This is a genomic window from Acutalibacter sp. 1XD8-36, assembly GCF_009917525.1.
GTDB lineage: Bacteria > Bacillota > Clostridia > Oscillospirales > Acutalibacteraceae > Acutalibacter.
Map to the genome: position 1 here is coordinate 1 of NZ_QZDU01000013.1, position 45,165 is coordinate 45,165.

Here is a 45,165-nt window from a genome sequence, read left to right on the forward strand (position 1 = left end):
CCGCTCTCTCGAGCGCTTGACTATCTTACCACACTCATCCCCTTTTGTCAACACCTTTTTTCAAATTTTTTTCGATTTTTTTCGACTTTCTATATCTAGATTTTATTCGCCTCATTTTTCCAATATATGGTATGACTTTCTTGTAATTCCCAGGCATACTTTTGCTTGTCCATCATAGAATTATTTGTAAAGGGGTGTGTTCCCATGAAAATTGAGAAGAAAAAATTTTTGATTTTTGTTTGGCGGGTAGGACTGATTATACTTGTCAACCTAATGATAATAGCTATGCTGCTCAACAGCGGGGGCGCCCATGCCCTTTCAAAGTATGGCTCCACCGGCAGTGAGGTCACTCAGATACAGCAGCGCCTTCAGGAGCTGGGCTATGACCCCGGGGCCGCAGACGGCATATATGGAACCCGCACTAAAAATGCTATTATATGTTTTCAGCGGGATTATGGCCTAAGCGACGACGGCATTGCCGGGCCCAAAACACTTGCAGCATTGGGCCTGACTGGAGGCGGCGGCTCCGGCGGCGGAAGCTACGGTGGATTTTCTGAGAGTGATGTTCAGCTTCTTGCTAAGATAATATCTGCTGAATCCCGTGGTGAACCATATCAGGGCCAGGTAGCCGTTGGTGCAGTGATAATGAATCGCATAGCCCATCCATCTTTTCCAAATACCCTTTCGGGCGTCATATATCAGGAGGGGGCCTTTTCCTGCCTGTATGACGGCGGTATAAACGCCCCTGTCGCCGATTCTGCTTATCAGGCTGCCCGGGAAGCTATAAACGGCTCTGACCCCACCGGAGGCGCTATCTATTACTATAATCCAGCCAAGACCACAAATAAGTGGATTTGGTCCCGCCAGGTTATAGCCGTCATCGGTGCGCATAATTTTGCGATTTGATATAAAAACTTTTATGGCGGGACCCAAACAGGAATCCCGCCTTTATCATTAATCCTTTTCCTTGGCAGCTACAGGCAGCCATATTTCGTACTCCATACCATTCCCGGTGCACAAATAATACTCAATATTGACCGGATATGCTAAATCATACTCCCTGTTTCCCGGGAGCCACTCCTGAAATATCTGGGTATTCAGTGCCTGCAGGCTATCTGTGTTTGCGCTTGGGCTGCGAAACCTTGCCCATTGCGCAGCAGGTATTTCCCGCACCGTCAGACCATCCGGTACCTGCCCTCCTTTATATGGTCCGGCTACCATGTAGGTAAATGAATCCTCCCCGCTGTCCACGCAGACTCCATACACTCCTATATCATTCTCCGCGACCGCTCTTTCAATATCTGTCCCTGGCTCCTTGCCCTGCCAAAGCGGTGTTAAATACTGCTCCATCAGCCTTTCCCACATTTTTGGACACAGTTCGTAGCCCCTGTCCATGGGAATGTTCTCCTCAAAACCGATAACCTTAAAGCTGTCCATTTTTTCAACTACATAATCCACATTATATCCCCCTTTTATAGTTATGCTTATTTTTAGAGGTAGAAAAATTTTTATCTTTCCTCTCTGCTTCTCTATCTGTGAAGGCGGAAAGCCATGGAAGCGCGAGAATGCCTTTGCAAAACTCTCCGGCGTCTGATAGCAGTATTTATAGGCCACATCTATTATCTTATTACCCCCGGCAAGCAGGTCCATTGCTGCCAAATACAGCCTGCGGCAGCGTATGTACTCTCCCAGACTGTAGCCGGTCATAATTTGAAAGCCCTTCTGCAAATAGAACGGCGATAGGTTCACCGCCATCCCTATGTCAGCTGGTGTCACAGGCTCCAGCAGATGTTCCTCCATATAGTTGATGGCACCGCGCAGGCTTGTAAGCCACTCCATTTTATACCTCTTTCAGCCTATTTGAGTTTATTATAATCCCTTTTGGGGTAAAAATCCTGACTTTTTCTGCTCAGTTCTGTCCTGAAGCTTCCCCCTTCTTAAAGGACATGAGAAATACTCCTGCACTTAAAACAAACAGGACGGACACTGTAACATAAAATGTCTTGGCCCCAATAGCGTCAAAAACAGCGCCACCCACAAGATTTCCCAATATTCCCGCTACTGATGACATGGATGTAAAAAATGCCTGGGCGCTGGCCTTTAGATGGCTGGGCGCCAGCTCATATACATAGTTTAGGGATGACCCTAGGAACAGTCCGTTGCCAAGGCCAAACAGCATACAGAACAGCATCATTGTGGGCAGGGAGTTTGCAAGCAGTCCCAGTCCAAGACATTCCATACCCATTAAAAGCGCGGAGCCAAGTATCAATACACGCAGTGGAAACTTTATCCTCAGCCGCACCATAAGCAGCAGGAAGGGTATTTCCATAGTAGCGCGAAGCGCCAGGATTATCCCATACTGTTTTGAGTCCACGCCAATGCTTGCCATATAATACGGCAGAAAGTTGCCCTCACAGGCCACCGCTATATAAAAGATGAATCCGAAGCCCAAAAACGCTACATACGCCTTATTTTTAAACAATTCCCCCAAGTTTATCGAACCCTTTTCACCTTTTTTAGCCGGAGCCTTTGCAGCCGGTTCTCTGGCAAAGAAGGTCATCGTAATTGGTATGAGCATGAAAAGCCCTGTGACCCAAAAGGTATTCTGTACCCCAAGGCTGGGAAGCCAAGCAGCTATTATCAGGCTGCCAATAGTAAACAGGAAGGAGCCAAGGCTGCGCAGAACGCCAAAATTCAGTCGTAACTCGTTGCAGTTGCGCACCAGTATATTCTCGGCATACGGGGACATCGACGAGCGGAAAAAGCATACTGCCGGTATGTAGCACATCAAAAGTATGGACGAGCCGTGATATTTCACCGGTACAAGTGGTATTAACGCATACATCAACGAGCCCCCTATGAGCACGGTGATGAGCACCTTACGCAAAGAGCCAATCCTGTCGCTTGCCATGCCCCAGAAGGATACCGACGCTATTCCTACAACTGAGCTCAGCGCATTTACCACACCCATGGACGAGGCGGAAAATCCCGCCCCCTGCAGGTACACAGCCTGGTAGCACCCGAAGGCCCAGGCAAACCAGAAAAATCCGTTTACACCCACCAGGACTATTGCCTGCCTGCCGCTTGTGTTCAAGCGGGAAAAGAGTTTTTTCATTTATTGCTGCTCCTTTTTAGAAAGACGGTCTAGCTACGGTTGATTATATCCCATTTATTATAGATGTCAAGGGTTTCCCGCAAATACATCCCGGTATATTTTTTCCACAGCCCCTTCCAGTGACACATCTTCCCCTATGAGCGTCTCTTTTATATTGCCAAGATAGTCCTTCTCCTGCCACCACCTGCGCATATCCTCTTCACCGAAATCATCCTTATTCAGCTTTGTCTGGTGGCGACGGAGTGTCTCCTCAAATGAGATATCGTAATAGTATGCAAAGATATTTTTTCTCCCATACTCCTCTATAGCGGCATCAAATAGGGATTTATTGCCGAGTAGGGCAGTATGCCTTCCATGACAGTAAATTCCGAATTCTTGTGCCCATATCTCATGAGCTCTATCATAAGCGGCAGCGAGCGCTCTATGCCCTCTTTGCTCCAGACATGCAGTATCTCCATACGGACCATATCATGAGATATGCGCATTGTGTTGGGCCCAAACTTCTCCTGGAGCATTCCCGCGGCAACTGTCTTCCCGCTGCCTGAGTTCCCTCTTAGTATAATTAGCTTTGGCATGATGTCCCTCCCCATATGTTTGTGTCCACATTATATCAGGTGGACACAGACAAAGCAAGCTGCATAATCGACGTATATCGACAGAAAATGTGAATTACTTTTTCTTTTACCTCGAAGGGCTCATACTTGAAAAATTGCGGCCTTTGTGCTATAATTTTCGATTAATAATATCCCTCATATATTTGGGAAATAAAGTTAAAATTATTGAGGAAAGAGAGTGTGACTATGCTGAAAATGGATTATCAACGGAAGTTTTCTAAAGAGGGTCTTACCTTTGACGACGTACTGCTGATTCCCGCCGAATCACATGTTCTGCCCAGTGAAGCGGATTTCTCTACCCAGCTGACCAAGACCATCCGGCTGAACGCCCCTATCCTAACTGCTGCTATGGATACGGTGACGGAGTCTGATATGGCAATAGCCATTGCCAGAGAGGGCGGCGTTGGCATTATCCATAAGAATATGACTATTGAGCGTCAGGCCGACCAGGTCGACCGCGTGAAACGCTCGGAGAACGGTGTTATCGCAAATCCATTTTTCCTGTCCCCCGACAGCCTGGTGATAGAGGCTGAAAAGCTAATGGGACGCTTCAAGATTTCTGGCGTTCCCATTTGTGAAGACGGTGTATTAGTTGGTATTATAACTAACCGTGACCTACGCTTTATGGAGGGTGACGATTTTAACCAGCCGGTTAAGAACGTGATGACTAAGGACCATCTTGTAACTGCTCCGGTAGGTACAACTTTGAAGGAGGCCCAGGAAATTCTGCGCCGGTATCGCATTGAGAAGCTGCCGCTTGTAGATGATAAGATGCGCTTAAAGGGACTTATTACCATTAAGGATATTGAGAAGGCCGTGCGGTATCCTAACTCTGCAAGGGATAAGAGCGGACGCCTGCTTTGCGGCGCGGCTATCGGAGCTACTGCGGATGTTCTTGACCGCGTGGCTGCCCTTATTGAATCCCAGGTAGACCTGGTGGCCCTGGACTCTGCCCATGGGCATAATGACGGCGTCATTAAGGCCGTCAGCAGGGTCAAGAAGGCTTACCCGGATTTACAGGTTGTGGCCGGTAATGTCGCCACAGCTGAGGGAGCCAAGGCACTGATAGATGCTGGAGCTGACTGTGTAAAGGTCGGCATAGGGCCAGGCTCAATATGTACTACACGTGTTGTAGCAGGTATAGGAGTACCCCAGATAACAGCGGTATTTGACGCGGCCTGTGAGGCGGCCAAGCACGGTATACCGGTTATTGCGGACGGAGGCATTAAGTACAGCGGTGACATTGTCAAGGCCTTGGCGGCTGGGGCAAGCGCAGTCATGCTGGGCTCTATGGTGGCCGGATGTAAGGAGGCCCCAGGTGACTATGAGCTTTACCAGGGCAGGCAGTTTAAGGTCTACCGTGGCATGGGCAGTCTTGGGGCTATGGGCAAAGGCAGCAGCGACAGATATTTCCAAGGGGAGCAGAAAAAGTTCGTGCCCGAAGGTGTCGAGGGGCGCGTGCCCTATAAGGGCCCTCTGGCGGACACTATCTTCCAGTTGCTTGGCGGCCTACGCTCTGGTATGGGATACACCGGCTGCGGTACCATTGAAGAGCTCCATGAGAAGGCTCAGTTTGTGCGAATCACTGGCGCGGGACTGAAGGAAAGCCATCCGCATGACATCCAAATCACAAAAGAGGCCCCAAATTATTCTATTAACGTATAATTTCGCGGATTTTCCGTAAAAAGGTATTGACATTCTCTCTTCTATCCATTATAATAATTAGCGTCCCGTGAATCCGGGACGCATATATGGCGGTATAGCTCAGCTGGCTAGAGCATTCGGTTCATACCCGAAGTGTCGATGGTTCAAGTCCATTTACCGCTACCAAATGGCCCGGTGGTCAAGCGGCTAAGACACCGCCCTTTCACGGCGGTAACACGAGTTCGATTCTCGTCCGGGTCACCAAAACGGCGGGTTTCGGAAAGTCGAGACCCTGGCAGGCACGATTAAGAAATGGCGTCGGGCGGTTTGCTTCGACGTTTTTCTTATATCCTACTGAAAGGCATGTGGTGATTATATTATGATAAGGAAAATTTTGGCTTTGGCTGGAGCGGCGGCAATGGCCCTGACACTGTCGGCCTGCGGCGGGCAGATGGAGCAGCTGGACACTTTGGAGCCTGTCTCCTCGGGAATAGACTTGGCCCCGGTGGAGGCTGCAGGCTTTGACGACAACTTGGACGGGCTCTGCAAGTATATGGAGGCTAATAGGGCCGTGTCCGGTGAGAAAGACAATATGTCCTATAAGGAAATCGGCGCCATAGACGGCTGTCGCTACCGCTTTAAGTATGACGGCAGCACGGTGCAGGCTGAGTTTTATGAGTTTGACCTGGATAACCTTGACGAGAAGGGCAAGGAATGTGTTGGTTCGGTCGCTGAAAAAGGCTCTTTCACAGTGCTGGGAAACGAGGCCCCGGCAGTTATGAACGGCAAGTATATGATGGTATACACCGACCCAGACAGCGACGAAGTAAATAAGGCTCATAGTGACAAGGTGTTAGACCTGTTCAACAGCTTCAAGCCCTGATAGAAAAAGCTAAGCCATCCGAGGTATTATCCTTCGGATGGCTCTTTTTTATTGTCCTGCTCTATTCCTTCGAATAACCGCCGTAATAAACATACCGAGCACCCCTACCATCAGATAACAAAAGGCGTAAAACAGAAAGTCCAGCTCCCACATTTCCAGGAATATCCACGCTCCCGCAATGAACAGCACCGGATTAGCTATCGTCAGCCACCAGCGTGCCTTGGCGTCCCAGCCCGCGAATATGCCAGTCCCCAGAGCCCATAGCGGCCCTATGATAAAGAACTCCAGAGCTATAAGCACCATGAATGCGTCCATATTCGTAAATCTAGCCGCTCCAGGCATACCGAACATTATGGCCGCTGTACCTATTAGCCAGGCTGTAGTTGAGCGCTTCATATTTCTCTCCTCTTATCCGATAATTTCCTTGCCGCCCATATACATTCTCAAGGCCTCAGGTATCCTAACCTTTCCATCAGCCTGCAGGTTATTCTCAAGATACGCTATCAGCATACGCGGCGGAGCTACGACAGTATTATTAAGGGTATGCGGGAAATAATTCCCTTCGGCATTTTTGATCCTTATACCCAGCCGCCTTGCCTGGGCGTCACCCATATTGGAGCAGCTGCAAACTTCAAAATATTTCTTCTGCCTGGGGGACCAGGCCTCAACATCCACGGATTTTACCTTAAGGTCCGCAAGGTCACCGGAACAGCACTCTAAAGCACGAACTGGAATATCCAGCGCCCGGAAGAACTCCACGGAATACCGCCACATCTTATTATACCAATCCATGCTGTCCTCTGGCTTACAGACTACTATCATCTCCTGTTTCTCGAATTGATGGACTCGGTACACTCCACGCTCCTCTATGCCGTGTGCTCCGACCTCTTTGCGGAAGCAGGGAGAATAGCTTGTCATTGTCTGCGGCAACTGTTCCTCAGTGAGCAGCTGTCCGGCGTATTTGCCTATCATGGAGTGCTCGCTGGTGCCTATAAGGTACAGGTCCTCCCCCTCTATCTTGTACATCATATTTTCCATTTCGGCAAAGCTCATAACGCCTGTAACTACATCACTGCGAATCATGAATGGGGGTATGCAATAGGTAAAACCCTTATTTATCATGAAATCCCTTGCAAAGGCCAAAATTGCCTCATGCAGGCGAGCGATATCTCCAATTAGATAGTAAAATCCGTTACCGCTTGTACGGCGTGCACTATCAAGGTCAATACCGTTCAAACGCTCGATGATATCTGTGTGATATGGCACCTCAAAGTCTGGAATGACCGGCTCACCAAATCGCTCCAATTCTACATTCTCGCTGTCGTCGCGGCCGATAGGCACGGAATCGTCAATAATATTTGGAATGACCATCATGCGCTTTTTTATTTCCTCGGTCATCTCCGATTCTCTGCGCTCCATCTCCTCCAGTTCCTCAGCAATAGCCGATACTCTTTTCTTTGTTTCCTCTGCCTCCTCCTTTTTCCCCTCTTTCATCAGCCTTCCAATTTCCTTGCTGACTGTGTTTCTCTGCTGCCTCAGCTCGTCTCCCCTAGACTTGCTGGCGCGGAACTGCTCATCCAGAGCCAATACCTCGTCCACTAACACTAGCTTTTCATCCTGGAACTTCTTTTTGATATTCTCCTTTACAAGCTCGGGATTTGTCCTCACTAATTTGATATCCAACATGCTTAACTCTCCTTATCCTGTAATTTTAAGTCTCTCAGTAAATTTTGAAGGTCTTCTTCTCCATAGAACTCTATCTGAAGCGTTCCCCTTTTCTTCGTGCCCGCTACCTTAACTTTACGGCCTAGATAGTCGCTTACAGCCAACTGAGTTTCGGCGTAAAACTGGCTGGGCTTAGCGGAGCGCGATACCTCTATGGGCTGCGTTGTCAAAATACTTTCTCCCTGGGCAGATTTTTTTGCTATGGCCTCCAGCTCACGTACGGAGATACCTGACTTTGCCTTCTCCGCAGCCAGCCGCATCTCCTCTTCTGATTTAAAGCTCAATAGTGTACGTGCATGACCTGCTGAGAGTTCTCCTTGCTCTACCATTGCTTGAATGTCTTCAGGCAGATTTAAAAGCCTCAGTGCATTTGCCACTGCCGGTCGAGATTTTCCCACCGCTTCTGCCGCCTGCTCCTGTGTCATCCCCTGTACGTCTATTAGCTGCTGATAGCCTTTAGCTTCCTCCAAAGGGCTCAAATCTTCCCGCTGGAGATTTTCAATAAGGGCAAAAAGCATCTCTTCCCCATCAGTCATCTCACGGACTACTGCCGGTACTTCCTGAAGCCCTGCCATTCTTGATGCCCGCCAGCGCCGCTCTCCGGCAACTATCCGATAGCCCCCGGTCACCATCGGCCGCAATAGGAGCGGCTGCAGTATTCCATGCTGAGCGATGGATTCCGCAAGTTCCGTAAGGGCTGAACTGTCAAATTCTTTTCGCGGCTGGTCCCGGTTTGGCTCTATATCATCAATACGCACGGTCACCGTGCCTTCACCTTCCAGACTGGAATTCTCCGCGAATATAGCGTCCAGGCCTCTCCCAAGTCCACCTTTCTTTGCGCTCATACCTTATCCTTTCTTTTTGAGTATTTCCCTTGCCAGCTCCCTGTACGCCCTGGCACCCTTTGAGTAGTGGTCATAATACTCTACTGGCTGACCAAAGCCCGGAGCCTCTGAAAGCCTCACAGCACGTGGAATTACTGTGCTGTATACCTTTCGCGGGAAGAATTTTTTTACTTCTGTCACCACCTGTTGGGTTAAATTTAAGCGTCCGTCGTACATTGTCAGCAGCACACCCTCCAGCTCAAGCAAGCCATTATACTGGCGTTTTACCCTGCGGACTGTATTTATAAGCTGGCTTAGTCCCTCCAGGGCATAGAATTCACACTGGATGGGTATCAGTATTGAATCTGCTGCATTTAGTGAGTTTGTGGTTATCAGCCCAAGGGAAGGTGGACAGTCTATAAAGATGTAGTCATAATCTTCCTTGACCTCTTGAAGCGGAGACTTCATCCGTTCTTCACGTTTATCCATTCCTGCCATCTCTATTTCCCCACCGGCCATGTCGATACTGGCAGCCAGCAAATCCAAATTCTTATACTGAGTATGGCAGATAGCGTCTTTTGCACCCTCCCCTCCTATCATCACTTCATACACTGTCAGAGGACACTGGCGCTTATCTACTCCCAATCCGCTGGTAGCGTTGCCCTGCGGGTCGGCATCTACCAGAAGCACCCTCTCATCCATACTTCCGAAAACCGCAGCCAGATTTACGGCAGTTGTAGTCTTCCCTACACCGCCTTTTTGGTTTGCAATTGCAATTGTCTTAGCCATTTCACTATGCTCCGATCCACTTCTCATATTAACACGCTTATTATAACACAAACATCAACGCTTTTCTAGCATAAAATGGCTTTCCAAAAGAAAACTGCTTTTTTTCTAAAATCCTGTTAGCTTTTTGCCTTATTATCGTATACTCCAATGTTTCACATGAAACAAAGGCAGGAGGCCGGAACTTTTACGCTCCAGCCTCCTGCTGTGGGAAATGAATAAGGGAATGGGTTAAACTTGTACTCTGTTTTGTTTTGGAATGCGCACTACGCACTCTATATACTCTTCAGTCTCCTTTTTTTCTGTCTGGGCCTGGATGCCTGCCGTCTTCATAGCATCCACAGCATGGTCTATGGTATTGATAAACAACCTGATATCCTTTGCCACAAATGTCCTGCGGCCCTTACGTATGGGCTCCCGCGGCTTCAGAGAATCTGCTATCAGTTCCTCAGTATTTGCCACATTCAGTCCCCTAGTAATCACCGTTTGTAACACTTTTTGTCTTAATTCAATATTATCTATCCGCAACAGTGCTCTAGCATGACGCTCCGAGAGCTTATGCTTTATTATCTCACTCTGCTCGTCGGAGCTCAATTTTAACAATCTCACTTTATTTGCGAGATATGACTGACTCATACCCAGCCGGCGGGCTGCTTCCTCTTGCGTTATCTGCCATTCCCGCAGAAGATTTACTATAGCGTTTGCCTGCTCAAACATATGAAGGTCCCGGCGTTGTACATTTTCCAACAATGCCAGCACAGCGCTATCCTCTGGCTCACAGTCTGATATAATTGCAGGTATCTCCTTCAGCCCTGCCAGCTTGCAGGCTCTAAGCCTTCGCTCCCCTGCTATCAGATAAAATACACCGTTTTCTTTACGTACGGTTACCGGCTGAAGCAATCCGTTCTCCGTAATGCTTTGCGCAAGACTGCGGAGCTCGTCCTCCTGGAATATCTTTCTCGGCTGCGAGGGATTTGGCATGATTTTTATAACTGGTAATCTTGTCAGTTTCAGCTTGTCTCTTGTAAACATCCGCCTTGCCCCCTTACAGCCTATATTTTACTACACGGTATATAAATAGTTTGTTGTTTTCTGTCGGCGGGAAAAATATTTACAGATACTTCTTAAATCCTTTAACCTGCTCAAATCCGATTGCCTCATAGAATTTATGAGCACCCACTCTGTTCATTCCTGAAACCAACATCTCATAATGACAGTCCATCTCTTTTCCCCAGCGCTCTATTTCGTTAAACATCAACTTTCCTATCCCAAGCCCCTGGAATTTTTCAAGAACAGCCACATTCTCTACCAATAAGATAGGACGGCAATCGCCGCAGATATCCTCAAATACAATTCCAAAGAGACTGCCTAAAATTTCACCGCTTTCTTTATCTATAGCCACCAAGAGATACTTATGCTCATCCTGGCTTATTCTTTCAATCAAACTCGCCATCTTATCCTGGTCCCCCGGGCCGTCGCTAATGACCTGCATTACTTTGTCCAATCCTGGTATATCTTCTACAAGTGCCTTTCTCATCTCAATATTCATAATAGATTAACCTCCTTTTATAGCAGTTAAAGTGGGTGCTTTGTAATGGTTCCACCGTGACGCGGATATCCCTTAGGTGTAAAGCTAAGCTTGCGCACCACAATTAAGTTTCGCTCCCCTGCATTTGGCAGCTGCACCTGCTTAATGTCCACTTTATCCCCGCCAAGTATATCCAGAGCATTTCTGGCTTCAAAAAGTTCTTTATTTGCCCCTGGGCCTTTCATTGCAATAAAGTAACCTTTCATTTTCACCAATGGCAGGCAATATTCGCACAGTATCCGTAATTGCGCCACAGCTCTGGCAGTTACAATATCAAAGTTCTCACGCATAGCCTTATCAAGTCCGGCTTCCTCCGCACGCTTATGTACACGCCTACACTCTACTCCGAGTTCACTACATAGTTCTCCAAGGAAGTTAAGACGCTTATTCGAGCCATCAAGCAGGGTAACCTGCAAATCAGGCCTCATAATTTTAATTGGTACTCCCGGAAACCCTGATCCAGTACCAACATCCAAAACCTTAGCGCCATCTTTAAATTTACAGGCTAACAGCGTTGTTAAGCTGTCTAAAAAATGTTTTTCTAGTATCTCCTCAGGCTCCGTAATAGCTGTCAGATTTAACTTTTCATTCCATTCTACAAGTAGCTTCATGTATTTCTGAAACTTAGCCGCTTGTTCAGCTGTTACTTTAATACCCAAATTTTTTGACTCCAAAATGAGCTTTTGCCTGATATCCTCCATGTTTTCAATCCCCCCTCTCCATTGATGCTAGCCAAATCATCAAGACCGATATATCTGCGGGACTTACGCCAGAAACCCTCCCAGCCTGCCCAAGATTTTCTGGTTTCACTTTCTCAAGCTTTTCAACCGCCTCAAGTCTCATCCCCTTTATCCTGTTGTAGTCAATATCTTTGGGTATAATTTTACATTCTACTCTGCGCATTTCTTCAATATCTGCCAGCTGTCGCTTAATATATCCCTCATACTTCAGTTGTATCTCTACACTTTCAAATACTGCCTGGCCTAATTTTGGACGTTCAATATCAACTTCAGTTAAATCGGCATAAGTTATCTGCGGACGCTTCAAAAGCTCACTTAATCTCACACCTGTGCTGACCGGCGTTGTTCCACGTGAAACAAGAATTTTATTCAAAGCATCACTTGGAGAAAACACAGTATCACACACTCTCTTAAACTCTATTGCCTTTGCCTCCTGCTTACGCTCAAATTTTTTCCAGCGTGAGTCAGATATAAGTCCAATCTCTCTACCTATAGGTGTAAGACGTTCATCAGCATTATCCTGGCGAAGTATTAGCCTATACTCAGACCTAGAAGTCATCATACGGTATGGGTCTGTAACTCCTTTTGTAATCAAATCATCAATGAGAGTTCCAATATATGACCCAGCCCTGTCAAGAATTAGCCTTTCCTTCCCTTTCAGCTTTCTTGCGGCATTTATACCAGCAATCAAGCCTTGGGCGGCGGCCTCTTCATAACCTGAGCTTCCATTAAACTGTCCCGCACCATACAATCCGGGCCAATCACGAAACTCAAGAGTAGAGTCCAGCTGCAACGGGTCACAGCAGTCATATTCTATAGCATATGCGCTGCGCATAATCTGTACATTTTCCAGTCCTGGTATAGTTCTGTAAAATTTCACCTGCACTTCCTCAGGCAGGGATGAACTCATGCCCTGCAAATACATCTCCTCAGTATCAATCCCACACGGCTCAATAAAAAGCTGGTGTTTGGATTTATCAGGAAACCTTATAACTTTATCCTCGATACTGAGACAATATCTTGGGCCAACCCCTTCAATCATTCCGGCATAAAGAGGTGAACGACAGATATTGTCTCTAATTACCTTATGAGTCTCTTCATTTGTCCAGCTAATATAACATACATCCTTATTAGCAAGTTGCACATCTGTATCATATGAAAAAGGCGTAACAGGGTCATCACCATGCTGAATCTCTAAGATAGATATGTCAACAGAAGATTTTAAAACTCTAGCAGGAGTACCTGTCTTAAACCTTCTAAGAGAAATACCAAACTCCCTCAGCCGGTTCGGTAAAAAAGCCGCCGGAAACATTCCATCTGGCCCACTATCATACGACACTTCCCCAACAAATACCTTGCCGCCTAAAAATGTCCCGGTGCATAAGATTACTGCACCGGTATTATAAATCGCTCCAAGTCTGGTAATAACTTCCCATCGATTACCCACAGGCTTCAAATCCACGACTTCTGCCTGTCTGAGCTCAAGGTTCTCACATAACTCAAGCTTATGTTTCATCACCCGAGCATATTGATTCCTGTCTATCTGCGCACGCAAAGAATGTACTGCCGGGCCCTTTCCTAAGTTCAGCATACGGCTTTGTATCATACACTTATCCGCAGTCCTGCCCATCTCACCGCCTAAAGCGTCTATCTCACGTACTAAATGTCCTTTAGCTGTACCACCAATGCTTGGATTACACGGACAATTTCCAACCGCGTCTAGGTTAATGGTAAAAACAACCGTCCTGCATCCCAAACGTGCCGCTGCAAGTCCCGCCTCAATTCCAGCGTGCCCGGCGCCAATTACAGCAACATCTATCTCTCCTGCAAAATAGTTCATACAAATCTCCTCTATTTCCCTACACAGAATCTCTCAAAAACCTGGTCAATAATTTCATCGGATACTTTACGCCCTGTCAGACGATAGAGTGCTGCCAATGCATCCTCAACGCATACAGTTAACGCATCCAAAGTCAGCCCCATATTTAATACCCCTATCCCCTGTTCAAGTGCATCCCTTGCAGACGACGCTGCAAATTTCTGCCTCTCCGTGAAAAGTTCCGCATGTCCGGTATCAAAATTTTCAATTCCAATTAATTTAGAAAATGCACATTCAAGTTCATCAAGGCCTTCATTCTTTACAGCAGAAGCAGTAACACAATATTTGAAATTATCTTTAATATAATCAAGATTTATCTCGCCATTTAGGTCACATTTATTTATTACCGCAATAGCAGGCAGCCCACGGACAAGTTCAATTAGTTTAATATCTTCCTCACTCAACTTTTCCGAACAATCAAATACAACTATAACCAACTCTGCACTTTTTAGCTGTTTCTTTGTTGATTCAACCCCAATTTTTTCTATCGGGTCATTTGTCTCTCGCAATCCTGCTGTATCAGCAAGTAAAAGCGGTACTCCGGCTAAAGATACCTGCTCTTCAACCACATCACGTGTAGTCCCGGCATATGGTGTAACTATCGAGCGCTCATGTCCCACAATAAGATTCATTAAAGTGGACTTTCCCACATTAGGCCGTCCCACCAAAACAGTTTTAATACCTTCCCTGAATATCTTACCGCGTTCAAATCCATCCAATAACTTTGTCAATTCACTACCACATATGCGAAGACATTCTTGCGTTTCATCTATATCAACAATGTCCACATCTTCATCCGGAAAATCCGCCCATGCAGCTAAATGTGCCGCCAAACCCTCTAACTTACTACATATATCCACAATAATCCTGCTCAATACACCAGACTCTGCAGCCTGTGCAGCCATCATAGCGTGGCGTCCCCCAGCACTAATTATCTCCATAACAGATTCAGCCTGAGCCAGGTCAAGCTTTCCATTCATAAATGCACGGCGCGTGAACTCCCCCGGCTCAGCAGGTACCGCACCATTTTTTAGCACTTCAGCCAGCACTTGTCTGGTCACATACAAGCCACCATGACATGAAAGCTCTACCACATCCTCACCGGTATAACTCTTGGGCCCTCGAAATACCAGGGCCACACAGTCATCAAGCTTAACATCTCCATTTTGATAAATCTCACCCAAAGCCGCTGTATAGCCGGACATCTCTGTTATACGTTTGGAGAATTTAGAGCGAAATATCCTGTCACATACCTGAAACGCCTCAGGTCCAGATACCCGTATAACCCCAATACCACCTGGCGCCTGCCCAGTAGAAATTGCAGCAATTGTAGTACCCACAATAAATAACCTCCAATATTCAAAAAGCGGGACAGCATCCGCCGCCCCGCCCTCTGCTATTTTTTTACTTCAATCTTTCCGTAAATTGGTGCTCCAGGGTCATCAGCTTTAGGCACTTCAGCTCGAGGAGCAACATTATTACGATGCTGACCCTTCTGAGACCTGCCGCCATTTTTACGGTCACGGTCATAGCCGCCTTTATTACCATTATAGCCACGACCACGGCGGTTATTACCTCTGGACTGATAGCGCTCTCCGCCCTCTGGCCCAATTACCACATGCCTTGCCTGGTCTGCGCCCTCACTCCAAGACTTTGCGCCCTCTACTTCCTGAACGGCAGTATGGATTATTCTTCGCTCATATGGATTCATAGGTTCTAAAGAGGCATTCCTTCCGGTTTTCACAGCTCTAGCTGCCATTTTGCTGCCAAGAGCCTCAAGAGTCTCCTTACGCTTTTCCCTATAGTTACCCACATCCAAAGTTAATCTAAAATACGCCCCTTCTGTATGATTAGCAACTAATGAGGCCAGGTACTGCAACGCGTCAAGTGTCTCGCCGCGATGCCCAATTACAAAGCCAACATCATCACCACTAAGCACCAAAGCCGCACCCGATTCATTAGGCTGTATATCAACATTAGCACTTGTCAGTCCCATATGCCCAAGTATAGCCTTAACGTACTCCGCAGCCTCTTTAACAGGGTCACGGTTAGGGTCAACTGGAACTTTAGGTTTAAGCTCATTCTCCTCAACAGGCTTCTTGATAGGAACAGACTCTTTCTTCTCTACAGGAGTAACATCCTGCACAGGCTTTACCAGCTCCGGCTTTATCTCATCAGGTACCTCAATGTATGCACGTACTTTAGCCGGACGCCCGCCAAAAAGACCTAATGTCTTCTTTTGCGGCAACTCCAACACATCACAGCTGGCGTCAACAGTCTCAACGCCCAGCTGCCTGCAGGCATTAGCAAAAGCAACCTCAACATTTTCACCGGTTGCAATAGCTTCCTTAATCATTCGTATAACCTCCACTCACAGAAATGTCACTTTTTGCTACCCAGATAGCTGGCAGTATCACCGGAGCCCGAGCCGGATTTCTTTTTCTTTTGCTTGTGCTTTACCTCTTCCTGCTCCTGTTCCTGCTTATCAGCAGTCACCAGCTTGTCTGCTATCAACTTCTGCTGAGTCGCCGGTAAAGGACGCAGGCTGCCCTCAGCAATCTCAATTGCCACAGCCCTGCTGGCTTCTTTTCTGACAGCAAGCTGCTCTGCACTGAAATGCTTATTCATTATCAAAGTCTGCAAGAAACTGGCAAGAATAGAAACTATATTGTACATACCCACAGCCGCAGGCATAATAAACGCCCAGTATACGCTGATAAGCGGAAAGACATACACCATAGCCTTCATACATCCGGTCTGTGTACCATTTCCCATGGACTTAGTGGTATAAAACTGTGTCCCAAAACTGAACACCAATGAGAGCACTGGGATTATCCATAAAAATGTCATAAAGCTGGAGCCCTGAGGAGAGGCAAGCAGGTCAAGCCCCAAAAACCGGAAACCTTTAGAGAAAAATTCTATCTTATCAATATCATTAGCAGAAAACATTGTCAGGTTTGGCCTGAGTACATCAAAATGCTTGATTATCTGCAACTCCTGATATAGACCAAGACCGCTTGCCGAAGCCACTCCAGGTATTCTGGAAATATAATCAGTGGCCTGAGCGATAGTATCACTTGCAATATGAAGTGTGTTTGACAGAGGCATAATAACACTATAGAAAATTCCAAGCATTATTGGGAACGGAAGCAGAGTCATCAGACATCCAGTGCCCGGATTCACGCCCTCTTTTTCATAGAGCTTCATCAGCTCATCATTATACTTTTGCTGGTTATTGGCATAGCGCTGCTGCAGCTCTTTCTGTTTATCCGCCAACTTTGTCTGTGCAGACATACTCTTCTGCTGCTTTACTGATAGCGGGAACATTACAACTTTTAAAATAACCGTAAACAGAATTATTGCTACGCCATAATTTCTAAAAACCGTGTAAAGCGCCCAAAGTAAATAACCCAATAAACTGCCAAAAAAATTAAAAATAGCCATGATAAGGTCCGTATCTCCCCTTTGCCCGGAAGAAAAATTCCGCGCCAGTCAAATTTTGAAATTCCATCCAGAGCCTGTCAATGACCCTTCCTTTTCTTCTCCGGTACCGGGTCATACCCGCCCCTGCTCCAGGGATTGCACCTAAGAAACCGCCACAAGGTTAACATACCACCTTTTATGGCCCCAAACCGTTCAATAGCTTCGATACCGTACTGGGAGCAAGTAGGTATATACTTACAGGAAGGAGGAGTTAATGGAGAAATACATCTTCTATAAAACTTTATAAGCTTTATTAAGAGATACTTCATCAACTTTGTTCCCCGACAAAAATACCAGCTTCCTTCATCTGCTGCCTCATCTGACGGCAAATCTCCGTACTTTTCACAAATGGTGTGCGGCCTCTGGCAACAAAAACTATATCATATCCAGGCCTCACTTCAGCCGATATCTCCCTAAACGCCTCACGTATAACCCGGCGCGCCCTGTTACGCTGTACAGCGCCACCTATTTTCTTGCTGGTAGTTATACCCACCCGCAGAGTACGGCACCTGTTCTTCATAACATACGACACCACTACAGGGGAAACATAGCTCCTTCCCCTGGCGTAAACCCGCCTGAATTCATGGTTTTTGCAAAGTGAAACGAACAATCCCACATCAGCGCCCCCTATCACTAAAAGCAGGGTACAACAAATAAAGGCCACGCTAGGTGACCTTTAAGCGCCGGTACGGTATAACGCTTCATCTGCCCGGCCACATGCAAAGTACCTTGCGCCCGTTTCCGCGCAAACAGAAAGCGCAGTCAATCAATAGGTAAGACGCGCCCTGCCCTTTGCCCGGCGGCGTGCAAGAACCTTGCGTCCGTTCCTGTCAGACATCCTCTTACGGAAGCCGTGCTCCTTCTTTCTATGGAGCTTCTTGGGCTGATACGTTCTCAGCATAAAAAGTCCCTCCTTTCGGGCTTAACCCTTGCATTTTCAAATTATAACCCAAATGCCCCCCATATGTCAACATAAAATTTTCAAGGATTTTATGCAGAGCCAAAAAATCCAAAATATAGTAAAATGAACTCACTTAACCACAATTTATTTTGGTATACAAAAAATAGTAACTGCTAAATTTCAGTCTCAGTGTGCAAATATACAAAATATTAATATTTGTAATTTAATAATATAATAACTATATTCCAAGTTCATCTAGAAATTTTTTAATCATTCTCCACTGCTCAGCAAGTTGATTGTATTTTTCTCTGCCGGACTCCGTTATCCGATAATACTTTCTTGCCGGCCCGCCAGAAGTTTCTCCCATATAGCTCTCAGTATACTTATCACGGCAAAGCTCCCTAAGCAGGGCATAGATGGCACTCTCCTGGGTATCCGTGAAAATCCTGTGCAGAACGGAGAGTACCTCATAGCCGTATCTGTCATTTACCGTCAAAAGGTGGAGCATAGATAACTTTATCAAATCCTTTTTAAGCATGGTCCCACCCTCACAGCAAACTAATAGCGGCAAGCACTAAGCCATATCCCAAGTCCCAGGTAAAGAAAGTAGTCACCTCCTTGACCCACATGGTTGTTGGCATACCATACTCATTATAAATTGACGGATTCATATTCCACCAAAGATTATGTGTCTCAAAGCAAATCACAATTCCCATAATACACAGGATATATACCGCCCGCCAACGATAATCAAACATTTTCGCCATTATAACACTCAATAAAGCTCCAATAAACAGCAGTACCGCTGCAATCTCACAGGCAGTTATAATTTCAAAATGCATCATAAGGCTGAAATCCACATAAAAGCAGTACATAACAAAGCCATACACACACGCTATAACAAAAAGCACTACAGCAAAACCTAAAATCAATGATTTCTTAATATGCTTCCTCCGCTTATTACCTCCAAAACCCAAATACACCATAGAAATAACAGCACCAGTAATGATAAAATATTCTATCTGAAAGCAAATGGGAAAGTCTCTTCCAAAAACAGCTCGCTTTAACGGGGCAAGCAAATTACTAATCAGCTCAAGTGGGTGCAGCATAAAAAGGAATATTCCCGCTAAAGTAAGCACCACAACAGAAACCCAGGTGATTACTTTACTGTTTAATCCACCCAAAATAACATCCAGCCCAAACAGATACACAATACCGCATAGCAGCAAATCTCCAGCCGAATTGGAAAAATAAAAGCCTGTACCCTCTAAAATTATGTCAATAACTGGCACAAGAGCACAAAAAATCAATAGAGCAAGAAATGAATGCCACCTGAGAACTTTTCTCCTATCCGAAAGCTCTATCACCGGCTTCCAAGGCGGCCCAAAGCGCTTCACTGCTTCCTCTTGCCCACCAATTTCCCTAAGAATATCTCTATAATCATCCACAACGCTTTCAGCCTCATCCTGTGGCAAAAACCATCTCGCCGCAAGTGATAGCTTCTTAAAGTAACCCAAACGCTTCATATTGTATCCCTCCTGATTTTATAGTTTCAAACAGCTACTGCTAAAAATATTACTGTCAAAAATATAATAGTCTGTTTAGGTGGAAAAGTCAAGAGGAATGTTGAAAAATATTTGAAAAATAGCTCCAGGTATGCTATACTATCTAGGTAAAACATTTTTATACTGGGGACAGGCAGTAGAGATTCCTGCCTGAACGTGAAAATTGGAGGGTATTTTTCTTGGATTCTTTTAATCAGGCATGGGAGATAATCTGTGAGTTCTGCCGTTCACAGATAACGGATGTGGCGTATAAAACATGGTTTGGACGTCTTAAACCGGTGTCCATGGACTTTGAAAAGGGTGTGGCCATAATAGAGGCCCCAAATGATTTTCATAAACAAACCTTACTCCGCTGCTACAGCGACCTTCTAAGCCGCGCGCTGCAGAATGTATTCGGCGGCAATATAGGTTTTGAGCTTGTAGTTACCGAAGAGCCGGACCGGGTTTTGGAGAAGGACTCAAATCAGGACGAGGGTTACGAGCTCACCTTCGACACTTTTGTTGTCGGGCCCTCAAACCGCTTCGCCCATGCAGCCTGCCAGGCTGTTGCCAGCAAGCCGGCTCTGCTGTATAACCCGCTGTTTATCTACGGCAACTCCGGGCTTGGCAAGACACACCTGCTCTCAGCTGTATCCAGAGAGTTTAAGAACAATTTCCCTGACCGCACTGTGGTATACGTAAAAAGTGAAGATTTTACAAATGAAGTAATAGACGCTATTGCCCGCGGAACTACCCCGGCTCTCCGGGCAAAATACCGCAATGCCGACCTGCTCCTTATGGACGATATCCAGTTTATTGGCGGCAAAACATCTACTCAGGAAGAATTTTTTCATACCTTCAATACCCTATACGAGGCCAAAAAGCAGATAGTTCTAACCTCGGACCGTCCCCCAAAGGATATAGCCACTTTAGAGGACAGGCTAAAAACCCGCTTCGAGTGGGGCCTTACTGCCGACGTCCAAGCCCCTGAGTTTGAGACCCGGGTAGCAATAATCCGCAGGAAAGCCGAAAGCTTCGACTTTGATATTCCGGAGAACGTCTGCGAATACATGGCAAACAAGCTGAAAAATAATATTCGCCAACTGGAGGGGGCAGTAAAAAAGCTGCGTGCATTCCACCTGCTTGAAAACCGCCCTGTAAACATTGCCACCGCTCAGACGGCTATAAGTGATATCATCAACAACTCTCAGCCGACGCCTGTAACTGTAGAAAAGATAATTGAAGAGGTCGCAAGGACCTATCAGGTGACGCCAGAGGACATCTGCTCCCAAAAACGCAATGCTGCGGTTTCAAAGTCACGCCAGGTTGCTATGTATGTTGTAAGGGAGATAACCCAGATGCCTATGGTGGAGATAGGCCAGACCTTCGGCGGCAGGGACCACTCCACAGTTGTATACGCCCTGCGTCAGATGGAGGAACGGCTGGAACGCGAATCGCACACAAGGGACACGGTAAACGATATAATAAAAAATATCCGTGACCGCTGAGGCCGTAATTTCACCACAGTATTTTCAACTTTTCCCTAACATTCCACTAACACACATTAAACAGCCTGTTGAAATCGATTTAACATATTCAACTTTTCAAAAATTATTTCACAGGTAAGCGTGAAATAAAAAATCCTCAAAAACCCATATTTTATAAGGGCTTCCGAAATTATCCACAGTTTTAACAGCCCCTATTACTACTTCTAAATCAATAAAGAATAAAAACAATGATTTATATAGAGAGGAGATCCAAAATGAAAATAACCGTAAACAGAAGCGACATGACTGAAGCTGTATCAAACATGCAGCGGGTCGTATCCTCAAAGACCTCCGTACCGGCACTGGAAGGTATACTCTTAAAAGCAGATGAGGACAAGTTAGAGCTGTGTGCCTATGACCTTGAGCTTGGCATGACAACTACGATATCGGCAAAGGTAAATGAACCTGGCAGAGCTGTGCTCAGTGCAAAGCTCTTTACGGATATAGTTCGCAAAACCCCAGGTGACACTATCTCCTTGGATGTTGACGAGAAAAATATAGCCACCATTGAGAGCGGAGTCAGCCGGTTTACTATCGTTGGCATACCGGCTGAGGAATTTCCCGAGTTGCCAAAGGTGGAAGACGGGGAGGATATACGCCTTACCAGCAGCGTACTAAAGAGTATGATACGCCAGACTGTGTTTGCAGTAGCTGAAAGCGACGCAAAGCCAATACACCAGGGCAGCCTGTTCAGCATGGATGGAGGCCTTCTGGATGTAGTTGCCGTCGACGGGTACCGTCTTGCAAAGCGTACAGAAGCTATTGAATTTAAAAATAAACTATCCTTTGTCGTGCCTGGAAAGACATTGAGCGAAGTCCTCAGGCTGCTTAAAGATACAGAGGACCCGGTTGACCTGTACGCAGGAAAACGCCATATTATGTTTAAAATTGACAACTATATTGTGATATCAAGCTTGCTTGAGGGTGACTTCCTGAACTATAAGGCTACCATACCTACTACCAGCAGGACAAAAGTTATTATGCGCTCAAGGGATGCGATAGAGAGCGTTGAGCGTGTATCACTGCTGATAAACGACAGAATAAAGAGCCCGATACGCTGTGTATTGTCAAAGAATGAGATAAAGCTTTTCTGTACCACCTCAATGGGCAGGGCCAGCGACCAGATATCTGCTCAGATAGATGGTGAGGAGACTGAGATAGGCTTTAATAACCGTTATCTGCTGGATGCCCTTAGAAATACTGAGTGCGACGAGATAAAGGTAGGGCTTAGCGGTCCGCTCAATCCTATGACCATCGGGCCAAAGGAGGGCGAAAGCTTCCTGTTCCTGGTGCTGCCGGTAAGGCTTAAAAACGACTGATAATATTTATCAAGGAGGTCCCCATGGAGGAGATACGGATAGAAACGGAGTATATTAAGCTGGACGCTCTGCTGAAGCTCTGTGGAGTGGTAGTAACAGGGGGACAGGCCAAGGCAGCTGTACAGGATGGCCATGTACAGGTAAACGGAGAGCTTTGTACTATGCGGGGGAAAAAGATACGTCCTGGAGACAGTATCCAGGTGGCCGGACGGGGGTTTAAGGTAGAGAAATGTATGTAATCCGGTTTGCCGCCAGGGATTTCAGGAACCTGGAGGAAGAGGAAATATTCCCCTGTGAGGAAGTAAATGTAATATACGGAGACAATGCGCAGGGAAAGACGAATCTGCTTGAAGGTATGTGGCTGTTTACCGGCGGTCATTCCTTCAGGGGAGCTAAGGATACTGAACTGCCGAGAATAGACCCGGAAACAGGGAAAAACCTGATGGGGACTGCCCTGGCGCTGGATTTTTACAGCGCCGAGCGTGAGCAAAGCGCCATGCTTCAAATAGAGAACGGGAGGCGTTCCGCAGAGATAAACGGAGTAAAAAAAGATACCGGTACAGCTCTTGTGGGAAAAGTGCGGGCTGTGATATTCTCCCCCGAGCATCTGCTTCTGGTAAAGGAGGGGCCAACCCGCAGAAGGAATTACCTTGACACCGCTCTCTGCCAGCTAAAGCCTTCCTATGCGTCGGTACTCACAGCATACCGCCGGGCTTTAATGCAGAGAAACGCCCTGTTGAAGGAAAAAAGGGAGAGGCCCTCCCAGCCTGCCGATACACTGTCTGTATGGAACGCAAGGCTTGCGAGGCTTGGGGCCCAGGTAGTACAGGAGCGCCAAAGCTTTACTGAAAGCGTAGCCCCTAAAATATCCGGAATCTACGATGGCATAGCCCGGGGACGCGAGAGGCTGGAGGTACGGTACTGTCCTTCTGTAAAGGGCGGCAGTACGGTGGGTGAGATAGAGGAACTGTTTATGCAGGAGCTCTCAAGGACATCAGCGTCTGACATACGCTCCGGCTTCACATCAGTCGGGCCACATAGGGACGACCTTGACATAGAAATAGACGGAGTATCCGCACGTTCCTATGGCTCACAGGGGCAGCAGCGCAGTGCTGTTTTGGCTATGAAGCTGGCGGAGGCCCAGATACTCACGGAATTTTCAGGAGAGTCTCCCATAGTGCTTCTTGACGATGTAATGAGCGAGCTCGACCGCCAGAGGCAGGATTACCTGCTGAATCATTTACAGGGCCAGCAGGTATTTATCACCTGCTGCAGTCCTGAGACGGTAGAATTACAGGAAAATGGAATGCGCTTTCATGTTGACGGCGGCGCTGTATACCCGGAAGAGTTTTAGTCTGCCGCTGAAAGGAAGATTTTTACTAATGTACCTGCATTTGGGGCAAGATACAATTGTTATGACTGACCGCATACTTGGGGTTTTCGACCTGGACAACACTACAGTCTCAAAGCATACAAGAGATTATCTTGGCAGGGCTCAGCGGGAAGGCCGGGTAATAGATGTGACCTATGAACTGCCAAAATCTTTTATAGTCTGTGAAAATGATGGAATTGAAAAAATATATCTTTCCCAGATGTCACCTGCAACTTTGCTGCGCAGGGTCAGGGAAGATACTGTTGGATAAAACATGGATGTAAACTTGAAAGGGTGAGAAAATATGCGTTATTTCGGGGTGCCTACCTGCCCGTACTGCAAAAAGAGAGTAAACCTGATAAGGACCTGGTCGCTGAAGCGGCAGGGTGAATACCAATGCCCCAGGTGCGGGGGTATCTCGAATATTTTCCTGTCGCCGCTGATATATGTCATGGCAATGCTGGCAATATTTGCGGGAGGGGCCATGTACTTTTTTCACAAGTTTGTGCTGGATGATATTACCATTGATACCGCAATATATGTATTCATTCCATTTGCGGCATTTTTCCTGTTCAGCCTCTTTATGGTGTATCTTGAGAAACCGGTAATAAAGAAGGTTTCAAAGGAGGAATATGAGAAAAAGCGCCGTATACGCTCGGCTGTAAACAGCAGCGCCGGAGCAGTATCAAACCCTGACGCCCGGCGCGGATACAGCGAGGAAGATGACTTTGTGCCACGCAGCAGCCATAGGCCGGGCCCGGAGGCGTCTGCTGCTGAACAGCGTCACGGCGTGGTAAACCAGGCGGCTTTCAGCAGGGCAAAGCTCCAGGCTGCTGTGGAGAACACCCAGCAGAGCCAGCGCCCCATCTCACCCAGGCCTTCTGCCCGGCCACAGCAGCAGAGGGCGGCAAGGCCCGCCCAGCCAGCAAACCAAGCGCCCCGGCCAAGACCACAGGCGGACAGGGTACAGCAGCCTAGGACAGCTGCTCCGCGTACAGCCCAGCCAAGAGTACAGCAGGGTGCTGCTTATAATCAGCAGCAGGTACGTCAGCGTCCGGTTTCAGGCCAGACGCAGCAGCCTCACAGGGCTGGGACTGGTACCCCGGCCCAGGGTGGGGCATATATGGGCAGCAGGCAAATTCAGGGATATTCACAGCATAAGCCCCAGGGACAAAACCATACCACAAACGGCGGCGGGCAGTGATTCCTGCAGGCTTTACAAATCCTTGAAAATATGCTATAATATAAGATATTAAATACGGCAGAATCTGACAGAGAACACAGGATAATTGGGTTGGAGGGCTATTGCTTTTGGACATCAACGAAATGACAGATATGACAAAAACTGATGAAATATATAATAGCGACCAGATACAGGTGCTGGAGGGCCTGGAGGCTGTGCGTAAGCGCCCGGGCATGTACATCGGCTCTACAGGTCCAAGGGGACTGCACCATCTGGTATATGAGATAGTTGACAATGCCATAGACGAGGCTCTGGCAGGAGTCTGTACCAAAATTGTGGTAAAGCTCTTGCCAGGGAATGTTATATATGTCTCAGACAACGGGCGTGGCATACCGGTAGGCATACAGCACCAGACCGGTTTGCCCGCGGTCACGGTGGTTTTTACAATACTTCACGCCGGAGGTAAATTCGGAGGTGGAAGCTATAAGGTATCCGGCGGCCTGCACGGAGTTGGAGCCTCGGTCGTAAACGCCCTGTCAACATGGCTTGAGGTTGAGATAGTCAGTGATGGTGAGCGCTATTATCAGCGTTTCGAACGTGGCAAGGCAGTTACTGACCTAATTGAAAAAGGTCCTGCTCCTGAGGGCAGCAGCAACGGCTCGGTGATATGCTTCCAGGCGGACCCGGAAATATTCAAGGAGACTACTGTATATAGCTATAAAACCTTGCAGGAAAGGCTGAGAGAGCAGGCCTTTTTGAATGCAGGCCTTGAGATAGAGCTCATAGACGAGCGCGACCCTGAAGAGCGCATACCTGAGGAGCAGAGCTTTGAGCGTCCGATAATAAACAGCTATTGCTATAAGGGCGGCATTAGGGAGTTTGTGGATTATCTCAACAAAAAGAAGGCAGTAGAGGTTATACATTCCGATATTATGCACTTCTCAGCGGTAGCTGATGACAATAATGCAACAGCGGAGATAGCCATGCAGTACACCGACAGCTATAATGAGCTTATGCTCTCCTTTGCCAACGACATCCGCACTGTGGACGGCGGCACTCATGAGGAGGGTTTCAGGCGGGCATTGACCAGGGTGATGAACGACTATGCCAGAAAGTACAATATACTCAAGGAAAACGACAAAAACCTAAGCGGCGACGATGTACGGGAGGGCCTTACCTGCGTTATAAGTGTTAAGCTGAAGGAGGCCCAGTTTGAAGGCCAGACTAAGGCGAAGCTTGGCAATACTGAAATATCAGGCCTTGTAAGCTCCATTGTGTATAAGTACATGCTGGAGTATATGGAAGAAAATCCTGCAACTGCCAGAGCAATCTTTGACAAGGCCCTGACAGCTTCGCGGGCCAGGGAGGCCGCAAGAAAAGCCAGGGAGCTGGCAAGGCGCAAAACTGCACTGGAGAATAACTCACTTCCGGGAAAGCTGGCTGACTGCCAGTCAAGGGACCCGGAGGAGACAGAAATATACATTGTGGAGGGCGACTCCGCAGGAGGTTCCGCGAAGGGCGGGCGAGACAGAAAGTTCCAAGCTATCCTACCCCTCTGGGGCAAAATGCTCAATGTGGAGAAGGCCAGGCTTGATAAGGTATATTCCAACGAGAAGCTTATGCCTGTAGTAACGGCTCTGGGCACTGGCATAGGAGAGGATTTTGACATCGATAAACTGAGATACGGCAAGGTTATAATCATGGCTGACGCCGATGTGGACGGCAGCCATATCCGCACCCTACTGCTTACCTTCTTCTTCCGCTTCATGCGCCCTCTGGTGGAGCAGGGGCATGTGTATCTTGCCCAGCCCCCACTATACCGTATTACTAAAAGCAAGAAGCATTACTACGCCTACTCAGACCCCGAGCGTGACAGGATACTGGCTGAATTGGGCGGCAACTGCCCTATCCAGCGCTATAAGGGCCTTGGCGAAATGGACCCGATTCAGCTGTGGGAGACAACGATGGACCCGGCAGTGCGCATTATGCGCCGGGTAGAGGTAGATGATGCCGCAAAGGCAGACGAGGTATTCACTGTGCTGATGGGCGACAAGGTTGAGCCGCGCCGGGAGTTTATCGTAGAGAATGCTCAAAAGGCTAATTGGGACGTTTAAACGCAGAAGCGAGGAGAAAAATAAATGCCTGATTTTGATAATACAAACATGCCGCCCGAAAAGCCTGAAGGGCGCGTTATAGATGTAGCGCTGTCGGAGGAGATGGAGCAGTCATTCCTAGACTACTCCATGTCGGTCATCGTCCAGCGCGCCCTGCCGGATGTACGTGACGGTTTAAAGCCAGTACACCGGCGTATATTGTACCAAATGTATCAGGATTCGCTATGGCCTGACGGCGCATACCGTAAGTGTATGGATACCGTAGGTAAAACCCTTGCCTCCTTCCATCCACACGGCGACGCCTCTGTGTACGATGCCATGGTGCGTCTGGCTCAGGATTTTTCCCTGAGATATATGCTGGTGGACGGCCATGGCAACTTTGGCTCCGTAGACGGAGACCCGCCTGCCGCGCCACGATATACAGAGGCCAGAATGACAAAGCTCTCTGTAGCCATGCTGGACGATATAAATAAGGATACGGTGGATTTCCAGCCAAACTACGACGACCGTTTGAAAGAGCCCACTGTTCTCCCCAGCCACTTCCCAAACCTTCTGGTAAACGGTTCTATGGGCATAGCGGTGGGTATGGCTACCAATGTGCCTCCGCACAATATCAACGAGGTGCTGGATGGAGTCTGCTGCATGATAGACAACCCCGAGGCAACTTTGGATGAGCTCATGGAGCATATCAAAGGCCCGGATTTTCCCACCGGCGGCATAATCATGGGCCGCAGCGGTGTGCGGGCAGCTTATGCAACTGGGCGCGGCAAAGTGGTCGTGCGCTCCAGAACAGAGATAGAGGAGGACGAGAAGTCCGGACGCTCTAAAATAATTGTAACAGAAATACCCTATAAGGTAAATAAAGCCGAGCTCATTAAGAGTATCGCAGATTTGGTAAAGGACAAGCGTATTGAGGGCATCACTAATATTGACGACCACTCAGACCGCGAGGGTATGCGCATTGTCATTGACGTAAGACGTGACGCTTCGCCGCAGATAGTATTAAACCATCTGTTTTCCTTGACTCAAATGCAGATATCCTTCGGCGTTATCATGCTGGCCCTTGTGGACGGCAGGCCGGAGATTTTAAATCTGCCAAAAATCCTAAGAAAATATATTGAGTTCCAGCTTGAGGTAATAACCCGTCGTACCCAATTTGATTTGAAAAAGGCCCAGGACCGTGCCCACATTCTTGAAGGGCTTATGATAGCCTTGGATTTTATCGACGAGGTAGTGGCTATGCTGCGGGCGGCAAAGTCTATCCCGGAGGGCAAGGCGGCCCTGATGGAGCGCTTTGAGCTGGATGACCCGCAGGCACAGGCTATTGTGCAGATGCGCCTTGGACAGCTGACAGGCCTTGAGAGGTCTAAGGTTGAGGAGGAGCTGAAGGAACTTAGGGAGAAAATAGCTGACCTTCTGGACATTCTCAGCAGTGAGCCCAGGCGGCTGGCAATTATAAAGGATGAGGCAATAGACATAAAGAAGCGCTTCGGAGACGAGCGGCGCACTGAGATAGCTGCAGTCAGCGGAGAGGTCGATATAGAGGACCTAATACCAGTTGAGGAATGTGTACTGACTCTCACAAGATATGGCTATGTAAAACGGCAGAAGATGGAAAATTACCGCACCCAGAAACGGGGCGGGAGGGGTATCTCCGCCATGAGCCGCCGTGAAGAGGATGCTGCCAGCCATATCTTTGTAACCGGAAGCCATGACTATGTGCTGTTCTTCTCGGATATGGGACGTATGTACAGAGTAAAATGCTATGAGGTGCCGGAGGGCTCAAGGACCAGCAAGGGTATGCACATACGGAATATGCTGCCGTTACAGGGAGACGAAAATATAACCTCCGTGCTGAGGCTTTCTGATATGGACGACGATAAATTCCTGGTAATGGTGACCAGAAGGGGTGTTGTGAAGCGCACGAAGCTTTCGGCATTTAACAATGTGCGCAAGGCCGGCCTAATCGCAGTTGACCTGGACGAAGGTGACTACCTGGCCCACGTGCTGGTGACTGACGGCAGTGGGGAGCTCATATTCTCCACCAGGAAGGGTATGACCCTTTGTATGAGCGAGACAGATATAAGGGCCATGGGCCGTGCAGCCAGGGGCGTGAAGGTCATGCGCCTGGAAGAGGGCGACGCAATAGTTGGCATGGACCAGCTGCGGAACGGCGGCATGGTACTGACCGTGACAGAGACAGGCTTTGGGCGGCTCTCCCCCATTGAAGACTACCGGGTGCAGAAGCGCGGCGGCAAGGGCCTGAAAAACTATCACGTTGATAAGTTCGGAGATGTAGCAGGCGTAAAGATAGTATTCCCTGAGGAGGATATAATCATGATATCCAGCGATGGGATAGTTATTCGTATCTCTGCCGGGGAAATACGCCAGTGTGCAAGGCCCAGTAAGGGTGTGCGCGTTATGCGGGTGCAGGAGGGCGAGAAAATAGTAACCCTTGCCAGCGCCCCGCCGGAGGAATCCGATGAGCCAGAAACTGAATCGGAGAGCGAACAAGAACAGTAAAAGATAAAATAAAATTGTCCTCTGAGTAAATCAGAGGACAATTTTTTCATGCCGAAAATCAACCTTTAGGAGTATCAGACATAGCTGGAGAAAAGTCAGGAAGCTCCCCAGTCTCGGCGAAAATTATCTCACAGAGAGACTTGGCTGTTTCACGATATCTCTCCTCAATCAACCTGGCAGAGGTTATCTTACCATCGCTGCTGTCTTCATTTTCCTCCTGTATGGAGCTTACAATGTCGTCTATAGTATCTTTCCAGTTCTGCTGGTCCTGTTCTAACTGAGCACGGTCTTCATCTCCAACAACTTCCTTTGCCGCATTGTATGCCAGAGGAATCATTTCTTTCCAGTATTTTCCCGCAGTCTCGTAAGCTTTGAATATTGCTTTGCTTGACGAGGCTGCGCTCAAGTCATCAGCGAGTTTTGTATCAATGGGATTTTCCGCGAAGACCTCCTCAAAATCTGCCATTTGAGTAGGCTCCTCGGTGGGTTCAGGCTCTTGGGAGGCGGTTATTTCACTCTCTGGCTGAGATGAGGGCTCATCAGGAGGATTTTCACTGGGTTCAGCTATGGATGAGCTGGAGGACGGTGGCGCAGGCTCCTTAATTCCACCACATCCTGAGAATAAAGCAGGCAGGAGCATAAGGGCTCCGGCCAGAAAAAAGGCAGTAAATCTGGTATTTTTCATGAGCAATTTCCTTTCAAAAAAGTATCTTTTTTCACTAAATCAGGCCGTTTTTTACCAAAAAAGCGGTCTTTAATATGCCTATTTGGGTCTTTGCATCTGGAATTTCATTGGCACACACCATCTCTACAGCCCTATCCAATGGTATACGCTCTGTATCTAGGAACTCGTCTTCATCCAGATGGAGCCCCTGCTGACCGCCTACTATCCTGCATGCCCAGAGGCGGATTATCTCGCTGCAATATCCTGGTGTCGGATATACCTCGCCCAAAGATATATAGTTTTCGCCGCGGGTGCCGGTTTCTTCCAGCTGCTCGCGCTTCATGGCCTCGAAAGGGTCCTCACCGGGTTCAAGTTTACCGGCAGGAAGCTCTAAGAGCACTTTTTTATAGGGATAGCGGAACTGGCGCACAAATATCAGCTCGTTATCCTCGGTGAGCGCTGCAACGCTGACTCCGCCTGGATGGTCTACTACCTCGCGCTTTGATAAGGAGCCGTTTTCCAGCTCAACATCGTCTACATGCGCATGTATTATACGGCCATCGTATATAGGCTGCACATTTATGGTCTTTTCGTAAAGCTTCATTTTGACGCCTCCCTTAGTTTTGAGATAGGTCATTCATCACAAGGCCTGTAATGAGCTTAGGATAGAAATAGGTGGATTTCTGCGGCATTTTTTCACCGCAGGCAGCAACAGAGCATATTTCCTCAACTCTGGTGGAGTTTAGCAGGAAGCAGCAGTTGCTCTCGCCGTGTATGACAGATTGTACGGCCTCTTCAGCAGAGCGTGTGTAGGTCAGATTTATCTGTGCAGCCATATTTTCCTTGTCTATGCCGAGAAGTTTTTCTAGAATAAGTGTGTGCAGAATGCTCACATCAAGCTCCCGGTAGGCGGCGCTTTTTTCAGGAAGAAAATCCTCAAGTATAGATGAGTCTTTTAAAGTGAGTATCTGCCAGTTTTCCCCATCAAAATATGCAAAAGCGTGTAGGTTTTCCTCATAAGCGGAATCCAATGCGTCCTGTGCACTGCATAGGTCTGAGGCGGTGCTCGGGTCAAACCACTCCTTACAGGATTCAATAAGACTAGCGCTGTCAAAATTCTCAAGTCCGCGTACCAGCCTGTGGGTTGGGAATACCACCAGCCCATCATCGGACATATCGGCTAGTGTCATCATCACAAAATCTGCGCCATTGCAGTCAGTCCCCTGCTGCTGCAGATATCTGCGGTAGTTGAGGGCAGTTTCATAGCGATGGTGACCGTCGGCAATATATAACTTACGTCCGGCAAAGTCCTCTTGTATAGCTTCAATGGCTGCCGGGTCATTCACTACCCATAACCGGTGTGTAACGAGTCCGTCGGAAAACTCATAGCGCGGGGCAGAACAGGAAGCAAGGTTGTCAATCCTTCTGCGGGTCACATGCTCAGGGTCCTGGTACAAAGAATAAATCTGGCTAAAATTGCAGTTTGTGGCGCACATCAGGTCAAAGCGGTCCTGTTTGGCATTACTGAGAGTTTCCTCATGCGGCAGCACCACTCCGGCAGCAAACTCCTCAAGGCGTACCCTACATATTAGGGTGCGAAGCTTTTTTGCCTCCCCACTATCCACTTTTGTGAGAAACTCCATTTCATAAATATAGAGCCCTGGGTCCATGTCCAGCTTTAGTATCCCATTTTCAATCCAGCTGCGAAGTGTTTCTCCAGCCTGAGTATATGGGTCGTCACCTTTTGGCAGCTCCAAACGGACGATGTTATATGGATTGCGCTTTAAATAATCCTGGCGCTGGTCCTCGCTGATAATGTCATATGGGGCGCAGGTAAGTTCTCCGATGTCTCCCGCTTTGGAGAGGTCGTACCGCAGGGCGCGGAAGGCTTTAATGTCAGCCATAATTGTCTCCTCCTTCATAGTTTTTCGTTTAACTTATCTCATGCTGTTAAGGTATATTGTAAACTCAAGTTGGCTCCGCGTCAACAAGAATCACCCTGTCTTCACGTAATTTTCACAATTATGTGGTATACTGTCCCGGAAACTAAGTTTTTTGAATGACAGTATTGGCTAATATTTTATGGAGGGATGAAGAATGGTATTTGAATTTGAGTTTCTGAACAGAGAAAAAATCAACAGCGCCCTCCCGGAACTGTTCAAAGTTCTTCACGGCAATATGAGCCTGATAGCTCCGACGGGCGGGACATTTGAGGAGGATTTCACGGTATGGCAGGAGTATATGGTCACGGCAGTCAGAGAGGAGCGGCGGCAGATAGTGCTAATGCGCTGTGACGGTGAGCTCGCCGGATACTTCCAGTATGATACTGGCGGCGGTGTGTTTATGATGGAGGAGATACAAATTAAACCCCAGTATCAGGGAAATGGAATGTTCCGGGAGTTATATAGATGGCTTGAGGATAAGATACCGGGGGATATTTCCTATGTGGAGGCATATTCCAATAAAGACAATCTGAAGTCCCAGGGTATACTTGAGCGGCTAGGGCTTGAGTGCGTGGGAGAAAATAGGAGCGGCAGCAGCTTCCTTTATAGGGGAAGCTGCAAAAGGCTTTGGGAGAACTTCAAATGAGGGAAGCCTATTAACGAGATATAGATATTTCATAAGGGTTACAGTTTCGTTTAAAATCCCCCATACCCTTGACAAATCAACAATATTTTGCCATACTATAAAGACCGGCTCTAAAATGGCAGCAAACTGCTATATAATAATACTAAAGTATTATAAATAGAAAGACATACAAACAGGAGGAATCACGGAAATGGTAGAGGTCAGGAACCTGACAAAGCGCTATGGCGCGAATCTGGCGGTGGACCATGTGAGCTTTTCGATTGAGGAGGGCTCTATTGTGGGCTTCCTTGGTCCCAACGGCGCAGGGAAATCCACCACTATGAACATTATCACCGGCTATCTCTCCGCCACAGAAGGCAGTGTGACGGTTTCGGGGAAGAACACACTGGACGACCCCAACGAGGTTAAACGGATGATTGGCTATCTCCCGGAGCAGCCACCGCTGTATCTGGACATGACGGTGAAGGAATACCTAAACTTCGTCTATGAGCTGAAAAAGGCCGAGCAGCCCAGAAAGGAGCATATCGAGGAGATATGCAGGCTTGTGAAAATTGACAACGTGTATAACAGGCTGGTGGGAAACCTGTCAAAGGGCTATAAGCAGCGTGTAGGCATTGCCCAGGCGCTTATAGGAAATCCGCCGGTGCTTATTCTGGACGAGCCCACTGTGGGACTTGACCCAAAGCAGATAATTGAGATACGCACCCTTATAAAGAATCTGGGGAGAAACCATACGGTTATACTGAGCTCCCATATCCTGCCGGAGGTTCAGGCGGTCTGTGAGCGTATTATAGTTATAAACAACGGCAAGCTGGTGGCCGACGGCGCTACGGATACTTTAGCCCATGACCTGTCCCAGGACCATAGGCTTATTATGTGTGCTGAGGGGCCTGAGCGTGAGATACTGCACGCTATCGAGGCCATGGAGCATGTTATGGATGTGTACTCCCTTGGGGAGAAGGAGCAGGGGGCCTATGAATTCAGCGTAGAGTCTGCGCCGGATATTGATATACGCAGGGACTTATTCGCCCTTATGGCCCGCAATGGCTGGCCTATTCTGGCGCTTAGGAACACAGACCTGACACTTGAGGACCTGTTCCTGCAGCTTACCAGCACGGACGCTTCATCTGATACGGGCGACGGGAAAGGAGAGGACTGATAATGACTGCAATATTTAAAAGGGAGATACGCTCCTACTTCAATTCACCTATAGGCTATGTATGTGTTGCAATTTTGATGGCACTCTACGGACTGTTCTACTTTATGGTAATGGCAAGGGGCTCTTCGGTTTATATATCCAGCTATGTATACGGCTCCATGTTCAATTTCTCAATGCTGGTAATACCGGTTATTACCATGAAGAGCATGACCGACGACCAGAAGAATAAGACCGACCAGATATTGCTGACAGCTCCGGTAGGGGTAACGTCTATAGTGCTTGGAAAGTTTTTGGCCTGCTTCTTCGTATTCTTCATTGCGTCTACATTGGGCCTTTTGCCGGCTATGGCAATGAACTTCTTCGCCACCCCAAGCTGGGGAGAGATAATCGGCAACTACCTTGGCACACTTCTCTACGGCGGCGCGATGATATCTATAGGCGTATTTATCTCAAGCCTGACTATAAGCCAGATAATCGCCGCCATCGGCACCTTTGCAGTGTCGGTTTTCCTGATGTATGTGGATTCCCTGGCAGCTTCTATAAATAACGCGGCTGTAGCTGCTGTGGTGAGCTGGGTATCCTTCAGCAACCGCTACAGCACATTTACCCAGGGACTGTTCAGCATAGCCAGTACTGTATTTTTCCTAAGCGTTATGGCTATATTTGTCTTTCTCACCGCCCGCAGGCTTGAGAGCCGGCGGTGGAGCTAAGGAGGTAGAAAAGAATGGACGAGAATAAGCAGAGCCTGGAAAACCAGGAGGAGATAGAAGAGGTGTCCGAGATTGAAGAGGGCGCCGTACAGGAGCCGTCCCCAGAGAAAAAGCCTGAGCTCGGGCCGAAGCCTGAAAAGAAGACGTCGTTATTTAAGGGAAATAAATTCAAGCGCGGCGGCATGGCGACGGTGCTTACTGTGGTGTTTATAGCCGTTGTGGTCGTGGTAAACCTGCTGGTGTCGGTGCTCTCGGAGCGTTTCCCCTCAATGAGCATTGACCTTACTGCCCAGAAGATGAATACCCTTTCGGAGCAGGCAACAGAGATAGCCAGGGGTATCCAGCAGGATACTGATATCTATCTGATAGGCAAGGAAGAGGCCTATGAAAATGACGCCATATACTCCGGCTACGGACTGAAGTACAGCCAGGTTATGAACCTTGCAAAGCGGCTGGAGGAAGTGAACTCAAAGATACACGTACAGTTTATTGACCCTGATACCAACCCTGATTTTATCAGCAGCTATTCCGGCGAAAACCTTACTACCGGCAGAGTGCTGATAAAGACTGAAAAGCGCTATAAGGTGCTCACAGTGGACGATATGTTCTCTATGTCCCAAAACCAGAATACAGGGGCCACTGACATGTTCTCCAATGTGGACAGCGCTCTGGCGGGGGCTATTGAGGTTGTAAACCTTGAAAAAATGCCAATACTGACTATAGCCACCGGCCATGATGAAATGCTGGCCGTTGACAGCATGAATGCGTTTATTGAAATGATGGAGAAGCAGAATTTTGATGTTAGGCAGATAGATATGCTCACTGAGGAGATTCCAGAGGACACCCAGCTGCTGATGATAGCGACACCCTCCACCGACTATACCACTGAGGAGATACAGAAGCTTTGGGACTTGCTTTCAGACCAGGAGAGGCAGGAGTCTGTATCCGTGCTGGTGAGTTTCTATCCCGGTCAGGGAAAGCTGCCTAATTTAACCGCATTTTTGGAGGAGTGGGGCGTCTCTGTGGGAATGGGCTCCGTTGTGGCTGAGAGTGACGCCAGCCGGTACGCCCTTACAAACCCACAGTGCGTGATGGTTGACTCCGTAGGCAATTCCATGAAGGAAAAGACGTATAAACGTCTGGTATCGCCACTTAGCGTGCCTCTGGAGGTTCTCTTCACCGGCAACGGCGACGTTGGCGTTGAGGAGCTATGGACCACCTCTGAGGGTGCGTATGTAGTGACCGAGAACACCTCACAGGAGGAGATGGAGAATCCTGAAACCTCCAAGCAGACTGTTGCTACACTGTCCTCTACAATAACACAGTTTGGCAACGAGTTCTACTACCGCAGTGTTATGGTGTTTGGCTCTTCGCATATCTTCTCCGACAGCTTCATGGAGACAGCTTTTGACAACGCAGAGTATCTCTCTGATTTGATGAAGCGGGCGACCGATACTGACGGGAGCTCTGTATCTATAATGACCAAGAATGTGCAGACCAACACAATGGACGTGACAGCCTCACAGAACACTATTATGATGCTGGGGCTGGGTGTGTTTACCATTGCGCTGCCGGTGCTTGTGCTCGTGCTGGGGCTGGGAATCTTCCTGAAGAGGAGGCATTTGTAAGCTAATGAAAAGAACCGCACGGAATATTATTATCCTGCTGGTAGTCCTCATAGTCCTGGGCGGAGCGGTGCTGCTGCTTATGAAGCTGCCCACAGAGGACAGTGGGGACGAGAGCTCAGGCTCCAGCAGTTCGGAGGCTGTGGAGCGGGCTGCCTTGTTTGACAGGGAGGACACGGATGTCGAGTCCGTGGAGATAAAAAACAGCGAGGACGAATATACGATAATACCCAAAACAGAGGATTCCAGCCTGGGATTCACTCTGCAGGGGTATGAGGACTTTGACTTTAACACCTCACAGGTTGCGGCAAATGTACGCACTGTATTGGGATTCGAGGCTTCAAAGGAGTTGGGCAGCCAGGAAAACCTGGACGCTTTTGGCCTTGGAAGCGGCGGGGCAAAGCTCACGATGAACTATAAGGACGGCAGCAGTGACCAGCTGGTGCTGGGGGATTTATCGCCGGAGACCAATGGCAGGTATGTTCTGAAGGACGGTCAGGTCTATATAGTCGCCGGGGTGCCGGGCTCATTCCTGGAGAGTAAGTTCAGCTATTTCTATACAGCGGTATATACGGTGCCTGACATGACTGAGGTGACGGTTGACGATGAAGGCGAGTCCACTGAAAGCGTTGTAGAGGACAGGCTGGACTATATGACCCTCAGCGGCGGGCACTTCCCCGAGCAGATAAGCGTCAAGCCCAGTTCGAAATATCTTAGCGGCTACGGCATTACCGAACCCATCACGGCTGAGACAGGGAACACGAAGTTTACTGAGCTTATGACATCCTTGAAGAGCCTTTCAGCCTCTTCGGTGGTAGACGCTGGTGTAACTGATGAAAAGCTTGAGCAGTACGGACTTTCTGAGCCGGACGCGAGTATCAGCTTCTCTCTCAATGGGGTTGAGCATGAGGTTAGCGTCAGCGCTAAGGACAGCGACGGAATGCGGTATATGATTGCTGACGGCAATAATATTGTATATCAGGTGGAGAATAGTGCCGTTACAAACTGGGCCGACGCCGGGCTTATGGACCTTCGCATGAGCTATGTTTGGATAGCAAATATTAAGGATGTGAAGAAGCTTACCGTTATCCTAGACGGGGACCAGGTAAAGACCTATGAGATAACCAGAGAAAAGAACGAGGAGAAGTCCACTGACACCAGCACGGAGTATGACATCACCAAGATAATCGATGCCGGTGGCAGCTCAATAGACTATGAAGTATATCAGCCATTCTATCAGAAGATGATAGGCGTGGCGGTGTTCACAGTGGAGGCGGCTGAATACAGCGGCGAGCCGGCGGTGAAGATTGAGTATGAGTATTTCAACGGCGGCACAAATACCGTGGAGTACTATGAGATACCGGGCATGAGCCGGTATGCTGCTGTGCTGGACGGAAAGTACAATGGCCAGGTGCGCGGGACTGACTTGGACGCCATGATTGAAATGGTGCCATAAGACCGCGGTATGGCTTGAAAGGGAGTGTGCTTATGAAAAAGTTATTGTGTTTAGTGCTTGTACTGCTGCTTGCGGCGGGAGCTCTGGTCGGCTGTGCGAAAAAGGAGGAGAACAACTCGTCTTCGGAATCCTCAAACATTTCCCATACGCCGGAGCCGCAGCTGAGCGGGCCGCACCAGGTGGGGCTGGTACAGTATATGGACTATGCCCCCTACGATGAGGCAAGAGCCGCCTTTATGAACCGCCTGGAGGAGTGGGGCTATGGGGACAATAGACTGCAGGTTGACTACCAGAACGCTGGGGGAGACGCGGCGAAGCTGGAGGAAATCTGTAAGAAGTTTGCCCAGGACAAGAAGGATGTTGTGGTAGCTATTTCCGCCCCGGCAGCTGAGGCTGCTGCAAAGGCCTGTGAGGGGAGCGATACCAAGGTGGTATTTATGGGGATAAATAACCCCCATGACGACTTGGGCATTGAGGACCCGGTAAACCCTGGCGGCAATGTCACAGGTGTCGCGGACATGATAACGGCCCGGCCCACTATGGAGCTGGCGCTGCAGGCAAAAGGTACTATACAGACAGTGGGCCTGCTCTATGACCCTGCCTGCCCGTTTGGCACAGATTATGTGGAGGCACTTAGGACCCATTGTTCAGAGCTTGGGATAACTCTTGTGGAGAAAGAGGTTTCCGGCAAAGACCAGGTTGCGGCGGCTATGCAGGAGCTCTGCGGGCAGGCGGAGGCGGTATTCACACCAATGGACAGCACGGTGGCTGCCGCCGGTCAGGAAGCCGCTAAGGCCGCGAGGGACGCGGGTAAGCCCTGGTATACTGCCAGCGAGGACCTGGTGGCTATGGGCGCTACAGCCAGTATAAATATCGATTATACTGACGCCGGTAATAAGACCGCGGATATGGCGGTGCAGCTGGTGGCGGGTAAGAGTGTACAGGAACTGGCAGTGTATTTTTACCCACAGGGACGGGTCAGTGTGAACCAGGAGGCTATGAACGCGCTGGGGCTGAGGTTCCCTGAGGAGGTAATGGAAACAGCCAACTATATCCAGGCACAGAAACAGGAGTAAGCAACAGAATAATTCTTACAAAAAACCGTAGGCGTTTTGCCTGCGGTTTTTTTGTGTTAAAAACTTTCTCCGTCTGAAACCTACACTATATAGAGCAGCTTATAGACACCGCCTACCAAAGATTGGTATCATTGATAGAAATATATTGCAGCGGGCTGCTCCAGCCGGCTTGCAGGAAAGGATTTTGAGTATGGCGAATATACAGGCGAGAAAAAACAAGGAAGGTCAGGTGATTTCGTATAGCATCCGGGTATATAGGGGGCGGGACCCAAAGTCCGGAAAGCAGCTGACACCCTACTCCCATACATGGCGGGTACCGGAGGGCTGGGGCGAAAAAAGGGCCAGAAAGGAAGCGGAGAAGCAGGCGGTGCTGTTTGAGCGGCAATGCAGGCAGGATATATTCTCCGGCGGAAGGCAGACCTTTTCGGAGTATGCGGAATATGTTATGACCTGCAAAACTACCATGGGTATGAAGCATTTAACAGAGATTCACTACCGCCAAAGCCTGAAAAGGGTGCTGCCGGTTTTGGGGCCAATGAAGCTTTGCGATATCAAGCCCCAGCACCTGAATTTACTGTATCAGGCATTGTCATCGCCAGAAGCCAGGAATGACAACCGCATGGAGCAGGTGAAGCCTGTGCTGTGGAAGACTTTAGAGGAGCAGGGAGTAATCGGGGACCTGCCGGCTAAAGGCGGCGGGCTGGTAAGCCTGGCCCGGCTGCGGGAGGGGAAGCTGGTGAAGCCGGTTACTGCCCAGCGAATAGCCGACGCTCTGGGAATGCCTATAGGAGAGCTGTTTACACCTGTATATGGTCAGCGGACACTGAGCTCAAGAACAGTGATGAACTGTCACCTGCTGGTGTCGGCGGTACTTGGACAGGCAGAGAAGGAAATGCTGATACCGTATAACCCTGCCAGAAGAGCAGTGTTGCCAAAGCGGGATGACGGCTCGGACCCAAACTATTTCCAGGAGGACCAACTGGGGGAAATACTAAAGGCTCTGGAGTATGAGCCAATAAAATGGCGGGCGGCGGTGAACTTACTATTGGCTTCCGGGTGCCGCAGAGGGGAGCTGTTGGGGCTTAAATGGGACAAGGTAGATTGGGGGAGAAGGACAATTAGGATAGACTGCGCTATGCACTATGCCGCGGACAGGGGCCTTTTTGAGGGGCCGCCAAAGACCAGAGACTCTATACGCACGCTAGTGATACCTGAGGAGACAATGGAACTGCTTAGGGCACATAAGCTCTGCCAGGAGGAGGAAATAATGATACAGGGGTCAAAATGGAAGGAATCGCCGTATGTGTTTACCGGAGAGCATGGGGGACCCATGAACCCATCCCAGCTGGGCAACTGGCTTACCCGTTTTGAGAAGCGTCACAATCTGCCGCATCTCAATCCGCATGCCTTCCGTCATACAATGACAAGCCTGCTGCTTTTCAGCGGAGTTGACAGTATTAGCGTCAGCCACAGGCTGGGCCATTCCAGCGTTGCTACCACCACGACCATCTACGGCCACCTTATGAAGCAGGCTGAGGAACAGATAAGCGGCAGGATGGAGGAAATCATCAACCGTGCAAAAAATGCCGCCTCGGAGAAGGATGAAGAGAGTTGAATAAATGTTGAATTCCCTTGAAAGGTAAATTTTTTATACGTTGATGTGAAAAAATTGTTGAATTTTGGTGGAATAAGTCGAATTAGTTGAACGAAAGTTGAATTAATTCACTTTTGGCATACGAAATCATAGGATTTTTTTGCAAAAATGGGAGTATATAAATAACTTCCACTCGGCGGCAAAAGAGAGCCGTACGAGAATCTAAAATTTAAGAGGGTTGAAATCATGAACAAAAGCAAGTTCCTTAAGAGACCACTTGCGGCTCTTCTGGCCATTCTTATGGTCGTCGCTTTGGTCCCCATGAACGCTCTGGCGGAGGAGACGGAGGCGTTCGGGTTCCCGGATACCATCACCGTCAATAACCGCAACGCGGTCTACGACGCTGCTAACGACAGGTATGATGTTACAGTGTCGGATACCACCCTGGCCTCCATTTCGTGGACGCCGGTGGCGGACCGGAAGGTGGAAATCACCACCTACCGCGGTATCACTGAGACGGTCCCCTATGATAACCTGGACCTTTTGACCGAGGCCGAGGAGAAGGAGGACAATGTCTACGAGCTGACCCTGACGGTCACCGATACCAAGACCAACACCAAGTATCCTACCAAGCTGCGCATCACCGTTGACGTCACTGTACCCAACGACGACGCCAGCCTGCAGGCTGTTCGTGTGAATCAGAAGTTCACCGCTGGCGGCGACGATTACGAGTTTGAGGCTGTCAAGGGTGAGATTATCGACAACAAGGAAATCCAGATTACCCTGCCCCTTGGCATGACCGCCGAAGAGGTAGGCTTTGACGAGGACAACTTCGGCAAGACCAGCGGTGACGCCGGTGACAGCTCAATCGTGTCCAGGGTGTTCTCCCCCAGCTCTGCCTTTGCTACTGTTAAGTATGCAGCCGGCGCGGACATACTGACCGGCAAGGTCACCGTTACCGCTGTCACAGGCCGTACCAAGGAATACACTGTGCATTATGTGCAGGAGGCCGGCCTTAACAGTGTTGCCGTGAACTTCGGCACAAACCACACCGACGAGGTCGTGCTCTCCGAGCGCAGCTTTGACCCCCAAGGCAAGGTCGCTACTTACAGCGCCTACGTCAAGGATATTGAGAAGCTGTTCAAAAAGATTGACGATACTGGTGCGACATACAAGGCCCATGTGACTTTCAGCCATGAAAAGAACGTAGTGCGTGTTGAGGATTCCGGCGACACTTGGACCGCCGCCTACGATGATGATAGCGACGAGCCCATCCAGAGCGATGAGAACACCATTGACTTTGCAGAAGACAACGGTGTATATGTGGCCTACCTGAACGTCAAGACTAAGGCAAACTATGACGATGATGCGGCGACACCTGCCTACTTCAAAAATGTCAAGCTCGAGCTCCGCAGCGTAAACGACGACCCCGCTCCCGAGGACCCCAAGCTTGTGGAGTTCCAGCTCAACGGCTATGAGTCCGTCTACAACGAGGGCGGCCTAGGCGATACCATCACCTACTATGTTGACAGCGCTTACTATGCCGCCAACGTAGGTGCCGGAAACCTCGCCTCCCGTATTTCCGTGCGCACCAGCGGCGAGGCCGACGTGTCCATCCCCGCCCAGAGCGGCAACACGGATTTCTGGAAGTCCGAAGTTACGACAACAGCTGCAAAGCGTATTTCCAAGCCGAATCCCAGCGCCCCCTACATTGCCAACGTGGATGCCGGCGCGAAGTCCTTCATAATCCGTGTCGCAACTCCCGGCAGCAACGACCAGGGCCGTCTGTACACCATCAAGCTGCAGCCTGTTTCCGCAGGCCCCCGCAGCATTAAGACTGTGAGCCTGGTTGCAAAGAACAAGATTACAATCAACGGCGTGACCTACAACCCCGGCGACACCTACAAGGAGGCCACCAGGAACGGCGATGTCTTCGAATTCGCTCTGCCGGATGGGGATATTATTGATGTTCCCGCTATATCTGCTGGAGCCGAAAAAATTGAGGGTGTTGAGTCCAATACTGCCCTTGTAATCGATAAAAAGTTTGAGGCAGGCGGTACAAATTACGTTGAAAGATTTACTTTCAGAAAAGATTTCTTTGATAATATTCTCACCACTTGGGGTGGGAATGGTCACGGAGTGCTTACCGATGGTACTACTTTCCGGTTTATGCACGACGGTACTGATGTGAAGTTACAATATTCTGCTGATTCAACAACATGGAAAGACATAAGAACTGGAAAGTATGAGGCGGCAACCGGTAGCTTGTCATTTACCGGGGTTGGAACTGTTACCGTCTTCTGGCAAGAGACTGATAAATGGGATGACACAAATACTGGAACCGCACAAAACGGCATGAGCGCGGATGCCTTCAAAACTATCTTTGGTAGTGATGCTTTCGTCCTGACTAACGGAAATGGTAAAGTGCTCACTTATAAGACTGCAGTTCTTAATGACGTTGAGGGCTATAGCAAGCTTAGCGACGTTATCACCGATAACTTCTACCTGGTGACCAAGACCGGCGACGGCAGCAACTCCTCCAGCAACAGCAGGACCGGCGCTGTTATCACTCCCGGCGGCACCTGGAATGCTACCAAGACCACAACTAGCGAGGTAGGCACGAGCGCCTGGAGGCCCCAGGACAGCGGTACTACTGACGGCGCCTATGCCGAGGACGGTGACTGCTATGATGAGCTGGAGAATGGCGTTACCACCCTTGGCGAGCTTTGGGACGAGGATTACCTGCTGCGCAAGGCGTCCGTTGGTACTGGGTATAATGTTGTTAGCGATACCCCCCGCAGCTCTGACATGCTGGTACTGACTGTCACCAACCGCAATACCAGCGGCCATGCCAATACCTACCCTTACGGCGTAACCTTCAAGAAGGCCAGCCAGACCTCCGTGAACCCGCCCAAGTCCGAGGAAGCAGAGCTGACTGTAAAGCGCGCCACCTCTGCCCTGGATAATGACCTGGTATATGGCGGACGCACCATCAGCAGCTTCAACAGCCTGAACAATGTTTCCCCCAAAAATGACGCTCCCTACATCGGCGCCATCGGCGGGCACAACGAGTACAAGGTTGACGAGCCCAAGAAGGTTCCCGGCGGCCCGGACAATGCCTACTATATTGCCGTGCATGTGCCTGAGGACTTCGGTAACGAACTTGACAAAACTAGTGGTGCTGAAGATAGAAACATCTATCTTGACCAGGTGGTGCTCTCTGCCGGCGCTACTGTGACAGTAAATAGTACTAAATATACACCTGATACTGTCAATATCTGGCCTGAGAAGAACATTGTCCGCGAGCTGAGCCTTGTCATGGACGACCAGACCAAGGTTGGCAATACCGGTAAAAAATTTACCATCTCAGACGACGAGCAGGCAGAGGCCTGGTTTAACGGCGCCCCCCGCATAGCTGCGGTTGAGGACGGCAACATCCTGTACGTCAACAGCGAGAAGGACGAAGCTGCCGGAAAGACCGGCATGAACTCCACCCGCGTGTACTATATCATCACGGTTAAGGACAACTGGGCAAAGGACAACAACCTGTCCGGCATTACCTCTGACGACGCCACCATCAGCGGCGGCCGCTATCAGAAGGTCATGAACGTGAACGTGCCCTACAGCTACAACTGGAGCAACTACCGCGACAGCAGCCGCTACGACTTCAAGCTGAAGTTCGGCATGGCTGAGACCTCCATCCTGGTTGACGCCGCACAGGATACGCTCCACGGGCCCTTTACCAGCGCTGACCAGCTTAGTGAAGAGTATCTCCACAAGGATAAGCAGAAAATGCGCAACATCAAGCTCACCAACGACACCATATTCTTCGTGAAGGACAACGAGCTCTGGGTTGTCGACGAGCTGACCGGTGACGAGGTGCAGATAACCGGCTGCGGCAACGGCGTGAAGTACAGCGACAAGACCTGGGGCACCATCGTCACAGGCGAGGCTGAGCTGCACGTGTACAACGAGAGCCAGTCCATGATAGACATTTACAGGCTGCGCCTGAAGATTCAGGACGCTCAGAAGGCCAACGAAATCGTCAGCATCCGCGTCGATGAGACCCCTGCTGTGAAGACCGCGGACGAGAGCGTGTGGAGCGTAGACCTGAGCAACGCCACAGGTGTTGACCTGAGCAAGGTCGCCCTGAACATCACTGTTGCCCCCACCGCCACCATCGAGTCTGTGGCAGGCGCTCCCTACGAGGCTAATGTTAAGAAGTACGACCTGAACAAGGATATCAAGATTGTGGTCGTAGCCGAGAACGGTGACAAGAAGGAGTACACCCTCACCGCAGGCAACGGCGGCAGCGACAATCCCGGCCCCGGCCCCGACGAGAAGCCCTCGGACAAATACGACCTGAGCGACGTCTACTCGGGCCATCTTGAGGACGTAAAGAAGGCCATAGACATGGGTCTGATGTCCGGCACAGGTGCAGCAGGGAAGTTCAACCCCAAGGGCAAGATAGCCCGCCAGGACTTCGCCCTGATAATCGCCCGCGCCGA

At 48.8% G+C, this 45,165-nt stretch carries 41 protein-coding genes and 2 tRNA genes; 21 read left to right on the top strand and 22 right to left on the bottom strand.

Features of this window, described 5'->3' with window-relative positions:
• Window positions 1–273 precede the first annotated feature (273 nt).
• Window positions 274–906, top strand: a complete 633-nt coding sequence (sleB, locus tag D5270_RS14550; protein ID WP_243150389.1) for a spore cortex-lytic enzyme — start codon at window positions 274–276, stop codon at window positions 904–906.
• A gap of 48 nt (window positions 907–954) precedes the next feature.
• On the opposite strand, the gene D5270_RS14555 is transcribed toward sleB, so the two are convergent.
• The 3 genes from D5270_RS14555 to D5270_RS16940 all read right to left on the bottom strand — a co-directional run bounded on the left by D5270_RS14555 (window position 955) and on the right by D5270_RS16940 (window position 3,690).
• Window positions 955–1,839 carry an AraC family transcriptional regulator gene (locus D5270_RS14555; protein ID WP_166544776.1) on the bottom strand — a complete coding sequence of 295 codons (885 nt, stop codon included), beginning with the start codon at window positions 1,837–1,839 and terminating at the stop codon, window positions 955–957.
• Window positions 1,840–1,909: 70 nt separating this feature from the next.
• Window positions 1,910–3,115, bottom strand: a complete 1,206-nt coding sequence (locus D5270_RS14560; protein ID WP_166544777.1) for an MFS transporter — start codon at window positions 3,113–3,115, stop codon at window positions 1,910–1,912.
• Between the two features lie 302 nt (window positions 3,116–3,417).
• Window positions 3,418–3,690, bottom strand: a complete 273-nt coding sequence (locus tag D5270_RS16940) for a zeta toxin family protein (protein ID WP_243150390.1) — start codon at window positions 3,688–3,690, stop codon at window positions 3,418–3,420.
• Between the two features lie 225 nt (window positions 3,691–3,915).
• Between D5270_RS16940 and guaB the strand changes: the two genes are divergently transcribed.
• From guaB to D5270_RS14585, 4 genes are all read left to right on the top strand, one after another.
• Window positions 3,916–5,394, top strand: coding sequence for an IMP dehydrogenase (gene guaB, locus D5270_RS14570; protein WP_166544778.1), 1,479 nt, complete (start codon window positions 3,916–3,918; stop codon window positions 5,392–5,394).
• A gap of 88 nt (window positions 5,395–5,482) precedes the next feature.
• Window positions 5,483–5,559 (top strand) — tRNA-Met (locus D5270_RS14575).
• Between the two features lie 3 nt (window positions 5,560–5,562).
• Window positions 5,563–5,637, top strand: a tRNA-Glu gene (locus D5270_RS14580).
• A gap of 115 nt (window positions 5,638–5,752) precedes the next feature.
• On the top strand, window positions 5,753–6,256 hold the full coding sequence (locus tag D5270_RS14585; RefSeq protein ID WP_166544779.1) for a hypothetical protein: 504 nt from the start codon (window positions 5,753–5,755) through the stop codon (window positions 6,254–6,256).
• 48 nt (window positions 6,257–6,304) lie between these two features.
• On the opposite strand, the gene D5270_RS14590 is transcribed toward D5270_RS14585, so the two are convergent.
• The 16 genes from D5270_RS14590 to D5270_RS14670 all read right to left on the bottom strand — a co-directional run bounded on the left by D5270_RS14590 (window position 6,305) and on the right by D5270_RS14670 (window position 19,708).
• Window positions 6,305–6,652 carry a hypothetical protein gene (locus D5270_RS14590; RefSeq protein ID WP_166544780.1) on the bottom strand — a complete coding sequence of 116 codons (348 nt, stop codon included), beginning with the start codon at window positions 6,650–6,652 and terminating at the stop codon, window positions 6,305–6,307.
• A 12-nt stretch (window positions 6,653–6,664) separates the two neighbouring features.
• Window positions 6,665–7,942: a serine--tRNA ligase gene (gene serS / locus D5270_RS14595; RefSeq protein ID WP_166544781.1), complete on the bottom strand. Its 1,278-nt coding sequence runs from the start codon at window positions 7,940–7,942 to the stop codon at window positions 6,665–6,667.
• Between the two features lie 2 nt (window positions 7,943–7,944).
• Window positions 7,945–8,826, bottom strand: coding sequence for a ParB/RepB/Spo0J family partition protein (locus D5270_RS14600; RefSeq protein WP_166544782.1), 882 nt, complete (start codon window positions 8,824–8,826; stop codon window positions 7,945–7,947).
• A gap of 3 nt (window positions 8,827–8,829) precedes the next feature.
• Window positions 8,830–9,594 (bottom strand): ParA family protein, encoded by a 765-nt coding sequence (locus D5270_RS14605; protein ID WP_166544783.1) that lies wholly within the window; start codon window positions 9,592–9,594, stop codon window positions 8,830–8,832.
• A 228-nt stretch (window positions 9,595–9,822) separates the two neighbouring features.
• Window positions 9,823–10,623, bottom strand: a complete 801-nt coding sequence (locus D5270_RS14610; protein WP_166544784.1) for a ParB/RepB/Spo0J family partition protein — start codon at window positions 10,621–10,623, stop codon at window positions 9,823–9,825.
• Window positions 10,624–10,702: 79 nt separating this feature from the next.
• Window positions 10,703–11,140, bottom strand: a complete 438-nt coding sequence (locus D5270_RS14615; RefSeq protein ID WP_166544785.1) for a GNAT family N-acetyltransferase — start codon at window positions 11,138–11,140, stop codon at window positions 10,703–10,705.
• A 26-nt stretch (window positions 11,141–11,166) separates the two neighbouring features.
• On the bottom strand, window positions 11,167–11,880 hold the full coding sequence (gene rsmG, locus D5270_RS14620; protein ID WP_166544786.1) for a 16S rRNA (guanine(527)-N(7))-methyltransferase RsmG: 714 nt from the start codon (window positions 11,878–11,880) through the stop codon (window positions 11,167–11,169).
• Window positions 11,881–11,884: 4 nt separating this feature from the next.
• Window positions 11,885–13,759 (bottom strand): tRNA uridine-5-carboxymethylaminomethyl(34) synthesis enzyme MnmG, encoded by a 1,875-nt coding sequence (gene mnmG, locus D5270_RS14625; RefSeq protein WP_166544787.1) that lies wholly within the window; start codon window positions 13,757–13,759, stop codon window positions 11,885–11,887.
• 11 nt (window positions 13,760–13,770) lie between these two features.
• Window positions 13,771–15,138: a tRNA uridine-5-carboxymethylaminomethyl(34) synthesis GTPase MnmE gene (mnmE, locus tag D5270_RS14630; RefSeq protein WP_330587540.1), complete on the bottom strand. Its 1,368-nt coding sequence runs from the start codon at window positions 15,136–15,138 to the stop codon at window positions 13,771–13,773.
• Window positions 15,139–15,194: 56 nt separating this feature from the next.
• Entirely contained in the window at window positions 15,195–16,154 is a 960-nt protein-coding gene (jag, locus tag D5270_RS16945; protein ID WP_243150391.1) for an RNA-binding cell elongation regulator Jag/EloR, read from the bottom strand.
• Window positions 16,155–16,180: 26 nt separating this feature from the next.
• Window positions 16,181–17,242, bottom strand: a complete 1,062-nt coding sequence (locus D5270_RS14645; protein WP_207709404.1) for a YidC/Oxa1 family membrane protein insertase — start codon at window positions 17,240–17,242, stop codon at window positions 16,181–16,183.
• Window positions 17,243–17,319: 77 nt separating this feature from the next.
• Window positions 17,320–17,550, bottom strand: coding sequence for a membrane protein insertion efficiency factor YidD (yidD, locus tag D5270_RS14650; RefSeq protein ID WP_166544812.1), 231 nt, complete (start codon window positions 17,548–17,550; stop codon window positions 17,320–17,322).
• Window positions 17,550–17,945, bottom strand: coding sequence for a ribonuclease P protein component (rnpA, locus tag D5270_RS14655; RefSeq protein ID WP_330587541.1), 396 nt, complete (start codon window positions 17,943–17,945; stop codon window positions 17,550–17,552). Before rnpA ends, yidD begins: the two co-directional genes overlap by 1 nt.
• 102 nt (window positions 17,946–18,047) lie before the next feature.
• The gene (gene rpmH / locus D5270_RS14660; RefSeq protein WP_022336127.1) at window positions 18,048–18,182 is read right to left on the bottom strand and encodes a 50S ribosomal protein L34; all 135 of its coding nucleotides are present in this window, start codon (window positions 18,180–18,182) and stop codon (window positions 18,048–18,050) included.
• Window positions 18,183–18,420: 238 nt separating this feature from the next.
• Entirely contained in the window at window positions 18,421–18,720 is a 300-nt protein-coding gene (locus D5270_RS14665; protein WP_166544789.1) for a PadR family transcriptional regulator, read from the bottom strand.
• 10 nt (window positions 18,721–18,730) lie between these two features.
• The gene (locus D5270_RS14670; RefSeq protein WP_166544790.1) at window positions 18,731–19,708 is read right to left on the bottom strand and encodes a hypothetical protein; all 978 of its coding nucleotides are present in this window, start codon (window positions 19,706–19,708) and stop codon (window positions 18,731–18,733) included.
• A gap of 218 nt (window positions 19,709–19,926) precedes the next feature.
• On the opposite strand from D5270_RS14670, the gene dnaA reads away from it, so the two are divergent.
• The 8 genes from dnaA to gyrA all read left to right on the top strand — a co-directional run bounded on the left by dnaA (window position 19,927) and on the right by gyrA (window position 29,784).
• Complete coding sequence (gene dnaA / locus D5270_RS14675) at window positions 19,927–21,234, top strand: chromosomal replication initiator protein DnaA (RefSeq protein ID WP_166544791.1); 1,308 nt, start codon at window positions 19,927–19,929, stop codon at window positions 21,232–21,234.
• 254 nt (window positions 21,235–21,488) lie between these two features.
• On the top strand, window positions 21,489–22,592 hold the full coding sequence (gene dnaN, locus D5270_RS14680; protein WP_166544792.1) for a DNA polymerase III subunit beta: 1,104 nt from the start codon (window positions 21,489–21,491) through the stop codon (window positions 22,590–22,592).
• Between the two features lie 23 nt (window positions 22,593–22,615).
• Window positions 22,616–22,831, top strand: a complete 216-nt coding sequence (locus D5270_RS14685; RefSeq protein ID WP_166544793.1) for an RNA-binding S4 domain-containing protein — start codon at window positions 22,616–22,618, stop codon at window positions 22,829–22,831.
• The gene (gene recF, locus D5270_RS14690) at window positions 22,822–23,946 is read left to right on the top strand and encodes a DNA replication/repair protein RecF (protein ID WP_166544794.1); all 1,125 of its coding nucleotides are present in this window, start codon (window positions 22,822–22,824) and stop codon (window positions 23,944–23,946) included. The genes D5270_RS14685 and recF overlap by 10 nt, the downstream gene beginning before the upstream one ends.
• Before the next feature lie 28 nt (window positions 23,947–23,974).
• Window positions 23,975–24,235 (top strand): extracellular matrix regulator RemB, encoded by a 261-nt coding sequence (gene remB, locus D5270_RS14695; RefSeq protein WP_166544795.1) that lies wholly within the window; start codon window positions 23,975–23,977, stop codon window positions 24,233–24,235.
• 33 nt (window positions 24,236–24,268) lie between these two features.
• Window positions 24,269–25,168 carry a hypothetical protein gene (locus tag D5270_RS14700; RefSeq protein ID WP_166544796.1) on the top strand — a complete coding sequence of 300 codons (900 nt, stop codon included), beginning with the start codon at window positions 24,269–24,271 and terminating at the stop codon, window positions 25,166–25,168.
• A gap of 131 nt (window positions 25,169–25,299) precedes the next feature.
• Entirely contained in the window at window positions 25,300–27,261 is a 1,962-nt protein-coding gene (gene gyrB, locus D5270_RS14705; protein WP_166544813.1) for a DNA topoisomerase (ATP-hydrolyzing) subunit B, read from the top strand.
• 24 nt (window positions 27,262–27,285) lie between these two features.
• Window positions 27,286–29,784: a DNA gyrase subunit A gene (gyrA, locus tag D5270_RS14710; protein WP_243150392.1), complete on the top strand. Its 2,499-nt coding sequence runs from the start codon at window positions 27,286–27,288 to the stop codon at window positions 29,782–29,784.
• Between the two features lie 58 nt (window positions 29,785–29,842).
• Here gyrA and D5270_RS14715 read toward each other — a convergent pair whose 3' ends face one another.
• Genes D5270_RS14715 through D5270_RS14725 form a run of 3 tightly spaced genes read right to left on the bottom strand, consistent with a single transcriptional unit; the run spans window position 29,843 to window position 32,352 of the window.
• Window positions 29,843–30,469, bottom strand: coding sequence for a hypothetical protein (locus tag D5270_RS14715; RefSeq protein ID WP_166544797.1), 627 nt, complete (start codon window positions 30,467–30,469; stop codon window positions 29,843–29,845).
• Window positions 30,470–30,503: 34 nt separating this feature from the next.
• Window positions 30,504–31,052 carry an NUDIX domain-containing protein gene (locus tag D5270_RS14720; protein WP_166544798.1) on the bottom strand — a complete coding sequence of 183 codons (549 nt, stop codon included), beginning with the start codon at window positions 31,050–31,052 and terminating at the stop codon, window positions 30,504–30,506.
• A 13-nt stretch (window positions 31,053–31,065) separates the two neighbouring features.
• A complete protein-coding gene (locus D5270_RS14725; protein ID WP_166544799.1) occupies window positions 31,066–32,352 on the bottom strand; it encodes a DUF1015 domain-containing protein in 1,287 nt (428 codons plus the stop codon).
• A 193-nt stretch (window positions 32,353–32,545) separates the two neighbouring features.
• Between D5270_RS14725 and D5270_RS14730 the strand changes: the two genes are divergently transcribed.
• From D5270_RS14730 to D5270_RS14765, 8 genes are all read left to right on the top strand, one after another.
• Window positions 32,546–33,037, top strand: coding sequence for a GNAT family N-acetyltransferase (locus tag D5270_RS14730; protein WP_166544800.1), 492 nt, complete (start codon window positions 32,546–32,548; stop codon window positions 33,035–33,037).
• Between the two features lie 190 nt (window positions 33,038–33,227).
• A complete protein-coding gene (locus D5270_RS14735) occupies window positions 33,228–34,196 on the top strand; it encodes an ABC transporter ATP-binding protein (protein ID WP_166544801.1) in 969 nt (322 codons plus the stop codon).
• Between the two features lie 2 nt (window positions 34,197–34,198).
• Window positions 34,199–34,906: an ABC transporter permease gene (locus D5270_RS14740; protein WP_166544802.1), complete on the top strand. Its 708-nt coding sequence runs from the start codon at window positions 34,199–34,201 to the stop codon at window positions 34,904–34,906.
• A gap of 14 nt (window positions 34,907–34,920) precedes the next feature.
• Window positions 34,921–36,534 carry a GldG family protein gene (locus D5270_RS14745; protein ID WP_166544803.1) on the top strand — a complete coding sequence of 538 codons (1,614 nt, stop codon included), beginning with the start codon at window positions 34,921–34,923 and terminating at the stop codon, window positions 36,532–36,534.
• A 4-nt stretch (window positions 36,535–36,538) separates the two neighbouring features.
• Window positions 36,539–37,987 (top strand): DUF4340 domain-containing protein, encoded by a 1,449-nt coding sequence (locus tag D5270_RS14750; RefSeq protein WP_166544804.1) that lies wholly within the window; start codon window positions 36,539–36,541, stop codon window positions 37,985–37,987.
• 32 nt (window positions 37,988–38,019) lie between these two features.
• Window positions 38,020–39,063: an ABC transporter substrate-binding protein gene (locus D5270_RS14755; RefSeq protein WP_166544805.1), complete on the top strand. Its 1,044-nt coding sequence runs from the start codon at window positions 38,020–38,022 to the stop codon at window positions 39,061–39,063.
• Window positions 39,064–39,253: 190 nt separating this feature from the next.
• Window positions 39,254–40,678, top strand: a complete 1,425-nt coding sequence (locus D5270_RS14760; protein ID WP_166544806.1) for a site-specific integrase — start codon at window positions 39,254–39,256, stop codon at window positions 40,676–40,678.
• Between the two features lie 225 nt (window positions 40,679–40,903).
• Window positions 40,904–45,165 (top strand): hypothetical protein (locus D5270_RS14765; RefSeq protein WP_166544807.1); only part of this gene is annotated, 4,262 nt, incomplete at its 3' end.

Excerpts from the sequence above, each read along its gene's own strand:
- sleB (WP_243150389.1), top strand. The coding sequence starts at position 274 with ATGATAATAGCTATGCTGCTCAACAGCGGGGGCGCCCATGCCCTTTCA.
- D5270_RS14555 (WP_166544776.1), bottom strand. The coding sequence starts at position 1,839 with ATGGAGTGGCTTACAAGCCTGCGCGGTGCCATCAACTATATGGAGGAA.
- D5270_RS14560 (WP_166544777.1), bottom strand. The coding sequence starts at position 3,115 with ATGAAAAAACTCTTTTCCCGCTTGAACACAAGCGGCAGGCAGGCAATA.
- D5270_RS16940 (WP_243150390.1), bottom strand. The coding sequence starts at position 3,690 with ATGCCAAAGCTAATTATACTAAGAGGGAACTCAGGCAGCGGGAAGACA.
- guaB (WP_166544778.1), top strand. The coding sequence starts at position 3,916 with ATGCTGAAAATGGATTATCAACGGAAGTTTTCTAAAGAGGGTCTTACC.
- D5270_RS14585 (WP_166544779.1), top strand. The coding sequence starts at position 5,753 with ATGATAAGGAAAATTTTGGCTTTGGCTGGAGCGGCGGCAATGGCCCTG.
- D5270_RS14590 (WP_166544780.1), bottom strand. The coding sequence starts at position 6,652 with ATGAAGCGCTCAACTACAGCCTGGCTAATAGGTACAGCGGCCATAATG.
- serS (WP_166544781.1), bottom strand. The coding sequence starts at position 7,942 with ATGTTGGATATCAAATTAGTGAGGACAAATCCCGAGCTTGTAAAGGAG.
- D5270_RS14600 (WP_166544782.1), bottom strand. The coding sequence starts at position 8,826 with ATGAGCGCAAAGAAAGGTGGACTTGGGAGAGGCCTGGACGCTATATTC.
- D5270_RS14605 (WP_166544783.1), bottom strand. The coding sequence starts at position 9,594 with ATGGCTAAGACAATTGCAATTGCAAACCAAAAAGGCGGTGTAGGGAAG.
- D5270_RS14610 (WP_166544784.1), bottom strand. The coding sequence starts at position 10,623 with ATGTTTACAAGAGACAAGCTGAAACTGACAAGATTACCAGTTATAAAA.
- D5270_RS14615 (WP_166544785.1), bottom strand. The coding sequence starts at position 11,140 with ATGAATATTGAGATGAGAAAGGCACTTGTAGAAGATATACCAGGATTG.
- rsmG (WP_166544786.1), bottom strand. The coding sequence starts at position 11,880 with ATGGAGGATATCAGGCAAAAGCTCATTTTGGAGTCAAAAAATTTGGGT.
- mnmG (WP_166544787.1), bottom strand. The coding sequence starts at position 13,759 with ATGAACTATTTTGCAGGAGAGATAGATGTTGCTGTAATTGGCGCCGGG.
- jag (WP_243150391.1), bottom strand. The coding sequence starts at position 16,154 with ATGATTAAGGAAGCTATTGCAACCGGTGAAAATGTTGAGGTTGCTTTT.
- D5270_RS14645 (WP_207709404.1), bottom strand. The coding sequence starts at position 17,242 with ATGGCTATTTTTAATTTTTTTGGCAGTTTATTGGGTTATTTACTTTGG.
- yidD (WP_166544812.1), bottom strand. The coding sequence starts at position 17,550 with ATGAAGTATCTCTTAATAAAGCTTATAAAGTTTTATAGAAGATGTATT.
- rpmH (WP_022336127.1), bottom strand. The coding sequence starts at position 18,182 with ATGCTGAGAACGTATCAGCCCAAGAAGCTCCATAGAAAGAAGGAGCAC.
- D5270_RS14665 (WP_166544789.1), bottom strand. The coding sequence starts at position 18,720 with ATGCTTAAAAAGGATTTGATAAAGTTATCTATGCTCCACCTTTTGACG.
- D5270_RS14670 (WP_166544790.1), bottom strand. The coding sequence starts at position 19,708 with ATGAAGCGTTTGGGTTACTTTAAGAAGCTATCACTTGCGGCGAGATGG.
- dnaN (WP_166544792.1), top strand. The coding sequence starts at position 21,489 with ATGAAAATAACCGTAAACAGAAGCGACATGACTGAAGCTGTATCAAAC.
- D5270_RS14685 (WP_166544793.1), top strand. The coding sequence starts at position 22,616 with ATGGAGGAGATACGGATAGAAACGGAGTATATTAAGCTGGACGCTCTG.
- recF (WP_166544794.1), top strand. The coding sequence starts at position 22,822 with ATGTATGTAATCCGGTTTGCCGCCAGGGATTTCAGGAACCTGGAGGAA.
- remB (WP_166544795.1), top strand. The coding sequence starts at position 23,975 with ATGTACCTGCATTTGGGGCAAGATACAATTGTTATGACTGACCGCATA.
- D5270_RS14700 (WP_166544796.1), top strand. The coding sequence starts at position 24,269 with ATGCGTTATTTCGGGGTGCCTACCTGCCCGTACTGCAAAAAGAGAGTA.
- gyrB (WP_166544813.1), top strand. The coding sequence starts at position 25,300 with ATGACAAAAACTGATGAAATATATAATAGCGACCAGATACAGGTGCTG.
- gyrA (WP_243150392.1), top strand. The coding sequence starts at position 27,286 with ATGCCTGATTTTGATAATACAAACATGCCGCCCGAAAAGCCTGAAGGG.
- D5270_RS14715 (WP_166544797.1), bottom strand. The coding sequence starts at position 30,469 with ATGAAAAATACCAGATTTACTGCCTTTTTTCTGGCCGGAGCCCTTATG.
- D5270_RS14720 (WP_166544798.1), bottom strand. The coding sequence starts at position 31,052 with ATGAAGCTTTACGAAAAGACCATAAATGTGCAGCCTATATACGATGGC.
- D5270_RS14725 (WP_166544799.1), bottom strand. The coding sequence starts at position 32,352 with ATGGCTGACATTAAAGCCTTCCGCGCCCTGCGGTACGACCTCTCCAAA.
- D5270_RS14730 (WP_166544800.1), top strand. The coding sequence starts at position 32,546 with ATGGTATTTGAATTTGAGTTTCTGAACAGAGAAAAAATCAACAGCGCC.
- D5270_RS14735 (WP_166544801.1), top strand. The coding sequence starts at position 33,228 with ATGGTAGAGGTCAGGAACCTGACAAAGCGCTATGGCGCGAATCTGGCG.
- D5270_RS14740 (WP_166544802.1), top strand. The coding sequence starts at position 34,199 with ATGACTGCAATATTTAAAAGGGAGATACGCTCCTACTTCAATTCACCT.
- D5270_RS14745 (WP_166544803.1), top strand. The coding sequence starts at position 34,921 with ATGGACGAGAATAAGCAGAGCCTGGAAAACCAGGAGGAGATAGAAGAG.
- D5270_RS14750 (WP_166544804.1), top strand. The coding sequence starts at position 36,539 with ATGAAAAGAACCGCACGGAATATTATTATCCTGCTGGTAGTCCTCATA.
- D5270_RS14755 (WP_166544805.1), top strand. The coding sequence starts at position 38,020 with ATGAAAAAGTTATTGTGTTTAGTGCTTGTACTGCTGCTTGCGGCGGGA.
- D5270_RS14760 (WP_166544806.1), top strand. The coding sequence starts at position 39,254 with ATGGCGAATATACAGGCGAGAAAAAACAAGGAAGGTCAGGTGATTTCG.